The 57,671-nt window shown below is 57.0% G+C and carries 43 protein-coding genes and 12 pseudogenes (1 of these 55 running past the window's edge); 25 read left to right on the top strand and 30 right to left on the bottom strand.

Going from position 1 to position 57,671, the window contains the following annotated elements:
* A protein-coding gene (cofH, locus tag ACFQH2_RS19275) for a 7,8-didemethyl-8-hydroxy-5-deazariboflavin synthase subunit CofH (RefSeq protein WP_377050927.1) crosses the window boundary here: on the bottom strand, positions 1 to 432 show its start. It extends 930 nt beyond the left edge of the window; the window shows 432 of its 1,362 coding nt (coding positions 1–432); its start codon is at positions 430 to 432; the stop codon falls past the left edge of the window.
* A 130-nt stretch (positions 433 to 562) separates the two neighbouring features.
* Here cofH and ACFQH2_RS19270 point away from each other — a divergent pair.
* The 3 genes and pseudogenes from ACFQH2_RS19270 to ACFQH2_RS19260 all read left to right on the top strand — a co-directional run bounded on the left by ACFQH2_RS19270 (position 563) and on the right by ACFQH2_RS19260 (position 4,460).
* Positions 563 to 2,784 (top strand): annotated as a pseudogene (locus tag ACFQH2_RS19270) (CDC48 family AAA ATPase).
* A gap of 56 nt (positions 2,785 to 2,840) precedes the next feature.
* Positions 2,841 to 3,146 (top strand): putative quinol monooxygenase, encoded by a 306-nt coding sequence (locus ACFQH2_RS19265; RefSeq protein WP_336331012.1) that lies wholly within the window; start codon positions 2,841 to 2,843, stop codon positions 3,144 to 3,146.
* Positions 3,147 to 3,824: 678 nt separating this feature from the next.
* The gene (locus ACFQH2_RS19260; protein ID WP_377050931.1) at positions 3,825 to 4,460 is read left to right on the top strand and encodes an adenylate kinase; all 636 of its coding nucleotides are present in this window, start codon (positions 3,825 to 3,827) and stop codon (positions 4,458 to 4,460) included.
* A 28-nt stretch (positions 4,461 to 4,488) separates the two neighbouring features.
* Here the strand turns inward: ACFQH2_RS19260 and ACFQH2_RS19255 are convergent.
* Positions 4,489 to 4,676 (bottom strand): annotated as a pseudogene (locus tag ACFQH2_RS19255) (DUF5786 family protein).
* A gap of 668 nt (positions 4,677 to 5,344) precedes the next feature.
* Here ACFQH2_RS19255 and gnd point away from each other — a divergent pair.
* The 3 genes and pseudogenes from gnd to ACFQH2_RS19240 all read left to right on the top strand — a co-directional run bounded on the left by gnd (position 5,345) and on the right by ACFQH2_RS19240 (position 8,104).
* Positions 5,345 to 6,247 (top strand): phosphogluconate dehydrogenase (NAD(+)-dependent, decarboxylating), encoded by a 903-nt coding sequence (gene gnd / locus ACFQH2_RS19250; protein WP_377077171.1) that lies wholly within the window; start codon positions 5,345 to 5,347, stop codon positions 6,245 to 6,247.
* Between the two features lie 78 nt (positions 6,248 to 6,325).
* Positions 6,326 to 7,255, top strand: a pseudogene (gene rnz, locus ACFQH2_RS19245) (ribonuclease Z).
* Positions 7,256 to 7,594: 339 nt separating this feature from the next.
* On the top strand, positions 7,595 to 8,104 hold the full coding sequence (locus ACFQH2_RS19240; protein ID WP_377050939.1) for a macro domain-containing protein: 510 nt from the start codon (positions 7,595 to 7,597) through the stop codon (positions 8,102 to 8,104).
* Positions 8,105 to 8,139: 35 nt separating this feature from the next.
* Here the strand turns inward: ACFQH2_RS19240 and ACFQH2_RS19235 are convergent, their stop codons facing one another.
* Both ACFQH2_RS19235 and ACFQH2_RS19230 read right to left on the bottom strand, forming a co-directional pair.
* Positions 8,140 to 9,018, bottom strand: a complete 879-nt coding sequence (locus ACFQH2_RS19235) for a hypothetical protein (protein ID WP_377077169.1) — start codon at positions 9,016 to 9,018, stop codon at positions 8,140 to 8,142.
* A gap of 215 nt (positions 9,019 to 9,233) precedes the next feature.
* Entirely contained in the window at positions 9,234 to 9,512 is a 279-nt protein-coding gene (locus ACFQH2_RS19230) for a helix-turn-helix domain-containing protein (protein ID WP_377050943.1), read from the bottom strand.
* Between the two features lie 59 nt (positions 9,513 to 9,571).
* Here ACFQH2_RS19230 and ACFQH2_RS19225 point away from each other — a divergent pair, with 59 nt between their 5' ends.
* Positions 9,572 to 9,871, top strand: a complete 300-nt coding sequence (locus ACFQH2_RS19225) for an amphi-Trp domain-containing protein (protein WP_336331019.1) — start codon at positions 9,572 to 9,574, stop codon at positions 9,869 to 9,871.
* A gap of 216 nt (positions 9,872 to 10,087) precedes the next feature.
* Positions 10,088 to 10,351 (top strand): hypothetical protein, encoded by a 264-nt coding sequence (locus tag ACFQH2_RS19220; RefSeq protein ID WP_336331021.1) that lies wholly within the window; start codon positions 10,088 to 10,090, stop codon positions 10,349 to 10,351.
* Here ACFQH2_RS19220 and ACFQH2_RS19215 read toward each other — a convergent pair.
* The 3 genes from ACFQH2_RS19215 to ACFQH2_RS19205 all read right to left on the bottom strand — a co-directional run bounded on the left by ACFQH2_RS19215 (position 10,331) and on the right by ACFQH2_RS19205 (position 13,826).
* On the bottom strand, positions 10,331 to 10,735 hold the full coding sequence (locus ACFQH2_RS19215) for a hypothetical protein (RefSeq protein ID WP_377050947.1): 405 nt from the start codon (positions 10,733 to 10,735) through the stop codon (positions 10,331 to 10,333). The two genes, ACFQH2_RS19220 and ACFQH2_RS19215, sit on opposite strands and share 21 nt — an antisense overlap.
* Positions 10,728 to 11,417: a DUF7504 family protein gene (locus tag ACFQH2_RS19210; RefSeq protein WP_377050949.1), complete on the bottom strand. Its 690-nt coding sequence runs from the start codon at positions 11,415 to 11,417 to the stop codon at positions 10,728 to 10,730. Before ACFQH2_RS19210 ends, ACFQH2_RS19215 begins: the two co-directional genes overlap by 8 nt.
* A gap of 489 nt (positions 11,418 to 11,906) precedes the next feature.
* Complete coding sequence (locus ACFQH2_RS19205; RefSeq protein ID WP_336331024.1) at positions 11,907 to 13,826, bottom strand: beta-CASP ribonuclease aCPSF1; 1,920 nt, start codon at positions 13,824 to 13,826, stop codon at positions 11,907 to 11,909.
* A 626-nt stretch (positions 13,827 to 14,452) separates the two neighbouring features.
* On the opposite strand from ACFQH2_RS19205, the gene ACFQH2_RS19200 reads away from it, so the two are divergent.
* The gene (locus ACFQH2_RS19200) at positions 14,453 to 14,620 is read left to right on the top strand and encodes a DUF1931 domain-containing protein (RefSeq protein WP_135822921.1); all 168 of its coding nucleotides are present in this window, start codon (positions 14,453 to 14,455) and stop codon (positions 14,618 to 14,620) included.
* Between the two features lie 61 nt (positions 14,621 to 14,681).
* Here ACFQH2_RS19200 and ACFQH2_RS19195 read toward each other — a convergent pair.
* A pseudogene (locus tag ACFQH2_RS19195) lies at positions 14,682 to 15,954 on the bottom strand (IS4 family transposase).
* 153 nt (positions 15,955 to 16,107) lie between these two features.
* Here ACFQH2_RS19195 and xseA point away from each other — a divergent pair.
* From xseA to ACFQH2_RS19160, 7 genes and pseudogenes are all read left to right on the top strand, one after another.
* Positions 16,108 to 17,160, top strand: coding sequence for an exodeoxyribonuclease VII large subunit (gene xseA, locus ACFQH2_RS19190; protein ID WP_377050956.1), 1,053 nt, complete (start codon positions 16,108 to 16,110; stop codon positions 17,158 to 17,160).
* Between the two features lie 2 nt (positions 17,161 to 17,162).
* Positions 17,163 to 17,345, top strand: a complete 183-nt coding sequence (gene xseB / locus ACFQH2_RS19185; protein ID WP_377050958.1) for an exodeoxyribonuclease VII small subunit — start codon at positions 17,163 to 17,165, stop codon at positions 17,343 to 17,345.
* Between the two features lie 82 nt (positions 17,346 to 17,427).
* Positions 17,428 to 18,404: pseudogene (locus ACFQH2_RS19180) on the top strand (IS1595 family transposase).
* A 201-nt stretch (positions 18,405 to 18,605) separates the two neighbouring features.
* A pseudogene (locus tag ACFQH2_RS19175) lies at positions 18,606 to 18,883 on the top strand (hypothetical protein).
* 6 nt (positions 18,884 to 18,889) lie between these two features.
* A pseudogene (locus ACFQH2_RS19170) lies at positions 18,890 to 19,308 on the top strand (hypothetical protein).
* Positions 19,309 to 19,333: 25 nt separating this feature from the next.
* Positions 19,334 to 21,065 (top strand): annotated as a pseudogene (locus ACFQH2_RS19165) (hypothetical protein).
* Positions 21,062 to 21,375: pseudogene (locus ACFQH2_RS19160) on the top strand (hypothetical protein); the annotation flags it as partial. The pseudogenes ACFQH2_RS19165 and ACFQH2_RS19160, both read left to right, overlap by 4 nt.
* A gap of 203 nt (positions 21,376 to 21,578) precedes the next feature.
* On the opposite strand, the gene ACFQH2_RS19155 reads toward ACFQH2_RS19160, so the two are convergent.
* The gene (locus tag ACFQH2_RS19155; protein ID WP_377050967.1) at positions 21,579 to 21,779 is read right to left on the bottom strand and encodes a hypothetical protein; all 201 of its coding nucleotides are present in this window, start codon (positions 21,777 to 21,779) and stop codon (positions 21,579 to 21,581) included.
* A gap of 712 nt (positions 21,780 to 22,491) precedes the next feature.
* Between ACFQH2_RS19155 and ACFQH2_RS19150 the strand changes: the two genes are divergently transcribed.
* A complete protein-coding gene (locus ACFQH2_RS19150; protein WP_377050969.1) occupies positions 22,492 to 23,373 on the top strand; it encodes a hypothetical protein in 882 nt (293 codons plus the stop codon).
* 72 nt (positions 23,374 to 23,445) lie between these two features.
* On the opposite strand, the gene ACFQH2_RS19145 is transcribed toward ACFQH2_RS19150, so the two are convergent.
* A complete protein-coding gene (locus ACFQH2_RS19145) occupies positions 23,446 to 23,724 on the bottom strand; it encodes a DUF7344 domain-containing protein (RefSeq protein WP_377077167.1) in 279 nt (92 codons plus the stop codon).
* Between the two features lie 869 nt (positions 23,725 to 24,593).
* On the opposite strand from ACFQH2_RS19145, the pseudogene ACFQH2_RS19140 reads away from it, so the two are divergent.
* Together ACFQH2_RS19140 and ACFQH2_RS19135 are read left to right on the top strand one after the other, a co-directional pair.
* A pseudogene (locus ACFQH2_RS19140) lies at positions 24,594 to 25,836 on the top strand (RNA-guided endonuclease InsQ/TnpB family protein).
* Between the two features lie 509 nt (positions 25,837 to 26,345).
* Positions 26,346 to 27,062, top strand: coding sequence for an HNH endonuclease (locus tag ACFQH2_RS19135; protein WP_377050975.1), 717 nt, complete (start codon positions 26,346 to 26,348; stop codon positions 27,060 to 27,062).
* A gap of 207 nt (positions 27,063 to 27,269) precedes the next feature.
* On the opposite strand, the gene ACFQH2_RS19130 is transcribed toward ACFQH2_RS19135, so the two are convergent.
* The 3 genes from ACFQH2_RS19130 to ACFQH2_RS19120 form a co-directional block, all read right to left on the bottom strand.
* Positions 27,270 to 27,578: a hypothetical protein gene (locus ACFQH2_RS19130; protein ID WP_377077165.1), complete on the bottom strand. Its 309-nt coding sequence runs from the start codon at positions 27,576 to 27,578 to the stop codon at positions 27,270 to 27,272.
* A gap of 1,015 nt (positions 27,579 to 28,593) precedes the next feature.
* A complete protein-coding gene (locus ACFQH2_RS19125) occupies positions 28,594 to 28,920 on the bottom strand; it encodes a hypothetical protein (protein ID WP_377050979.1) in 327 nt (108 codons plus the stop codon).
* A 144-nt stretch (positions 28,921 to 29,064) separates the two neighbouring features.
* A complete protein-coding gene (locus tag ACFQH2_RS19120; protein ID WP_377050981.1) occupies positions 29,065 to 29,493 on the bottom strand; it encodes a PadR family transcriptional regulator in 429 nt (142 codons plus the stop codon).
* A 163-nt stretch (positions 29,494 to 29,656) separates the two neighbouring features.
* Here ACFQH2_RS19120 and ACFQH2_RS19115 point away from each other — a divergent pair, with 163 nt between their 5' ends.
* Positions 29,657 to 30,199: a hypothetical protein gene (locus ACFQH2_RS19115; protein ID WP_377077163.1), complete on the top strand. Its 543-nt coding sequence runs from the start codon at positions 29,657 to 29,659 to the stop codon at positions 30,197 to 30,199.
* Positions 30,200 to 30,661: 462 nt separating this feature from the next.
* Here the strand turns inward: ACFQH2_RS19115 and ACFQH2_RS19110 are convergent, their stop codons facing one another.
* The 9 genes and pseudogenes from ACFQH2_RS19110 to ACFQH2_RS19070 form a co-directional block, all read right to left on the bottom strand.
* Positions 30,662 to 32,026 (bottom strand): restriction endonuclease, encoded by a 1,365-nt coding sequence (locus tag ACFQH2_RS19110; protein ID WP_377050985.1) that lies wholly within the window; start codon positions 32,024 to 32,026, stop codon positions 30,662 to 30,664.
* Between the two features lie 65 nt (positions 32,027 to 32,091).
* On the bottom strand, positions 32,092 to 33,483 hold the full coding sequence (locus tag ACFQH2_RS19105) for an ATP-binding protein (RefSeq protein WP_377050987.1): 1,392 nt from the start codon (positions 33,481 to 33,483) through the stop codon (positions 32,092 to 32,094).
* A 159-nt stretch (positions 33,484 to 33,642) separates the two neighbouring features.
* Positions 33,643 to 37,103, bottom strand: a pseudogene (locus tag ACFQH2_RS19100) (ATP-dependent helicase).
* On the bottom strand, positions 37,100 to 38,002 hold the full coding sequence (locus ACFQH2_RS19095; protein WP_377050991.1) for a RecB family exonuclease: 903 nt from the start codon (positions 38,000 to 38,002) through the stop codon (positions 37,100 to 37,102). Before ACFQH2_RS19095 ends, ACFQH2_RS19100 begins: the two are co-directional and overlap by 4 nt.
* A pseudogene (locus ACFQH2_RS19090) lies at positions 37,999 to 40,055 on the bottom strand (DNA helicase UvrD). The gene ACFQH2_RS19095 and the pseudogene ACFQH2_RS19090 overlap by 4 nt, the downstream one beginning before the upstream one ends.
* 5 nt (positions 40,056 to 40,060) lie before the next feature.
* A complete protein-coding gene (locus tag ACFQH2_RS19085) occupies positions 40,061 to 42,118 on the bottom strand; it encodes a phospholipase D-like domain-containing protein (RefSeq protein ID WP_377077161.1) in 2,058 nt (685 codons plus the stop codon).
* Between the two features lie 125 nt (positions 42,119 to 42,243).
* Positions 42,244 to 42,438 carry a hypothetical protein gene (locus ACFQH2_RS19080; RefSeq protein ID WP_338739057.1) on the bottom strand — a complete coding sequence of 65 codons (195 nt, stop codon included), beginning with the start codon at positions 42,436 to 42,438 and terminating at the stop codon, positions 42,244 to 42,246.
* A gap of 53 nt (positions 42,439 to 42,491) precedes the next feature.
* Positions 42,492 to 43,937, bottom strand: coding sequence for a Piwi domain-containing protein (locus tag ACFQH2_RS19075; protein ID WP_377077159.1), 1,446 nt, complete (start codon positions 43,935 to 43,937; stop codon positions 42,492 to 42,494).
* A gap of 8 nt (positions 43,938 to 43,945) precedes the next feature.
* Positions 43,946 to 44,896: a hypothetical protein gene (locus ACFQH2_RS19070; protein WP_377077157.1), complete on the bottom strand. Its 951-nt coding sequence runs from the start codon at positions 44,894 to 44,896 to the stop codon at positions 43,946 to 43,948.
* Between the two features lie 256 nt (positions 44,897 to 45,152).
* Here ACFQH2_RS19070 and ACFQH2_RS19065 point away from each other — a divergent pair, with 256 nt between their 5' ends.
* From ACFQH2_RS19065 to ACFQH2_RS19050, 4 genes are all read left to right on the top strand, one after another.
* Positions 45,153 to 45,659 (top strand): hypothetical protein, encoded by a 507-nt coding sequence (locus ACFQH2_RS19065; RefSeq protein WP_377077155.1) that lies wholly within the window; start codon positions 45,153 to 45,155, stop codon positions 45,657 to 45,659.
* A gap of 320 nt (positions 45,660 to 45,979) precedes the next feature.
* Positions 45,980 to 46,831 (top strand): DUF4143 domain-containing protein, encoded by an 852-nt coding sequence (locus ACFQH2_RS19060; RefSeq protein WP_377077270.1) that lies wholly within the window; start codon positions 45,980 to 45,982, stop codon positions 46,829 to 46,831.
* 144 nt (positions 46,832 to 46,975) lie between these two features.
* Positions 46,976 to 47,944, top strand: a complete 969-nt coding sequence (locus ACFQH2_RS19055) for a PD-(D/E)XK nuclease family protein (RefSeq protein WP_377077153.1) — start codon at positions 46,976 to 46,978, stop codon at positions 47,942 to 47,944.
* Positions 47,907 to 48,386 carry a hypothetical protein gene (locus tag ACFQH2_RS19050; RefSeq protein ID WP_377077151.1) on the top strand — a complete coding sequence of 160 codons (480 nt, stop codon included), beginning with the start codon at positions 47,907 to 47,909 and terminating at the stop codon, positions 48,384 to 48,386. The genes ACFQH2_RS19055 and ACFQH2_RS19050 overlap by 38 nt, the downstream gene beginning before the upstream one ends.
* A 25-nt stretch (positions 48,387 to 48,411) precedes the next feature.
* On the opposite strand, the gene ACFQH2_RS19045 is transcribed toward ACFQH2_RS19050, so the two are convergent.
* The 6 genes from ACFQH2_RS19045 to ACFQH2_RS19020 all read right to left on the bottom strand — a co-directional run bounded on the left by ACFQH2_RS19045 (position 48,412) and on the right by ACFQH2_RS19020 (position 53,557).
* Positions 48,412 to 48,666 (bottom strand): hypothetical protein, encoded by a 255-nt coding sequence (locus tag ACFQH2_RS19045; RefSeq protein ID WP_377077149.1) that lies wholly within the window; start codon positions 48,664 to 48,666, stop codon positions 48,412 to 48,414.
* A gap of 324 nt (positions 48,667 to 48,990) precedes the next feature.
* On the bottom strand, positions 48,991 to 49,572 hold the full coding sequence (locus ACFQH2_RS19040; RefSeq protein WP_377077147.1) for a hypothetical protein: 582 nt from the start codon (positions 49,570 to 49,572) through the stop codon (positions 48,991 to 48,993).
* A gap of 64 nt (positions 49,573 to 49,636) precedes the next feature.
* A complete protein-coding gene (locus tag ACFQH2_RS19035; RefSeq protein WP_377077145.1) occupies positions 49,637 to 49,801 on the bottom strand; it encodes a hypothetical protein in 165 nt (54 codons plus the stop codon).
* A gap of 6 nt (positions 49,802 to 49,807) precedes the next feature.
* Positions 49,808 to 51,367: an AAA family ATPase gene (locus ACFQH2_RS19030; protein ID WP_377077144.1), complete on the bottom strand. Its 1,560-nt coding sequence runs from the start codon at positions 51,365 to 51,367 to the stop codon at positions 49,808 to 49,810.
* Positions 51,249 to 52,439 carry a hypothetical protein gene (locus tag ACFQH2_RS19025; RefSeq protein ID WP_377077142.1) on the bottom strand — a complete coding sequence of 397 codons (1,191 nt, stop codon included), beginning with the start codon at positions 52,437 to 52,439 and terminating at the stop codon, positions 51,249 to 51,251. The genes ACFQH2_RS19030 and ACFQH2_RS19025 overlap by 119 nt, the downstream gene beginning before the upstream one ends.
* Before the next feature lie 131 nt (positions 52,440 to 52,570).
* A complete protein-coding gene (locus ACFQH2_RS19020) occupies positions 52,571 to 53,557 on the bottom strand; it encodes a restriction endonuclease (protein ID WP_377077140.1) in 987 nt (328 codons plus the stop codon).
* A 696-nt stretch (positions 53,558 to 54,253) separates the two neighbouring features.
* Between ACFQH2_RS19020 and ACFQH2_RS19015 the strand changes: the two genes are divergently transcribed.
* Positions 54,254 to 54,850 (top strand): hypothetical protein, encoded by a 597-nt coding sequence (locus ACFQH2_RS19015; protein WP_377077138.1) that lies wholly within the window; start codon positions 54,254 to 54,256, stop codon positions 54,848 to 54,850.
* Between the two features lie 7 nt (positions 54,851 to 54,857).
* Here the strand turns inward: ACFQH2_RS19015 and ACFQH2_RS19010 are convergent, their stop codons facing one another.
* Both ACFQH2_RS19010 and ACFQH2_RS19005 read right to left on the bottom strand, forming a co-directional pair.
* The gene (locus ACFQH2_RS19010; protein ID WP_377077136.1) at positions 54,858 to 57,167 is read right to left on the bottom strand and encodes a hypothetical protein; all 2,310 of its coding nucleotides are present in this window, start codon (positions 57,165 to 57,167) and stop codon (positions 54,858 to 54,860) included.
* 181 nt (positions 57,168 to 57,348) lie between these two features.
* Positions 57,349 to 57,671, bottom strand: a 323-nt coding sequence (locus ACFQH2_RS19005; RefSeq protein ID WP_377077134.1) for a hypothetical protein, incomplete at its 5' end; no start/stop codon positions are given.

Below are 57,671 nucleotides of genomic sequence, written 5' to 3'. Positions count from 1 at the left end.
GTAGATGCCCGTTTCGAGGGCCTCACGAACGATAGCTCGCGATTCTGTAGGTGTCTTCGTGAACCCACCGTGGCCCTCTTGATAGGATGTTCGGAACTGCTCGGAGCGGTCCTTGAAATTACAGAAGAGACAGCCCGTGTTGCAAGCAGTCGTGACGTTATTGTTGAGATTCGCGACGAACGTGACTTCCTCACCGACCTGTTCCGCCCGTCGACGATCCGCCGCTTCGAGAACAGCCTCCTTGCGCGTCGGATCAATTCCCTGTCGATCCGATCCTGTGGTCATCAGCTCGACGCCGTCGGCCACAGTCAGTCGCTTGCCGCTTCTCGCCTTGTCTAACGCGTTCTCGAACGATTGATCCGTCTCGGGCTGGTGAGTGAAATCGAACCGCTGCCGCGGGATGTTTGTCCGTTGTTCGGGTGCGTTCGCCACGGAAGCCGATTCTCGCAGTAGTAGTAAAAAGTCTGCGTGGCCGTCGCTTTGAGAGCCGTTGTCTCCCTCCACACCCTTTTTCAGTATCGGTTGCCGACCTACACGTGATTACTGCCGAAGAGTTTGGGATATGACCGAGATTCAGCTCACAGTCGAGAAAGCGTATCCGACCGATACTGGGAAAGGGATTGCTCGAATCGCCCCGTCTAGCCTCGAGGAACTCGAACTGAGTCCTGGTGCATTCGTTGCTATCGAGGGGGAGCAGACGGCGGTTATGAAAGCACAGCGGGCCGATCCCGAAGACTGGGAGGAGGATATTATTCGTATTGATGGCTTTGCTCGGGACAACGCCGGCGTCGCTCTCGGGGAGCGAGCTACTGTTCGATCGGCGTCGATCCAGTTCGCCGACGAGGTCACGCTCGCGCCGACCGACGAGATACAGACCCCGCTCGATCCCGATGTTGTCGGTGTCGTCAAACAGCAGTTACTCCACCGCTCTGTCACCCAACATAATCTCGTTCCAATAACTGCCCAGAGCACGCAGCCGTTCCTGCGCTCGCCCGGAGATACGCTCACCTTCGTTGCGACCGATGTCGATCCTGCAACGGTCGTCGAAGTCACTGACGACACTACTATCAAAGTTCGCGAAACGCCAGTCTCGCAGAATCCCGACGTCCGAACACAGGACGGCATTACGTACGACGAGATCGGCGGACTTCAGGAAGAACTTGACCGCGTCCGGGAGATGATCGAACTCCCACTCAATCATCCCAAGCTCTTCGACCGGCTGGGTATCGAGCCACCGAAAGGTGTCCTCCTGTATGGGCCACCTGGCACAGGAAAGACGCTTCTTGCAAAAGCCGTCGCCAACGAGACCGCCGCGAGCTTCCACTCGATTGCCGGGCCGGAGATCATCTCGAAGTACTACGGCGAGTCCGAGCAAGAGCTCCGTGACACCTTCGAGGAGGCGCAAGCGGAGGCTCCCGCGATCATTTTCATCGACGAACTGGACTCGATCGCTCCGAGCCGAGAGGAGGTCACGGGAGAGGTCGAACGCCGAGTTGTCGCCCAGCTACTCTCATTGATGGACGGACTCGACGACCGCGGGGAGGTCGTCGTTATCGGTGCGACGAATCGACACGATGCGGTCGATTCTGCGCTTCGACGCCCTGGCCGCTTCGACCGGGAAATCGAGATTGGTGTTCCCGACGAAGCCGACCGGGAGGAGATCCTCCGTATTCATACCCGAGCGATGCCACTGGCGAAAGACGTCCATCCAAGTGATCTCGCGACGCAGACGCAGGGCTTCGTCGGTGCAGATCTCGAATCACTCGCGAAGGAGGCCGCGATGCACGCCCTCCGACGGTATCTTCCGGAGATCGATATCGAGGAGGACGAGATACCGCCGTCTCTCGTCGAGCAGATAGTCGTCAAAGCGGTCGACTTCTGAACGTGCCCTTCCCGGAATCGAGCCCTCTGCGCTCCGCGAGGTCGACGTTCGGATTCCAGAGGTAACGTGGAAGCACGTCGGGGGGCTCGATACCGTCAAGCAAGAGCTTCGCGAGAGTGTTGTCTGGCCACTCGATAGCCCGGAGAAGTTCCGAACGACTCGGGATCGATGCAGTGTCGGGCGTCCTTCTCTATGGACCTCCCGGAACGGGGAAGACGCTCCTCGCGAAAGTCGTCGCCAACGAAACGGACGCGAATTTCATTCCGGTTCGCGGGCCGGAACTCCTCTCGAAATGGGTCGGCGAATCTGAAGAAGCGATCCGGGAGGTCTTCCAGAAAGCACGAAAAGTCTCGCCCTCGATCGTCTTCTTTGACGAACTCGATAGTCTCGCGACGAGCCGTGCCCAGGGTCCGGACGGTGGGAGTTCTGACCGTGTCGTCAACCAGCTCCTGACGGAACTCGACGGCCTTCAGTCGATGGAAGACGTGGTCGTAATCGGGGCGACGAACCGGCCGGATATGCTCGATGCGGCACTCCTACGGACGGGGCGGTTCGGCCGGTTGATCAAAGTTGAGGAACCAACATTCGAGGATCGCGAACAGATCCTCAAGGTGCATACCGAAGAAACGCCGCTCGCCTCCGACGTGAGTTTCCGCGAGTTAGCCGAACAGACCGACGGCTACGTGGGGAGCGATCTCGAGAATCTCACCCGAGAGGCCGCAATCGAAGCGCTACGAGATGACATGGAGGTCGTTTCGATGCGTCATTTCGATCGCGCTATCGACCGGATCCGACCGACGATGACCGATGCGACCAGTGAATACTACGAGCGGATTGATGAGGAACTCGACCGAGAACGCTGGCCGGACACGACCGGGAGTGGTCCTCGAGGCTTCCAGTAAGCAACGGGAGGTATCAGGAGAACTTTTGGGCTGGCAGTTTGTGGCCCGGGCTGTCGATGATCGTACTTCACGCGAGTTTTCCGATCGATCCGGGTCGGCGTGATGAAGCGCTCGAACTGGTCGACGATCTCGTCGAGCAGTCACAGGCAGAGGACGGGATGATCGAGTACCGGGCGACGACGGATGTCCAAGACTCGAACGTCATCCGCTTCTTCGAGCAGTACGAAGACGCAGAGGCGTTCGAGTCGCATACGGAAACAGCACACTTCCAGGAGTTTGAGGCGGCACTGCCGGACCTCCTTGCCGGCGAACCCGAAGTTATCCAGTTCGACGTCGATAGCGCTACCGAACTCGAGCTGTAACGTCGTTCTCGGCAATCGAACGCCGTCGGGACTGCACTATACACCGAGGGTATTATAGAATCATTGATAAATATATTACTTTCCTCACATATGGCTGAATACGCTGATAAATAGAGATGTAACGTGTCAAACATCGTCTCCGAATCTATCATATCCACCGTCAGTGGCGAGTCGATACTCCACTTGAAGTACGATACGGTTATCCCTGTCCAGAGAGAAGATAAGGAAATGACGCCCTCCACTTCCACTACTGAGCGACAGCCGCCCGACAAGGCGACCCTCTATTGTCCCGAGTGCGGTCTCGATAGTCATATTAATGGCGACTGGACCATCCACATACTCGCCAATTCGCTTACCTACGAGTGTCCGAATTGTGAAGCGGTGATCGATTCTCGCCGGAATCAAAAGGAGTTGGCTGCATGGAGTGGTGGATCGCTTCATTTCGCGACCGAGAACTGACCTGTACATAGGTAACACCAGTCTCCCACAATTTGATAGCGTTCAGTCATATCACTCTCAACCTGAGTTATTGTCCATCGAATAGGATAATCAGCTCCCTGTATTGAGCGAATCGAGTGAGTAAGGAACTGGTATGAAAAATAATATATAACGTCCTCTCACACTACTCGTAATTTCGATTTCAGCGATGTTTTAGGGCTGCTCGTAGACGCTTACTGTATGGCTGATTTACGACTCGTTATTCTCGGGGCTCCTGGTGCCGGGAAAGGGACACAGTGCGAACGCCTCGTTGACGAATTCGATCTTGCGCACGTCACGACCGGTGACGCGCTCCGCGCGAACAAGGATATGGAGACTGAGTACGGTACGCCCCGGAGTTTCATGGACGAAGGCGAACTCGTTCCAGACCCTGTCGTCAACGAGATCGTCGAAGCAGAACTAACGGCTGCAGATGGGTTCGTGCTCGACGGCTATCCCCGGAATCACGATCAGGCCGAATATCTCGACTCGATCACCGACCTCGATGGTGTGCTGTATTTAGCGGTCGACGAAGATGTACTGGTTGACCGGCTTACTGGGCGACGAGTGTGTTCTGACTGTGGGGCAAACTACCACGTCGAGTTCAACCCACCGGCGGAGGCAGGGACCTGTGACGAGTGTGGTGGTGGCCTCTATCACCGAGAGGACGATCAGGAAGAAACGGCCCGTGAGCGGCTACGCGTCTACCAAGAAAACACGCAGCCGCTCATCGAGTTCTATCGGAATCGTGGGGAACTAATCGAAATCGATGGGGAGCAATCCATCGAAGCGGTTTGGGAGGACGTCAAAGATGCCGTGCAGTCGACCAGTTCGTAATACCGGAAAATAGCGCCAGGTGTTGATTCTACTCTTCGTCAGCGCCGTCCTTGATCTCTGCGAGCTGGTCCATGAGTTCATCGGTGGACGCGTCCGTCTGAACGTGATCTCGCCTTCGTGTTCGTTTTCGTGAACACTCACGCCTTCACTGTCCTCATCATCGGCATTGACGTCCTGGTTCTGCTGCTCGGATTCGTCATAGCTCCCAAAACCCATATGAGACGATAGCGGTGGCGTGGACTAAAAACAACCGGTCCGCTTGCAGGTGATTATGAGACGTTCGGTATCATATACCAAGATAGATGGGGCTGGGCTCTCCATCTCGAAGGATAATGACCGCTGACGTTGCACAGTGTCCGGAATGCGGGTGGACCGGCCAGGAGTCTGATTTCGAGGTAGACGGCAACGAGCGAAAGTGCCCCGTATGTCAATACACGATGAAACGGGTTTGAATACAGTATCCAGCGAACCGAATACCTATGCCTACTGGTTGACCAGAGACAAATACGATGCCTTCCTGCGACAATTGTGGCTCGTTCGTGACTGAGGCCTATGTGCGAGTGTTTGCACCAGAGGGTATGGAGACTGTTCGAGTGTGCCCAGCTGTGAAGACAAAGTTCGGGATGGGGCCGACGTTCTGAACAGCTCGCTCCACGCGACAGCAGTAATTCTGGACTCTATCGGAATGAAGTGGCGGCTCGGATTCTCGCGTCATCACAAGGGGCTCAGAGGGGTAACCATTCGTCACTGCCGCCATCTCACACTCTCTGCTCAGTCGTAACAATCCCTTGGACCGCAAAGAGGTGTATCTGAGCCCACCGGGTGCTCAATTCAGTATCGAAACTGTCGAGTCCCGACCGTCCCGACTACTGAGGAGAACACGTATGAAACTCGGTATAATTGGGCTCGGGAGAATGGGCCAGATCGTCGTGGATCGAGTTCTCGCTGCCGGTCATAACGTCGTGGCCTTTGATATTGACGAGAACGCAGTTGCAACGGCTCTTGAACGGGGAGCATCGGGGGCGGCATCGATTTCGGATGTCGCGGATCAGCTTGGCGACGAGAAACGCATCTGGCTCATGGTGCCAGCGGGTGACCCAGTTGACGCCGCGCTTGACGAACTCGAACCATCGCTCGGCAGTGATGATATCGTCGTCGACGGCGGGAACTCGAACTTTCAGGATTCGATTCGGCGAGCAGAGTCAACTGACGCTGCGTATCTGCACTGTGGAACGAGTGGCGGGCCCGCCGGTGCAGAACGCGGTTTCTCGTTGATGATTGGTGGTCCGGAGTGGGCATACGACGAACTCGAAGCCGTATTCGATGCCGTCGCGACAGGCCCTGACGGCCACGAACGGATGGGGCCAGCAGGCTCCGGACACTACGTGAAGATGATCCACAACGGCGTCGAGTACGCGCTGATGCAGGCGTACGGTGAAGGCTCTGAACTGCTCGCGAACGGACGATACGATCTCGACCTTGAAGCAGTAGCACGAACGTGGAACAACGGAGCGGTAATCCGCTCGTGGTTGCTCGAACTCTGTGAAGAGGCGTTCCGCGAAGAGGGGAACGATCTGGATGGCGTTGCAGACTACGTTGCGGGTGGCTCGACTGGAACGTGGACTGTCCAGGAAGCGCTCGAACAGGAGGTCCCTGTTCCCCTCATCTACGGCGCACTGGCCGAACGCTTCAGTAGTCGCAACTCGCGATTCTCACGGCGTCTCGCCAATCGTCTCCGGTATGGGTTCGGTCGTCACGAGATCAAGCGACAGGACAAGAGCGAGTAATATCGTACCGATGGAGTCGTCGGAGTCGTATCCGCGGATCTCGAAGTTGCTTTCCGCATTGCTCTCCGAACTGGGACTATGGACGTGACCTTTCTCGGAACGAGTGGGGCAGTTCCGACGACCCAGCGCAATCCGAGTGCAATCCTGCTTCGTCGAGAAGGGGAACGATTTCTTTTCGATGTCGGAGAGGGGACACAGCGACAGATGATGCGCTTCTCGACCGGTTTCGACGTTTCCATGATCTTTCTCACACATCTCCACGGTGATCACGTCCTTGGTCTTCCTGGGCTTCTACAGACGCTCGATTTCAATGAGCGAACTACACCTCTCGACATCTACACGCCCGCAGGTACCTCTGGAGATGTTGAAAATCTCCTCGACGCGACAGGGACGACACCGGGCTTTCGTGTTCAGGTACACGATGCGACGCCTGGGAAGCCGATTATCGAGCGTGACGAGTACACGATCTGAACCGTCGAGACCGACCATCGAACACGTTCCGTTGGATACGCACTCGTCGAAGCCGAGCGGAAAGGTCGATTCGACCGTGAGCGAGCCGAAGATCTTGGCGTTCCTGTGGGGCCAAAGTTCCAACAGCTCCACGAGGGATCCCCCGTGGAACTCAAGGACGGAACTGTCGTTCAGCCAGAGGAGGTCGTCGGTGACCCACGTCCGGGGCGGCGCGTCGTTTATACCGGCGATACCCGACCGACAGAGCCTGTTGTTTCGGCCGCTGCGAACGCAGATTTGCTCATTCACGATGCGATGTTCACTCAGGACCGACAGCAGCGGGCGCAACAAACCGGTCACTCGACGGCCCAGGAGGCAGCTACTGTCGCCTCGAAGGCCGGTGTTAAGCGACTCGCACTCACACATATCTCCTCACGGTACGCAACCGATGCTGAACCGCTCGAGAACGAGGCTGTCGAGAAATTCGGTGACAATGCGTTCCTCCCTGATGATGGAGATACGATTACCATTCCCTATCCCGAGATCGACGACGAGTAGTCCTGTGGATATGGAGGGAAACCATCCAGCGAAGGGATTGTATGGCCGGTCGTTCTACAGGGAGAAGTGACTGAGAATCGCTCATCAATAGCCTGTGGTGATGAAGAGTGGACGGTAGAGGATTTGACGCGACGAGTCATGTGGACGACGGAGACGACGGAGTATCTGAATTGTGGCTCGACGGTCGATCTCGATACTGCACACTATTACGCAACGCTTCGGTCTGACCGATCAGATTCGACGGAGACACGGACGGTCGTCTTTTGCTCGCGGAACTGCTTCGAGGAGTGGTGCTGATCGTCGGGTGGATTTTACTGTTCAGTCTGTGTATGTCTTCGTATGGAGTTCACCGTCATTCAAGGCGATATCGCGGCAGAGAGTGCGGATGCACTGGTGAACGCCGCTGGGACGAGCTTACAGATGGGCAGCGGTGTCGCCGGCGCTCTACGACGCGGCGCGAACGGCTCGATCAACGAGGAGGCCGTCTCGAAAGGTCCAGTTGACCTCGGCGGCGTGGCCGTCACTGATGCGTATGACCTCGACGCTGACTACGTGATTCATGCAGCGGCGATGCCCCACTACGGAGACGGTCGAGCGACCTCCGAGAGCATTCGCGAAGCCACTCGAAATACACTCGAGAAAGCCGACGAACTGGGCTGTGAGTCACTCGTTATTCCGATTCTCGGGACAGGAGCTGCCGGCTTCGATTTCGAGACGGGTGCAAAACTGGTCTGTGAAGAAGTCTGGTCGTACGAGCCCACGTCGCTCACCGATGTTCGTGTGATCGCGTATTCGGAGCCAGAATATCAGACCGTTACCGATATCGCGGATCGACTCCAGTCGTCGTGAGTAACCCTCTCGGGTGACTCGTTCGTGTTCGACCACTAGTGGCGATTCTGTTGGTCACACAGCGGCGGTCTGGAACTCCTCGCGAATCGCATCGACGATCGCCTCTCGGTCGTAGTCCCCGCAGTTGCGCTCACGAGCGTGATATCGTCTTCGTCGACTGGCATCCAAATCTGGAGGAATCCCTGTGAGCCGTCCATGTAGTCGACTTTCGAGGCCGGTTTTTGCCAGAGTTCAGCCGGCTCATCGGTGTATTTCGGATGAATCCCCTTGGGGAGAGGTTTCGTCGTCTCCTGTCTGAAATCCGGATCCGTCTCGAGCCGCTCTCGAATATCCGCCGTGATGGTGTGCCGGTCGGCATCCTCCTCGATTCGCGTGTTCACCGTCCGCACTGTTCGCGAGATGAACTTCTCCAGCGTCTTGTCCGGGACAATCTTGTCGACGTCCTCGAAGATCTCCTGCTCTCGGATTCGTGGCGTTCCACTGATGCCGGAGACGATCCGATCGTCTCCTGGCTCGTGACAGACACCGAAATTCGCCCGCGGCCGTTCACCCAGCTGGGGCTGATAGATATCCGGGAGTTCGAGAAGCCGGGCAATCTCGAGCTCTCTGTACACGCCATACTGCTTCCGGAGGAGGAGTTTGAACTTCGACATCTCTTTGCGTGATGGCGAGAGGAAGATGAAGCGCTGAAGCACCTCCTGATTGGGCGCGTCATCGTGGTAGAAGAAGGTGTGTGTCTCGTAGTCCTCGAGCGCAAACCAGACGAGGTAGTCGATCGGACCGTCGTCGACGAAGATTGCTTCTTCAACGGGCTGCTCGGAGAACTTCGGACAGCGCTCACAGAAGGTATCCACCAGGTGCTGGACGTAATCTCCCGGGTCGAGTCCGTACTCAGAAATGAACTCCCGAGGCATATACGGACCTACGAGTGACCGTCGATAAAAGCCACCCGAAGCGTCAGCACTTGGCGGCACGTCTCCTTTGGGATTGGCGAGAGCAAGTGCGGCTCGGTGATGGCCGTCATCACAAGGGGCTCAGTGCGGGGGTAAAATGATCGTCATCGCCGCACTCCAATATCCCTTTTCGACCGGGCGTATTCAGCGTTCTCTTTCGGTGATGTCACCTGCTGTCAGGACAGTTCGGGGTCGGGAAACCGCGCAACAAATCGACGGTTTGGAGATGGTGTGATTTCGAGTCGAACTTCCCGAACCAACGTGTAATACCGTCTGCGTCCGTCTTTATACGACTCCAGTAAGCCCGCGTCAGTGAGGACATCGAGATGATGCGTCGCGGTTTTCCCGTCCATTCCGACCTCTTCCATCAACTCGGAAACGTACATATCGCGCCGAGAGAGCAATCGGAGCAGCTCGAGTCGGGGCTTCGATCCGAGTACGTCGAGCGAGTCCATATAGAGATAATATTCCAACGAAATTTTATCTGTTACGGACCGCACGTCTCGAATGTACTATGCCTGAAGTCCCTGCCGAAGAAGAGGAAGTACCGTCGATAGAAACAGTCACAGACGGCTACTTCGAGGAAGAATACTACATCGGCGCTGAGGATGCTGGCGACTTCTTGATCAAACTCGGAGAGCAGTTCAAAGAGGAGGACGAGATCACCATTACCGGCGACGACTGGGAGCTGCCGTTCGCGTTCGGCGAGCCCGTCAAGCTGGATATCGAATTCGAAGGCAACGGCGAGCCGGAACTGGAGATCGAAGTCGAACTCTCCGGACGTGTCGAAGACGAGACCCCGGATCTCGCATAGACGCGGCACAAACCATCCTGTACCGTTATAGCAACAGCGCGAGTAGGGCCACGTATGCAATCTCGTGTTCCTACTCTTGTGAGAGAGGAGACTACCGATTCTGACGATTCAGACGACGAATCCACGCCCGAGGAGTCTGTCTCCGCTGATGACTCCTCAGACGACGAGAAATCACTCGATGAAATCATTGACACCTACGCAGAGTGAGCCCCTGATATGGTCGATACACACCGATTCCCGTCGGAAAGCACCTCGCAACTCCAGGAAGCAATAGATACGATTGTCCAAGCATTCAGTCATCCGGAAACGATCTCCGTCACCTATACGTTCGAAGACGGACAGAAACGGACGATGATCGAGGTGCCAACTGGTGATGGCGCTACCACCTACGAGCTCGTCTACAACGGACAGGACGACGACGCAGAACCAGAGCTCAAATCGGTCGACGAAGATGACCAGTCACCGAAACCGTCGAAGTAACCGCCCAATCGACGGGAATACTCGCTCCCCTCTGAATGCCTCGATTGTCCCGCGTATTGCCTCAATTTCAGGGTCAGCAGCCGAAATCGACCCCTCCTGTACCCGCTGTGAGAACATCTCGATGAACGACTGTGCGCCCGCCACTGCATCGTCGACTGTGTCGTATTCATCGACAGGGTAATCGTGCCGGACATGCGTCGACGTTCGATTGATCGTCGATAACCGGAGTTTGAATCCCTCATCGGCTGTCTTCGACATCACAGAGACAACAAACGTCGTGTCATCTGCCGTTTCGTGTTGATACTCGACGACTGCGGTGCTATGCTGGGCCTCCTCGCGTTTCCTTGTCCACTCTGCTGGAAGGCCAATATCGGTCTCAGTCATCAGTACCACCGCCAAGAACAGATCGACTGTGTCGTCCCCTCGTCGGCTGATAGTCGAACGAGAGACGATCCGGTAATGGCTGGTTGACCCAGAGCACTCCATCGACGAGGGGAGCAATCGCTGCTATCGTCTCTTCATCGTGAGCGGTGTAGTCGATTCCGAGGAGACAGAGGCCCGACTCGGAACGGAGCCCAGTGATTCGCTCGAGGACAGTACTCACACGAGTGGCAGACGACGCCTTGAGGATCGGTGTGAGCGAGCGGATGACGAGGTGATGCGCTCCATTACTCGGTGCCGAACTGTCGGAGAGATCAGAGAGGGCCATGACCAGCCGTTCGAGATCGCCCGGCGAGGGTGTGAAGACGACATGTGACTCGCCATAGAGCGCTGAGACGGATTGTTGCTCTGAAACTGTGTCGACGATGCTGATCGATGGTCGCCCGGTCTCTCCTCCGAGACGGTCATAGACTGCAATCGTTCGATCGGCACTTTCTGTTGTCGTGACGACAAAGGCTGTATCCTCTTCCGTTCCCTGCATACAGAGAATACGGAGACACACAGCGTACTGAGACGGGTCACCGGTGGTCGCGACGAGAACGGTTGAGCCACCGCTGAGGCTGTTTGGGAGCGGATCAACCTGCAAGGCCTCTATTTCGACAGTACTATCAGAGTTTCCGTCCATCAGTCAGCTGTCACCACGAGGCTGCGGATTGTTCGTCGAACCCGTCAGCTGAGACAGCGTCTGTTCAGGGTAGTATCGAGCCTCACATGCCGGGCACTCGGCGATACGGACCTGGCCCTGCCAGCTTGTCGGAACTGGAAGGTCCCGTGCGGGGACCGTCCGTTCGATAAGCTCCGTGCCACAGTCTGCACAGGGGATATCTGTTTCATTCATGGGTGGATACGTGGATCGTGCCCAGTCCCGTCGGGGAGACCCAGGGCCACCGCAGACGGGTGGGCATCCGGCACGGCGCATCTCAGAGCTGTGCTATCGAGGGACGCCCCCGTAGTGGCGGCGAACCGATGGGCGAGCGAAGAAAGGACGGGACGGAGCCCTTAGTACGACGTAAAGTTGCTGTGTGCCGGATAAATAGGTTTCGGACACCCGATTTAAGCGATTGAACGTTCCTATACTAATTTCCAGTGCTCCCGAGCGTGGGACGCACGTCTCTCAATCGAAGCGGAATGTTTCCATATTTTTCGGCGCGTGGGTTCGGATATTGAATTCCTGATACAGGCCAGACGAGAGTTGGTCTGTCGAGGATTCATCGCCGTGAACACAGAGGATTCGCTCTGGACGAGGGTTCATCGTCCGCACGAAGTTCTCGAGGCCGTTCCGGTCGGCGTGACCGGAAAACCCACTGACTGATTCGACGTCGAACCGAAGCGTCAATTGTTCGCTACGGCTCCCGCGGTCACTGAATGGGATCTCGCGACGGCCACTCTGAATGCGCCGTCCGAGCGTGCCCTGGGCCTGGTAGCCGACGAAGATGAGCGTGTTTTTCGGGTTACCCCCAAGCAGTTCCAACCACGACATAATCGGGCCGCCGGTCACCATCCCGGAGGTCGAGAGGATGATACAGGGCTCGCCACCTGCGATATCTTCCCGCATCTCCTGGCCACCGTCGACCTGCTGAAACTGGTCGGCGAGGAACGGGTTCTCGTCCTCGTGGAGAATTCGCTGGCGGAGTCCATCACGGAGGAACTCAGGATAGGCCGTGTGGATCGCCGTCGCCTCGCGAATCATCCCGTCGAGATAGATCGGCATCGTCGGGAGTCGATCCTCACGCATTGCCTCCTCCAAGACGAGCATCAACTCCTGGGATCGACCGACAGCGAACGCTGGAATTACGACTATCCCGTCCTGTTCGTACGTGTCGTTGATCAGCTCGATGAGCTTGCGCTCACTGTCCTCCTGGTCGGTCTGGTAGTCGTTGCGCCGTCCGTAGGTCGACTCCATGATGAGTGACTCGACGCGGGGGAAGTCGTTCGATGCCCCGTTGAACAGCCGAGTATCGGTGTGGTGGACGTCGCCGGAGAAGACGATGTTGTGGAAGCCGTCGCCGACGTGGAAGTGCGCGACTGCACTGCCGAGGATGTGGCCGGCGTTGTGGAACGTGAGTTTGATATCTGGCGCAATGTCGGTGACGTTGCCATAGTCAACCGTAATCGTGTGTTTGAGTTCTTCCCGGACCATCGCGCTCTCGTACGGCGGCGTACGCCCCTCCTTGGCTGCAACGTCCAAATAATCGAGCTGGAGCAGGCCCATCAGATCACGGGTCGCCTGCGTCGTATACACTGGTCCATCGTACCCGTACTTGAATAGGAGCGGGAGTAACGCACTGTGGTCAAGGTGGGCGTGAGTCAGGACAACCGCGTCGAGATCTGGGATGGGGTTCGCCTCGGGTATCTGGAGGTATGGAACCTCGCCTTCCGCACCAGGTTTGTCCCCACAGTCGATGAGAACCCGTGTTTCGGGGGTACTGAGGATGAAACTCGCCCGCCCGACCTCACGACAGCAGCCGAGCGTTGTGACGCGAACCCATTCAGTGTCGTGCATCGGTTCGCGGTGGATTTGGTTCCCCACGCGTTCGAGAATCTCGCGGCGCTCGTCGCGCTCCTGCATCAGGAAGTTCCGGACGTTATCAACCGTCGACGATTCCATCGGCGGTGTTCGGAGAACTTCGGGTGTCCAGCCGACCTCCTGTGTGATTTCACGGAGAGTGCTGGCGCGACGACCGATCACGAGCCCCGGCTTCTCAGCTTCGATGAGTACCTCACCGGTGGCAGGATAGAACTGCAGATTCGTGATGCCGGCATCTTCCGGAATAAGGTCGAGAATGCGGGGCTCGGCATCTGCCGGACTCGCCTGCGTGCCCGCCGCAGGCCGGACCGTGATTCGTTTGCGAACCGTACTGGCGAGTTTCCGGATCAATCCATCCCGCTCGGCAAACTTCCGTGGCGTTTCAGTGTAGATGACGAGTTCTGGACCCTCGTAGGTCACCCGTGAGATATCGAGATCGTCTGGAATCTCAGCCTCTACCTGAGCCTGCATAGTCTCGAGCGGATCGTTCTCGTCGTCAGAACTCATACTTGGGCGAGAGTATGTATTGTGAGCGATGGGCGATACGGCGAATATACCCGTTTCTCGACGGGGATGTCGGCTGATGAGGGAACTCCATGACCATGGATTTTCGAGTAGTGGGAGACATTCACTGATCAGTGCTCTCCGGAATATCCCCGCGATGCTGAGGTGGGGAAGACCGATACAGTATGTTCTCCAGCGTGCGAACGAATGAAATCGTTCGATTGAGACTACCCGAGGGCCAATATAAACCTTTTCCGACGCATCGTTCCGGGCTCAGATCGGCTGTTAGTGAGTAGAAATCCCAACGACTAAGCGATTCAATGATGAAGTAGAATTCGTCATAACCCTCGCGAGCCGCGAAAATATACCGGGATTCGGGAACATCGCCCGATGAGGCCACCGCGGCTGAGGGCGTGTATCGCCGCTCGCGGCAGTCAGCGACCCTGCCGCTGAACCGTGGGCCCCACGCAAGGCATACGTGGGAACAACTAACCTGGAGGTCGTTCCGGGATCTGCTCCCCGGAATGGACCTGCTTCTGCTCTTTCGCCATCTTATTTCCTGGCGCAACCCGCATTATCGTCCACAATTCCCCAATTTCATATACGTAGTCGGAGAACTCCGCGATGGAATGTCTGACCTAATCGTCAAAGCAGCCGTGAAGGATGCACTCTCGGACAACAACGTCTCGGCAGATTTCTACGACACTCTCAACGAGGAGGTCGCCGAACTGCTCGACGACGCCGCAGAGCGTGCCGAGGCCAACGACCGAAAGACGGTTCAGCCCCGCGATCTGTAGGCCTGCTTAGCGTAGCCGCCCCCGTCACTCGAACGTAGCTTTTTGAGGCATCCGTCTTTAGTTAAGACTCACACCTCGGTTGAGTAGCGGTAGCGAGTGTCTCTTGTAAGATTGGTCGTTGCTTGTGGATCTTCTGAGCGTCTTCGATCAACCGTTCTAGAAGTGGTGGCGGTGAGTAGCCGAGATATTCACCGAGTTCGTGGAGGATAAGCTGGGCGTGCGACCGAAAGGTCGCCGCCCAGCGCTCCGTCGGAAACACGATCCCATCACCCGCTTGCTCGGTCACCAGATCCAACAGATCACGGCTTACAAGCAGCGATAGCAACGCTGCGTACAGTAGGATCTTTACCACGTGTTCGTCACTCGTGTCGAACTCATCCAGTTCGTACTGCGTCTTCAACTCACGGAACAGCAACTCAACCTCCCACCGACATCGGTAGATCTGCGCTAAATCCGCCGGGAAGAACTCTTTTCTCACCAAATTCGTCATGTACAGATGGTAGTCGTCGGCGTCCTCGTCGCGGACGCCGACGACGCGAAACCGCTTCGTATCCAGCGACCGCGTCCCGTTGTACGGTCCTCGTTTGAACTCTACTTCGACCTCTACATCGATGTACTTCCGGTCGAGATCGTCGAGAACAGCTCGGAGCTGCTTCCTCTAAGGGAATGGCGCGGCCGCGCCATTCCCGTAATTCGTCCGTAATAACCGGGTTTGCGTTCTGTTTTAGCCTGCTCACGAAGTAACCGCCGTTCTCGTCGATCCGCGCAAACCGGCGGTACTTGAAATACGCAAGATCGAACAACACGAGGCGGTTCTCAAGCCACGGCCCTGTCTTGAACAGCGTGCTATCGTGTGCTTTCTCGTCAGTCACGTCGATTCGTTCAATCGTCTGGTCGGTGGCATTGTGGAGCAGGTGGAGCTTCGCTCCAGCCTGCTCCTCGTGGCAGGCTTCGTACTCGTTGGAAAGGAACTCGTGCAACCGCAGCACCGTTCCATCGGCGATCATCACATCTCTAAATCGGTCGATATCAGCGTCAACAGCGTCGGGAACAGCGACCTCGTCGAGACCGTGCTCGACGAGGTCGCAGAGGTACTCTGCGAGTATCGGAGTCAACCGCTGATAGAACCCACCCGGTGAGATTGTCTTGTCGGCAGTAGAGTTGTAGCAGCGTCTAAAACTGGCGAGTGTTCGGCTTTCGCCTGCGGCGAAGCCGAACACAAATGCCCAGACGAAGGCAGGAATCTGGAGTTTGCGGTCACGTTTGACCACGCCGAGTTCCTCGGCGTGCTCTTCAAGAAACTCAGAGGGAAACAATGTAGTGAGCCGACGCATAATCCGAGACGAGGAGGTTTCGTTGTGCACACTCGACACCTCCTCATTCCTTGCGAAAAGTAGTCTCGATAAGCCGCTGCTGTCACGCGGTTTCCCGCTTAACTAAAGACGGATGGCTTTTTGAGGTTCCTGCTCAGAAGTTAGGAAACGGAGATGGCGGACGCACCGGATACCGAACGGCAGGCGGTCGAACCTGATGCGAGAGAGGTCCTTAGCGTGTCCCAGCTAAACGACCGGATCGCGTCGGTCGTCCAGGACACGCCTGCCCTCAACGGTGTCCGGTGTATTGGCGAAGTCACTGATCTCCACCAGAACAGTACGGCGCTCTACTTCACGCTCACCGACGGCGACGCCGAGCTCCCCTGTATGATCTGGGCAAACCGCTACCGGGAGATGGACGCCGATCTCGAGGACGGGACCGAGGTCATCCTCGAAGGCGATATCGACTACTGGGTCGAAGGTGGGAAAATCGACCTCAAACCGTGGGAAGTAATCGTCGTCGGCGACGGCGACCAGGCCGCTGCCGTGGAGCGACTGCGGAGCGAACTCGAAGAGCGTGGCTGGTTCGATGACGAACAGAAACAGCAACCGCCGGCGTTCCCGGAGCGGGTCGGCGTCGTCACGTCCCTCCGAGGGGACGCCCGGTACGACATTCAGAACGCGATCCACGGGCAGGACCCCACCGTCGACATCCTGGTGAAGGACGCAACCGTCCAAGGGTCGAACGCGCCGACGTCCATCGCGAACGGCATCCATCATCTCGACCGTTCCGAGGACGTCGACGCGATCATCGTCGGCCGTGGCGGTGGGAGCGATTCGAACCTCCAAGCCTTCAACACCGAGCGGGTCGCGGAGGCGATCTTCACCGCCAATACCCCTGTGGTCACCGCTATCGGACACACCGATGACCGACTCATCGCGGATCAGGTGGCGGACGTTGCGACGATCACGCCGACCGCCGCCGGCGAGTATATCGTGAACTCCCGCCAAGAGTTCCTTGCGAGTGAGATCGAGCCGCTGGAGCAACAGCTCGACGCCGCATACGAGACCTTCCAGCAGGACCACGAACACGAACAGGAGCTCGCCGAAGTAGTCGATGAAGCGACTGCACCCGAAGGCCTCCCACCGATTTACTACAAGGTCGCGATCGCTGTGCTGCTGTTGCTGTTGCTGGTCATCACCGGGCTTTGGCTGGGGGTGATCTAACCGTGGCTAAAGACGCCGAAATCCACGATCGGGTGAGTCGCGTCGAGGAGATCATTGAGCAGCTCGACGCAGATGAGTGCGACCTCGACGAAGGTACAGCACTTCACGAGGAGGGTCAGGAACTCCTGACCGAGGTTCGAGAGGTCCTCGACGAGGGAAGCGGCGAAGTTGTGGAGCTCGAGTAAGTGAGCTGATTCTCACCCTCGCTCTTATGCAAAGCTACGGAAAGACCGTATCATTACACTGAACCGGCGCTAATCTGGTGATATGGCTTCTGCTCAGCCGGCGTTCGGCGCGATGTTTCGAGAGCTGATCGAGCTGGGCGTCGTCAAGATCGACACGGAGCCGCTCGATGCCCGCATCGAGCGGCGACTCAAGGATTTCTGGGAGGAGACGTCCTGTCCACGCTGCGGCCACACCGCCGTTCAAACGTGGCCGCATCTCGACCGTGTCTGGTGCCGTGACTGCAACTTCAAGCCGGTGTACACCTACGGAACGCCGTTTCACGAGAAGCACCTCTCTTGCGGCGAGGTGCTTCTCGCGTTCACCCTCTACGCCGATACGTTGCTCAGTATCAACCAGATCGCGCCGTTGCTCGATCGGGTCTACACTACCGTTCACACGGCAATTCGGGAGGTGGAAGCCGCGATCCATCGCGGCTTCCCCGTCGTCTGGCGTCTCCTCGACCAGACCATCGACGGACCGACCCAAGTCGACGAGTCTGGGGAGGTCTGTTCGGGCTACAAAGGGAAAGAGCCGCCGCGGAACAGCCGTTCTCGCGGCGGCTCGTCCCAAACTGGGCGGTCGCGCTGGCGAGGCCGTCACGGTGACCAGCTGACGCTCGTCGCGGCGTGCCGCGACTCGCTTCGCGTGCTCCGTGGACAGCGTGGGATTGACTACAGCGGCGACCTGGAACCAGTGATCCAACTGGCTGAAGACCTCTCCCAGCCACTGGGAGAGGTCTGGACCGATGGCCTCCAAGCATACCGCGAGATGGAGCGTGACCACCGAACGGTCGTACACAAAGAGCGGTACGTATCGCCAGAAGGCGTCCATATTAACCAAGCTGAATGCCTGTTTTCGCTCGTCCAGCCGTGGCTACGGAGTTCCGCGGCCTGTCCAAGCAAGGCTTGGAACAGGCCGCTCACACCTTCGGCATCGTGCGCTCACTGACTCTAGCAGGTGCATCCACCGAGTCAATCGTTGACTGTCTCATTATCGGGGCTTTCCGCAATTCTACATAAGAGCGCTCACCCTTAACCAACAGACTTCTTCCTCCTGCGCCTTCGTTGGTTAAGTCCTTTCCTACGAGGTCAACAAGTGATTTGGTTATAATTTATCCGATAAACTTGCACCACTTGGTAGCCAGAAAGCATTTAGGTATCATCCAACTACCGCGCCAATATGTACCGTGACTCAACCGGTGCATACCCATACCCGCATGTATGATTACGAGGTCAGTCACCATCGAAGACATCGATGACCTGTACCTGATGTGGAACGACCACATCAACGCCTCCGCCCTCTATCGCCGCGCCCTCCGCGAGGAAATGGAAGTCCGCGGTGTTGACCCCGATGAACTCCGCGACCTCCTCGAACGGGCCGCGAGCAGGGCTACACGCTCGACGAGATCGCAGAGGACACCAACCGATTCGACGACCTCCAGTCGCTCGTCGAAGAGCAACAGAGCCAGCCACCAGCTGGAGACGCCACAGATGATTGACTCGCTATGTCACAGGACCAGACTCCCTCCGACCCTGAGCCTGCGTCGAAAACCAATCACCGCTGACCGGGAAGATCCCCCGGCAGGCAGCGCTCACTGTCGTCCTCCTGAGCCTGTTCGCTGTCCAGCCGGTCGCCGCCCAGAGTAACGCGGTCTGTAGCGCAGACAACCTCCCGAGCATGATTGAGGGGTTCTTCCAGCTGACCACCGCGCTGGGGATCGTCGGCCTCGCCATCGTTTGGCAGGCTGACTCCCTCATCGAGATGTTCACCCTCAATCCCGAGCAGAAGAAGGGGCTCAAGCGCCACAAGCGCTCGGCGATGAAGTCCGCCGTCGTCCTCGTCGTCCTCGGCCCGCTGTACACCGTCGCCGGGTCGATGATGGGCCTCCCGCTGGCGCAGTGCGTCGACCTCGTCCCCTGGTAACCACTCCGCAGTCCCCGCGAGCCCTATGAACCATCGAGAGCTCTCCGTGCTCATGGCCGGCTTGCTCGCGACGAGCCTAGTCACGGGTATCGTCGCCGCTGACCCGCCACGACCAGGTACGGAGGGGAACGGACTCACGGAAAATGAGTCGGCAACGCTGTGGTCACGTGATGCGGACAACTACATCACTCAAGAGGAGTACCGCCAGCGCTACGGCGAGAACCGCTCTGCCGTTCATCAGGTCGCGAACGGGACGGACATTACGTTCAAACGACCGCCGGCGACTGCGACGACGTGGACGCGGAACGACTTCGAGGACCTCGACGCCGGCGGCCCAGATACGTCCGTGCATCCACCGCACGCGGACCTCGAGGACGGCGTCTTCATCGAGGATGCTCACGCGACGATCTTCGCCGTCCAGCCCTCTACTCGTGGCCACCTCGAGTCCGGTGAAACCCCACTCTACATCGCGCCGAATGGGACGATGCGCGGGTTCGTTGATTACCGCGTTCGTGTGCCCAACGGGAGTTCCTCCGGCAACACGACTATCTCGTGGTCGCTCACGGAGCACGAGATCGAAGAAGTCCGGTTGAAGAAGGACGGCGAGATCATCGCCGAGCGTGATGGGGCCCATATGCCTGCCCTCGACTACCAGATCGAGGACGACTGGAGTGCGAATCTCACGCTGGAAGCGGAGATTAGCGTCCGGCTGAAGAAGACCGTCAGGACCGACCTGGGTGACCGGACGGACGTCGACATCACCTATCGGACGGAATCACGCAACGTCTCCGATTCGATCGCCGTCGAGATTTACGACCTCTCGGCGTACCCCTACTACGCCGAGTATCCGAACGGCGATGCCGGCGTGGCCATCTTCCAGTCGCGGCCGTGGCAGGGGTACACGCTCACGGAGGACGGTGAGGCACGGGTCCGTGGCATCTGGCGGTTCTACACCGCTCGGAACACCAACTGGGACACGCTCGTCCGGTCGAATCGCACGGATAGCGCCACCGTCGAGTCAGACGCGATTCCGGTGTACGTCCACGCCTATCCCTCGCGGATCGGGCCGCGTGCCGAGCCGGTTCGAGACGGACCGGAACTCATCGAGACCTGGGGGACTGACCGCCCGTCACCAGTCGGCACCATCGGTGAGAACATCAATATCGACATCGTCAACCAGTCGTACACGACGACGTACGGCGTCGCCGTTCGAGCCGAGAACGTCGATCCAGAGTCGCTGCACGTTGCGGGCATCGTCCGGGGCGTGAATGCGTCAATCGTCGAGCCGAATGCCGGCTCCGAGCGACAGCTCCGCCGCAGCAATCTCACTGTTGAGGTCATCCAGCAGAATCAGTCGCAAGCCACGCTCAGGGTCGAACTCCGGGATAATCAGTCCGGCGCACCGATCGGGCTCGATGATAGCCGTCAGTATCCAATCGGCGGCACCACCCGAAACGGGTACATCACGGTCGCGGATCAGCGCGTCGAGACCAACGCCTCGGGAGTGGCCATCGTGACCATCGACGAACCGGGCATCTACACGGCTCGGTACCATCCGGGCTCGTGGCTCGGTCACAACCCGGCGTACGTCAGCGATACCGCGACGGCCCGCTGGCACCTCTGGGACGATCGACGGCTGGTTTGCGCTGGTGTTCGAGGTCGGCTGGCAGCTCCTGCCGTTCTTCGTGATGTTCTACGCTGGCAAGCGCCTCCTGCGGATGCTCGGCCCAGAAGACATCTTCGGACAGAAACCATGACTCAGGACAATCCCCACTTCAGTAGACGGACCGCCCTCCGAACAGTCGCCGGCGCCGCTCTCGTGAGCGTGGCCGGATGCCTCAACAACGACGATTCCCCGGATGGCGGGAACCCAACACCGTCTGATGAAAGGGGAATCATCCAGCAAGTCACCGTAGAGGAGACAGAACTCGTCGTTGAATACTCCTCAGAGGAGGAGTCGACCAGATCAACCTTGTCCAGCCGAATGGGGAGCTGTTCGGTCAACGAGAAACCGCTGCTGGGTCACAACAGGTCTCTTTCGAGATCGGAACTTCCTATGAGCCTGGCATACGTTCTAGCTTAAAACCAGTAGTAATAACGAGTGGAAAACCGATAGACTGCACAGGGATTGACCGTTTGACACAGCAATCTCACCGGCGATCGGCAGTCGAGAAGCCACGAGCGGATCAACGAGTTGATTCGATTGATTACAGAACAGCTAATAACACAGTTAGAAAACCGTGCACTTGGTGCACGCCATTCTAAAGATGTTAAAGAGTACCCTTTCGTCGCCGGATAATGAGTTCACGCACTTGTTCAACGTGATCAGTGTCAGACCGGATGTAGGCTGTGAGGATTGCTTCGATGATCTCGGAGCGGCTGGCTCCGAGATCTTCGCACTCGTACACCAGTTCATCGATCTCTCGGGCGATATCTTTTGCAACCGCAACGCCGAACTTCTCTTTTGCCATCTATGAAACACAATTAAAACACCGTGCACCAAGTGCACGGCGATCTACTTCCGTTAACACGAATCCCGACGTGAGTCCACTCAGAACGCCGACTACCGTACTGCTTCTGAGAGAGGTGAATGGAGCAGGAGTCTAGGATACCCGTGCTGTACAGCGATTTACAATCATATATTACTGCCAGTATTAAACTAGAACGGATGAATGATGATCCAAACATGAGACATGATCATACTATATATCTTATACTTCCTGTCACACATCAACAAACCAGTCGATTCTCTATCCAACACATGCACCCCATTATTCTTCTGTATATGTAAGCAGCCAGAACGACGGGTAGGACACCGCCACCCACAGCTGTAAGCACCAAATCTACGTGTAAATTCACTCTATACACGTAATCCGGTCTAAGAACCCAAAATAGATGTAAACTTTCTCCAGACAACGTGTAAGAGTGACAGTTATCAAATATGTGATGGCAGGCACTATATATTCTTCCAACTAATCGTTGTATAGAAGTCTTTTATTCGTGGAGAAAGTACAGTATATAATTATGGTTGCAGATACACTTGCAGACCACAGTACGTTGTTCAACCACCGGCGATGTTCCCTTACACGGGCCTCTCTCGTCCAAGATATCCAGGCCGGGCAATATCCGACAGTCCGAAAACGATTGCAGCGAGCGTATCAGAATTGCTTTGGACTCAATTCGATGGACTGGGAATTCCTCCAGTCACTCGCGGCTGTCCGGAACGCTATGACGACGAGGACAATCTTGACACGTGAGGATGATAGAGGGGAGAACTCTCTCTTCACCGACCTTTTCAAAGGCCACGCGCCGATTCGGGATTTCTACGACGGGAACATCGATGCTCTGTTCGAAGCAGGCCTTCTTCGTCAACCCAGAATCTGTGGCGAGAAACGAACTCGCATCATCTACAAGCCCTACTATGTCCTGACACCGGAAGCGACCGACTGTATCGACGCTGGGTTAGTCGGACCGAACGTCGGCGACCTCGGTGAGAGTGTTGTCCACGCCATCGGAGCGCGGCTCTACGGCCACTACATGCGACAGCGTCTATCGAATCTGACCAAGTATCACGTGATGATCGAGTACTACGATGATTTGCTGCTTGATAACCACGATGTCGACGTGGCGGTATTCATCCGGCCAGCCAATCGAACAAATGGGAGGGAACTCCACGCTGTCGGCGAAGTGAAGACAGTGCTAAGTGCCGATAGCGAGGCGATAAATGCGCTGCACAAGATGGGGGCGCTACAGAAGCCCCAGTGCAAGCACTGGATTGCCCCACGGAGAGAACTTATCAACGAGATCGTCAACGTAGCTGCGCTTCGAGGCTGGTATTCGTTGGATAGAGTCCCGACAACGCTGGCCCTCGAGAATGCTCAGAGCTCCGGTATCCGGTCGACGAACGAGCGAATTGAGGACAGCGAGTTCCTCGCCGACCAACATGGTGGGCCGCTGACGACACCACTGACGAAAGGATTCAGCTATACCATGCTATATCGGGAGTTGAAACGGATGGAACCGTCGCTGTTCGATGCTCCGCGGGTCACAAAGACCCAGTTTTGAGGTGTGGGGGTAGCCGCTCGCTGTAGCGGTCGCCACACTCGCATGGATGAGTAACAGGGATTGGGACTCTCGTTACTGTTTTTCTGTCAGCGCATCTGTGAGGATGCTGTAGACGCGACGAAGCTCGCTGAATCTCGGTCCTTCGTCGACGAGTTTCTGATTATCATCGTAGGAGACGATTTGGGCTTCGGCAAGACGCGGGAGATGGACCTGACACAGCGCGATATAGACCCGTTTCCGCTGTTGGCTGCCAAGCTCTGTTGGTGGACAGTTGTACTCGATGGCAGCGACTTCCTCAGCAAGGGTCGAAACGGAGATGGGTCCTTTTTCGACGTTTTCAAGGACGTCCATGACGGCTTGCCGACGTTCGGGTTTGAGCAGGTCGAATACCTCTGATGGGTCGAAATCCGGTTGCTTGTCTTTCGAAGAGTGGCCTTGGTGGCTGGTTCCTGGTACTGGAAGAAGCGTACGACGTTCTTGAGCGATTCGACGAGCGAAGATGGCTCTGCCGGTGTGGGTTCTGGTGCTGTCATCGTATATCGGCCTGTGAGCGGTCGGTGCTCATCTGCCTCCGTCGGCACCGACCGTTCGACAGCCAATTCTTGTCGTCGGCTAGTAAAATAGTTGGTGACCAGCCTCCTTGTTCGTTAGCCAAGCTGCCGAACCCTTGTGGGGTTTCAGCTTGACATCCCCTCCGCGTGAACGCGGAGGAATCCTGAGCGTTGGAGATTTCAGGTTTGCAGTTCCACCGAGCATCCAAACGGTAAGAATCCGTGGGGATGCTCACGGACTGTAGCGGGTGGGACTGCTGGGAGTGCCAAGCCCCGGTACTCCTATCCTCCGTCGTGTATGGACTCCCAGAGTTGTTTTTGCCTCGGGGAGTCCGGCAGACTTCGACAGACACGGAGTTACTTTCGTCGGCCGTACAGCAGTCAACTCCGGTCGAATCCTGTGAGGGTTCGCCGGTTATCGACTGGTTCCGATTATTGCTTGGTTGCTTGGGGCGGACAGGCCGCCATCGTAGGGCTGGTGGGAATCGCTTTATTCCCAACCGATTCCTACCTGTGTGTAGGGTTGTCTGTCAGTTAAAGCTACGCGCCAAATCTCACAGTGGCTCTTGTAGCGTCGATTGACTCCGTGTTGTCGGATTCATCCTGCGGCTACAGCCGCAGGTATTCTCCTCGAATCTGTATAAGAACCGTCAAGTAGTAATCTGAAATATGGAGGTGCGTCGAACTGCGCCGGTCAAACTCGTTGTTCCCGATGAGCGGCGCGACGACCTCCACGAATCCGCGCAACAGTTCCTCTACTGTGCGAATCGTGCCGCCGAGTTCTGTTGGGACGACGACTCCTACACGAACTGCGTTACGGCGAACTCGACCGCACGGGACGCGCTCTACGAACAACTGCGAGAGGAAACCGATCTCACCGCGAATCTTGTTCAAGAAGCTATCCGACGTGCCGTCCAAGCCACGAAAGGGTGCGTCGAACGGTGGAAACAGGGCAAGCGTGTGAGCCAGCCGGAGTTCACGTCGTGGAGCATGGTCTACGACAAGCGAAGCGCGACGTTCTACCGCGACCGTGTGTCCCTCTCGACCGTCAACGGGCGCGTCGAGTGCGACTTTGAGCTTCCGGCGGATAGCTCGACTCCCTACGAGCGGTACGTTCTCTCGGAGGACTACGAGTTCCGTGCGAGCACATTACAATACGACAAGGCGACTGACGAGTTCTACTTTCACATCACGACGCGGAAGTACGATAACGACGAATCCGAGGTTTCGGCAGATACTGGGCATCAAACAGTCCTCGGTATCGACCTCGGCGTTAATAGCCAGCCGTCTCCTCGACCGGCCGCTTCTGGCAGGGTGATGACTACGACCATTGGTGCCGTGAGTTTGAGAAACGCCGTGGTGAGATGCAAGAGCGCGGGACGCAAGCTGCACACAACGCGCTCCTTCGCCTCGGCAAGCGCGAAGAAGCGTGGCGGAAGCAGTACATTCACACGGTCGCCAACGAGATTGTTTCGGAAGCCGTTGAACACGACTGCGACGTGATCGTGTTCGAGGATCTAACGGACATCCGCGAGCGTTTCCCGCAGGCAAAATGGCACCACATTTGGGCGTTCCGACGCCTGTACGAGTACGTCTCCTACAAGGCACCAGAACAAGGCGTCTCCGTGGAGAAAGTCGAGCCGAACCACACGTCGCAACGCTGCTCTCGGACGGATTGTGGGTTCACGCACGAATCAAACCGTGATGGCGAACACTTCTATTGTTTGAAGTGTGGATACGAACTGAACGCGGATTACAACGCTGCAAAGAACATTGGCGTGCGGTACGCTCGAAAGCGGAAACACAGACTCCGTTCCTCGCCCAAGTCGGGGGCGGAGACGCACCAGTAGACGTGCGTTTGAATGGTGGGACGTTGAACGGCGAGAGTCATCAGCCTATTGCTGGGGACTGATTGCCGGGTGTCCACATCAAAGCCACCGAAAGGCTTCGCCTTTCGAGGCCTCGATAGAGCTCCGCTCTATCGGTGGCCCCACCCTCAAGAACTGAGGCGCGTATGCGCCGAAGGAGTAGGGTAGGGTAGTTTACCACTAACGGTGAAGTTCCCCTAAATGCCTGTCTCAGGAACTGTAGGAGCCGGTCGCTCCGAGATAGTCGTTAGAGTATGTGTTAGACCTGAGTCTGTATCAAGAATACGTATTCCAATTCGCGCGAAGAGCAGGTCTAACACGCTGAACTGCCGGCGTGTTTAAATGACTAGTTCTAGACTGGTGGGATGTGGAGCGCGAATCCGCCTCGGTAGTCAAGCAGTTGGCTCCCAGCAGACCTCGATTCGCGCTTCCAGACCAAGCATGCATATACGAAAATCAGATTTTGATGCGTCCCACGACATCTGTGGGCTCCTTTGGAAGAATGTAATGACCACTGCTGGCGCAAGCGTAGACCTCCGAGGAGGGGATTCCGGTGAGTAATCGAGAGCCGATTCCCCCGGAAGTTCGGCAGTTGGTGATTGAGCGTGACGACTACGCCTGTCAGTTATGTGGTACTCTGGGAAGCCAGGCGGGCGAGGAGGCGACCCTCCATCTCCATCATCGGGAGTCACCAGCAGACGGTGGGTCGAACGACCCATCCAATCTCGTCACTCTCTGCGACGATTGCCACCATCACCACCACAGCACGCGGCGCAAGGAAGACGAGATACAGATAGACTTGGACGAGTACGACATCTCCACCACGCCCGCCGACTTCAAGATACTCGATGCGATCGAGGAGGTGGCACCCGCAACCCCGGGTGAGATTGCGGACGAGGCCTGCATCAGCGGCGTCCACGCGCGGCGTCGACTGTATGCGTTGGCTGCTGCAGGCGTGGTTGCGCATGGTATCGATGGGCAATGGAATATCGCCGACAGGGTCGAAGAGCCCGCTCGGGGACAACTCCCTGAGAGTCCGGAGCGAGCAGCCCAATTCGCTCGTGACGACGTGATTCGGCGGATGCGCGATGCCGGGATGTCGCACGCACGAATTGCCGATATCGTCGGGCTCGACGAGCGGACGATTCCGGTCGCTGCCAATCGCGCGCGAGCGTTCGATCCGCCGGTTCCCCCGTCCGAGGGGAGTGACCCGGATGTCGCCGACCTTGCCCGCCGGCTTGCATCGATCGAACGGCAACTGGACAGCTGATAATTACGTTCAAACAGAATATTCAATAGAATTAAAATTTGGGTTGGGGTTTTAGCGCCGGTCCATCCCCAACTCAGACGGTGGGGTACGTGTTGATTGCCTTCGGAACCGCTCCCACCCCAGTTATACGGAACATCGTGCTTTTCGAGGATCGATACGATGAGATATCCGAGATCTTGTATCGATAACGCCTCGGTATCAAACGAGTCATACAAAAGATACGGACTTTTCGGGTTTTTGGGCCGAGAACCCAACATAGCCGAGCACAGGTGTTCCATCAGTTTTGAGTTCGGTAATCAGATTCTGGGTGGCTGGATCACCGCACGATTCACATCCAGATTGACCGATATTCGTCACGATATTATTTTTTCTGAAGTCGGCCATCGCATCCAAGAGTTGCTGCGGGTAATGGTGAAGACGCCTTACAGATTCGATGCCACAGGCACCACCATGCACGCGAGCACGTTGATTGAACTCCGGGTAGTAGTAGCCGGCGAGGTCGTCGTCGACGCCCAAGAGCTCGAGACAGTCATCGAGGAAGCGGTCGACGTACTCATTCGATAGACGCCTCCGCGGAAGTGGCTCCAAGGCGAACTGGCCATCGACGCGCTTACGGAGGGTTCCGTACAGTGTGAGTTCTCCACCACGTAGATCTCTTTGCCAGTATCTCGATTCTAACTGAGTGAGTCCTTTCGGTCCGATTCCGACGAGATGGTTCAGATGATCTCTGAGCCGTGTATCCTTCGCTTGTTGTTCAACGGTCGAATTCCATTGTGACATAATGGATTCTGATCAACCCATTTGTCACTTATAAGGACTAGCCAAGCGAAAAAGAGTCGTATTAAGTTTGGAACGAGGCGGTCGGTTTTGATCATGAGCATCTGAATCTTCAATCACCTCATTCTCAACTTAACGTGATCAAATATATCTGACAAAGACTTAAATTAAGCAATAGTCAACTCCACAATGCATGGTTCCCAACCAACTACCAGACATCCGAACCCTCCGCTCGGCGGCCGACTTCCTCGAGATTCTCGAGGCACGTTCTCAGATATTGATTGACGCACACCACGGTCCCCATCGTAACTACCCATTGAGTGACCGTTCTTGCTTCGGTGCGGTCTCTCCCCGACTCACACCTCGTCGACACGGGTGGTGGCGATGAGACCCCGTCGCCCACCGCTGCGTCGCGATCTTCCCGGCCTCCCCCGCGTGTGCGATGAATTGCAAGCAACCACTGCACCAGCTGACAACACCCAGCTGCGTGATCACCTGGATTGCCTCCCTGGCCTTGGCAATGAGGAGGCGAATCTCCTTTCAGAATATCTCCGAGAAAACCATCCCACCTGCTCGAGACGATGGTATTACGGACCCGAGCCAACGCGTTCTCGGGCTCGCCGACCTGATTCGCACCCATCTGCGAGGGTGCCATGCGCTTCATCCGCGTGTCCAGCAGGTGGTGCCAGTAGGGACAGTCGATTGGCTGCTGGAGACCATTGCCAAGCGACTTGATATTCGACCTGATACCTTGTCATATCAATATCCGCACTATCTCCTTGACTGTCGCGGGGCTGCCCCGGATAGGGCGAGCCTCCACGCCCCACAGTACCACATCCGGACGCTGGACGTCGTTCGGGAGCTTCGAGCGAACGATATTCTGACGACGGTCTGTCAGCGTGATGCCCCCCTTCCAGAAGCTGAGACGATCGCCGATGCTGTCGACGCGATGGAAGCTGACAACGACACCGTTTGTGGCGTCTTCACCCTCCGGGGAGAGCGCGGCCCCGAGCCAGCACTCGTCTTCCACGATAATACCGTCCGTTCGGATGGCCCGACGCGGGCGGAGCTCTTCGAACACTGTAGGATGCTGCGGACGGAGTTCGGGGTAAGCTATCGGCTGGTCGATAGCAGTACGTATCGGTCGGAGGTAGACGATGACTGACGTCCGGTAGATTCTTTCCTATTTCACACGCACCAAAAGAGAACCGTTCACGTAGCAGTTCTACGGTCGTGGGGCGTTTTCGTGGCGACTGTGTTCTTCGTCTTTCTGAAGACTGTTGTAGTAGTGCTTGAGGGTCTCCTGTGCATCGAACAGACCTGTCCCTTCAAGAACCTCTCGACCCTGATCGGTGAGGCCATAGAATTTTGAAGGCATGTCAGGGTCGTCGCTGGTGTCGTGGTTTTCGACGCGTTCGATGACACCGACATCGATGAGTTTCTCGAGGTGCTCGTGGATCGTTGTCCGTCCGAGACTCGGATTCATCAACTCCAGCTCTCGAAGCGACGGGAGTTCCTCTGGGTGGCTGAGGATGCCCTGGATGAGCGTGAATCGCGTCTTCTGCGTGGCCATATCCAGCATTTCACGCCGCGTATTTAGCCCCTCTTCAACCCCTGCATCGATATCGGCGTGTTCCGGGTCGGGATGGCTCATACGTCAGTATAGTATCTCCGTTCCGATAGGCGTTTCGGTGAAAACCGAAATACTACAGTGCGGGCGAAACCCCTCGTGTTCCTACGTTCTGGTCACACATTTTATATCCACTTCCGAGGAACCAGACAGCCATACGTGACCCCCACACCGACCGATATTCGTGGTGAACTCACAGAACAAGCTCAAGCCCACTACAAGGGCCTCGAATTCACCTATGAAGACTTCAGAAGCAATCCTGAATTCTGCCTCGGAACTGAATGAAATCCGGTCAACCGACGACTCATATTTCGTGTTAGGGAGCTACGATGATGCAGCTGAACAGCGGCTAGAAACTGTCCGAGATCAACTCGATAATCGACCTGGTGCACGTGCCGTGCTGATGAAAGATGTTGCTGAAGAGTGGGAACACTCCTACCCGAAATTCCGCTTGATCGCTGATTTCGCAACATACCTCGTTGGCGTTGCAGAACATCGTTGTGGTGGTTTTCTTGTCGAAATGGGGTACTTCACTGCGGTTGAGAAATACTTCCAGAAAACGTACGTCTGCAAGCTCTCTTACCCGAACGACAACATCAGAGACACCGACCATGAATATCCGTATAGCTGGATGCAGATCGGTATTTTCGATCTTCTCGCCGAAGAACAACGCCTGTTCGTCTGGAAGAACGAAGACGGTCTTGAACTCTGCATCACCAAAATTCCGTGAAGTACCACGGGCACGGTGGCCCGTGGCGTCCGGGTTTAGGGCTGCACTGCACCAGCACCAGACTTTAATCCCTCGCACTCGCCTTACGGCTCGTGCCCGGCACGGGTAAACACCCGAAGCGAACGTTGCTCCGTGAGGGTCGGTCGCTCCACCACGACCCGACAACTCCCGTCTCACCGCCTCGTGACGGGTTTTGAGAGGAGCCGCATTTTCATGCCATCGGACGACCAGCAAAAGAATTGAGGTCTTCAATCCCATACTTTGCGTATCGTTTTCTGGTCGTTCTCGAACAAACGTGTATGAGATACTTAATCATTTGGACAATAGTTGACGCGCTTCACCCACGGGTGCGGTGACCCGTGGTACTCGCGCTGCTCTTTTTTATAGATTTTGTCATCCTCATCTACTGTTCACGCCGGGGAGGATGTCACGCCACACTGGACGTGCCGATTGAAGATGTCGTCAGACACCCCCAACGCTGGCAAGTAGTCCGAGAAGTACGATTATGACGAGCACGGCTGTACCGACGGTAAGCGGCGTGTTTTCCATCGCTTTCTCGTAGAACGGCATCGATGCGTACTGTTCGCGGAATTCGTCTCGGTTCGCCTCGTCGTAGAAGTACTTCGTTTTGAACGCGAAGCGCTCAGTTACCGCACACCCAGTACAGACCGGTGTTTCCTCCCGTCGCTCGGTTTTGATGTGCGAGTCACAGTTGATACTTCCGCAGTTCGCACAGTACGTGTAGGTGTTGTCGGTGCCTGCTGTGTCGCAGTGGACGCATTGATGGAGTTCGTCTTCGCTCGCTACGCGTGATGGTCCTGCTGCGAAATACTCGTACGGATACGAGTACTCCTGCAGGTCCGTCGTGTGCCGAACCTGCGGCAGGTACACCGGTTCGATTGACTGTACTGAAATATCGGAGCGATTCGGTTCACACGTTTTCGTGTACGTGACGTTGTTGTCTCCGGTATAGGAGACCGTCGTGGTGTGGTGGTCTCGGAGTCGTTGCACGGCCCAGTCTTTGTATTCGGTCTGGGTTTGCCCGAACCGCCGCTCATCAACTGCATCGAACAAACTATCGAACCGGTCCGCGTCGAGATCAACAGTCGCATGGAGGTTCTCCAACACCAGATTTGAGACGTCACCTGACGCAGCTTGGGGGCGTCCGCGGTCAGCGTGGACAACGAACCGAGATCGTTCGTCGATCCGGTGAACCACGCCAACCGACGTTTCAAAGACTGCGTTCGTATCCGCTGTCACAGCGACGACTGGTCGGAACGTAACGTTGGAATACGGCGCGGGAAGCTTCGATGACTGGATATTTTCGATGTCTTGGAATGCTTCTTTGACAGGCGCAGTCACCGATGTCGCTGAATCATACGGCCTGAGCGTTTCGTCGCACAGGATTTCGATTCGACCGTTGTAGAGGTCAAGTCCGATTTCGTCAGCGATTTCACGGAGGTCTTCACCGTCAATGAGTTCAATCGGATACGGGTCATCATTCCGCTGGAGTCGCTGGGCATACTCGATAGCCGGGGTAGTGAATCGACCAGTCGTGACCACCATCCCGCGCTTTGGCCCGTTGAACCCGAACGTCGCAATCGCCGAGTGAAGTTTCTGCACCACCGGTCGCCCGACAGTTCCTGTGTGCTTACACTCGACAACGATAGCCCGGCGAGTTCCATCGACGACCTTTTCCATGAGAATGTCACGTCCTTCGTCAGCCGTCCGCTCAGCTTGCCGAACGTTCTCGTAGCCAAGGTTCCGGAAGACATCCTCGATAACGTCCTCGAACTCGAATCCAGAGAGATCGTCCAGAACAGGCATTTTGCTGTTTTTTGATTATTGGTTGTCTGTCATATATTTGTTCCCTACGATTAGTGTTAGAGTACTCAGGACGGCGTGAGTAGGTCGTCGATGTCCGCTACAGTAAACAAGGACCACGAGTCATCGAGTTGTGCTTCGAGTCCGTCGACGAATCCGTTTTTCGAGAACAGGGCGAACTGCTCGTCTCGATCCGACGGTCCCCATCGGACGTGCTTTGCTTTTGCTCGCAGCCTCTCGACGAGATCTTCCCCGACCGGATCTGTCGTCCACTTACATTCGGCGAGGAGGACTCGGTCGTCGTTCGGTGCCAGCCCGACGATATCGATCTCCTCTTCTCCGTACCACCAGCGACCGACTTCGGAGTACGGTTCGAGTTCGCCGCGTCGAATCTCTTCCCAGACGGCTTCTTGGCACACGTCCTCGAACGTGGTTGCGACGTGCGTTGGGAGGTCCGGTTCAATCGTCCCGTCGTACACGATCTCTGGTGCTTCCTCGATACTTGATCGATGTGGCTCGACATACCGAAACCAGAACCGAAGGAACTCGTCCGCAACCCGGTACCGTGACCGCTTTGATTTCTTCCCCGAGGCCGTGATTGGGACATCTCGTTCGATGAGGCGGAGTCGGCGAAGTGTCTGTAGGTATTTCGAGAGCGGTCCCGAATCGATCCCCGTTGCGCCGGAGATCTCGTTCGGTGTCGTATGGCCCAATGCGACTGCTTCGAGGATGCTCATGTACCGGGCTGGGGTTCGGAGCTCGGTGCGCAGGAGGAACTCGGGTTCGTTATACAGTACCGCAGACGGTGACAGGACGTGTGATTGAATGTTCGCCGCGAGCGACTGGTCGTAGTCGAACAGGGTGAGGTACATCGGGGTGCCACCTGTGACGGCATACGAGCGAACCGCGTCCGCGATGTTGTATGAGATGACCGCTCGTGCCTGTTGAAAGGAGAACGGCGTTACGTCGAGTTGGGCTGTTCGTCGCCCGTATAGTGGACTCTCGTGACCCAGGATCTCTGACTCCATTGTGCTCACGCTCGACCCACAGAGCACCAGCATCGAGTCCGTTCCATCGAGCGCCTGGTCAACGAACGCTTGTACGTACGATGGAAGCGAGTCGTTCTCTTCGACGAGATACGGGAACTCGTCGATGACGACAACAAGGTCCTCTCGCTGGAGGTTTTCCCCGAGGTATTCGAACGCTTCGTCCCAACTGTCGATTCGAGGGACGCGCTCGTCGAAGTAGTCCGCAACTTGGTCGAGGAACTTCTCGCGCTGTCGATGCTCGGCTTCCTGCGCTGCAAGGAAGTAAATGTGGGGGCGGTCAGCACAGAATTCTTTGAGGAGTTCCGTTTTCCCGACCCGACGCCGGCCATAGACGACAACGAAGTCTGAACCGGGGGATTCTACCGCAGCGGTGAGTGTATCGAGTTCTTCCTCCCGGTCGTGGAAGGTCATACTTAGGATAATGATTACTGCGATAATGACTTAAGAATTCGGGTGGCCACCCCCACCGGAGTGATTCTTGCACGCGAACAAGACACCGAATCTGACGAGGGATGCAGGCGAGATGGGAACTAGATGTACGGGAAACTGTTTTCGCGTGGTGCCGGCTATTCACTCCTCAAACCCGGTACCGACGGTAAAGGAGGCCGGCGCGCAGGGCAGCTGGTTGTGCTGACACCACCGGCAGTGCTCACCCGAAGTGTACCGACTGAACGAGAACTCCGCAATATCGTTCATCGACGACGTCACGTCATCTCTGACTGCTTCCAGATCACCATCGCTGAACGTTCGGGATTCGACTTTCGGCCCGATGTCACCGACGTAGGCATATCCCGCGCGTGCAACAGGCTCATCGTACAGGTCACGGCACGCTAACAGGTAGATCGGGAGTTGCTTATCGTCCTCCAAGTCGCGGTGACGCTCGGTCGCCTTGTAGTCGATGACGACCAGTTCGTCGTCAGGCGTCCGGTAGACGGCGTCAATGTAGCCGACGAGTTCGTGCCCATCGATAGTGAGTTCGAACTCTCGCTCCGCGTCGATGATCTCGTAACTGGGGAGATCTAACTCGAAGTACCGGTCGATGCACTGTTTTGCCGCCGAGAGAGCGTCGTCAGCGCGGCGCTGACTGGCAAGTCGCTCGCAGATCTCGTACCACTCCTCACGACGTTTCACCCCTTGATTCGCGGCTTGCTCAGCGGTGTCGTGGAACAGCAATCCGATCTCACGTTGCGATACACCTCCCTTCGCATCGCTCGTGGCCGCGGTCTCCTGATAGTCGGGGAACGCGTTGACCACGTAGTCCAGATAATGACTCCGCGGGCATTCTTCATAGGCCGCCAGCGACGTGTAGCTGTGAGAGAGCGATGGCGACGGTGTCGACGGGCCAGTCAGCGACGCAACTTGGAGGATTTCCCGCTCGGCTCTCGGTGAGAGACTCCCATCGAGAGTGGCCGTTGCAAGGGTTAGCACGCGGTCGCGCGCAACCCCAACCGCGAGATCTTCCCCATCGTGCCTGACGGTACCGCCGATATTTCCGAGAGTCTCGCTGGCCAGCGTGTTCGTCCAGTCTACTGCGTCGTCCGGGAGACACTCTTGAACATCAGTCCAGAGCGGGAGCTGTCCTCGCTCTGGCTGCCATGGGATTCGAGATGGGAGAATCTCGCCGACCACTTCCGAAACCGAATCCTCGTCCGCAGCATCGTCGTCTTCCTCGCTGCCACCCTGCAGGACAAGGATGTCCTCGGCACGCGTGATTCCGACGTGGAACACGCGGCGTGTCTCACAGGCATCACGCTCGACGAAGTCCTGCGCGAACGCTGCTTCCGCGCCATCCGAGAGGCTGGTTTCGAGCGCGTCGTACGTACGTGAGCTCGGGGCCCATTCATCAGCCGTGACTTGTGGGATGAGGACGACCGGGAAGTCCAGGCCCTTGCTTTTGTGGATGGTCATCACGTTGACCGCGTCGTCGGCGACATCCGGCTGACTCGTGGGTGTGGTGCCACTCTCGTCGAACAGAGAGTCGTAGTGTTCGAGCGAGTCGATGAACTCCGGGGTAAGCGGCGGTTGGACGGCACTATCCCCATACTGTTCGATGACGTCCTCCAGTTGGGCGAGATCCCGGCGCTCTTGCTCGCTAAGATACCACTCGATGTTCGTGCGGTCCGTGAGTTCGCGGTACAGGTGACTGAGTGACGCTGAGTCGCGGAGTTCGAGTAGTTCCGTGGCGTGCTTGCGGACTTCTGCGACGCGGTCGGGCTCCTCGAACTCGTCGAGTGGCGTCTCCCGGAGTGTGTCCACGAGAGGCTCGTCGCCCGCGTTGAGCGTACGGAAGTCTGCGTCGCACAGACGGTACCGCATCAGGAGGACGCGGTTCCAGCTCACCTCGTCTTCCGGCCGTGCGAGCGCCTTCAGGTAGGCAGTGACGGTTCCGACGCCGACTGATTCCGTGGCCAAATCCCCAGCAACCTGATATGGGATGCCAGCGTCCTCGAATTCGTCGATGACAGGAGTCGCGTGGGCATGCTTCCGAACGAGTAACGCTATGTCGCCTGGATCGTACGTCTCATCGAGATTTTCTGCTGCACCGCTCAGTAAATTCTGTACGACGGTACGAAGTTGGGCTGCACCGTCCGAGTGGTCGTCTTCGTCCGGTAGTTCGACGGTAGCGACAGTGTCTCCGTCGTATGCGGGTTCGTCGACACGAGTGAGCGTCTTGTGCCGTTCACGGCGATCGAGTTTCTGAATCGCCTCGTTCGCAGATCGAGGATCGGCTGTCGGGAGCGGAAGTTCTCCTCCAGCGGTTCGTCCGTGAGCGCTGCGAACGCGCGGTCGAGTTCGTCGGTAATGTTGGCGACGTTCGCTCCGCGCCATTCGTAGATTGCCTGATCGTCGTCCCCGACGACGAACAGATTATCGTCGGTAACGAGTGACGTTACGAGGTCGAATTGGAGGCGATCGGTGTCCTGGAACTCGTCACAGAACACGTAGTCCCACCGGTCAGTGATTTCCTCGCCAATCGGAGAGTTCATCAGCGCAGCTGTCTCGACTACCAGGCCGTCGAAGTCAAGGAGATTGCGCTCGTCCAGCTCTCGCTCGTACGCCGCATACCCAGCCGTCAGGTCACGGGCAGTGAGACAGTCGGAAACGAACGAGTCGAGGTGGTCCGTGAGTTCAAGATCCAGATCGTCCGGGATCCCTTTCGGAGCACCGCTTGCGTACCCTCCGAACAGGTACTTCGGGAGTTTGTACGCGTTGTCTGGCAGGTCACGCTCGCCATCCTCGTGGGCCTCGAACACGGTTTCAAGCGCATCACACAGATCGACGAGCCGGTCGAGGAAATCCCGAGCACTGGCTTCGATCCCGTCCGTTCCCAATGCGTCGCGTTCCGCGGCGAGCTCATCGCGCACATCGGGAAGTGAGTCCAGCACGCTCGACACGGACCGGCCGCCGAGATGATCGCTGGCAATCGTTTCGATGCGCTCCGGGAGATCGGCGAGATCGTAGACGCGGTCGGTGGGCCCGAGGAACGCGTCGATGTCGTCTGGAGAGATGCCGCTGCGCTTCATCGACCCGATAAAGCTGAGCAGCTTCGACGCGGCTCCGGACGCGTACCCGTCGCTGCCGTACACGTTGGGTTTGACCGACCGGTACTCGATGTCGTCCAGAACATCCAGCACAATAGCGTACTTCTCGGCGTCGGTGACGACCTCGAAATCCGGGTCGATCCCGGCTTCGTAGGCGTAGTCAGTGAGGATCTCGTTACAGATCGAGTGGTACGTGTACGCGTCGATGTCGTACCCTGCTGTCCCGAGTTTCGCGTTAAGCTTCTCCCGCATCGAGTCCGCCGCGTTGTTCGTGAACGTCAACGCGAGAATCCGGTCCGGCGAGACGTCTTCCTCGTCGATGAGGTGCTCGATCTTTCGCACCATCGTGAACGTCTTCCCCGTCCCTGCACCGGCGAGGACACGCATCGGGTACGCGTCGGAGTTGATAATCGACTTCTGTTGGGGCTCCGGTGAGATGTCTGCTTCCGGCACCGGGAACCAGGACGGGTACTCGGACTCGTCGCTCATCGTTGCACCTCCGTGGACAGTCGGTCAGCACACATTTCTCGATAGTCGCAGTCCGGGCACGCCTCCTCAGTAATAAGGTCGAGCGGTTCCGGCTCGTACGTCTCGCCCGTGATGCCGTCGTGGGCGGCACGGATGAGCGCCCAGATCGTATCATAGTGCTCCTCGTAGATTTCCGTGGTTTCCCGAGGCCAGCCACGCGCGGACACGTCGTATCCGCTCGGGGTGCTCTCGAACGACGTGCTGTTGAGGATCCCGTAAAAACTGAACCGAACCGCCATCCCGTCCTCGTAGAACGGTTCGTTCTTCACGCCTTCGACGTATGTCGCCGTCTGGAACGCGTTCCGGACCCGCTTCGGTTCGTGGGCCTCTCCGTCGAGATGGTCGCTAATGTACTCGGCCGTTCCCGACGAAAGAACTCCGTCCGTGTTTCGCTTGTAGTCGAAGATGTGCAGCCCGTCGTCAGTCCGGATGACGTTGTCAGCTTTCCCGTGGAGTTCTCGACCATCCACTTCGCACTCCACCCAACATTCCGTGGCGACCGAGTAGCGAGCGTGCTCGATCCCGTCGCCGCCGTCCGGATCGAAGAATGACGCGATGGCAGCGCGGTTCTCAGCTCGTTGGTACTCCTGATGCGCAGCGGATTCGTAGTCGTCCGGGGTACTGTGTTCGTCCCACTTCGCATCGAAGACCTGCATCGCCCGGTTGTGTATCGTCTCCGGGTCGTCATCGCGGTCAGTCGCATCACACACGTCCTCGATAGTCTCGTGGTAGATCGTTCCTTGGTTGAGATACAGTTCTGTACGGTCCGGCGCGTTCACGTCTTGCGTGTAGCGGTAGTCGTACAGCCGCGGGCACGTCGCGTAGTTCGCTAACCGCGACGGGGAGAGCGACGAACTCATCGCCGAACCTCCCCGTTAGCGAATTCGACACGTGCACGCAACGCTTCTCGGAGCTCGTCTCCTCGGGAGCCGCTCTGGTCGAGCAGGTCCTGAATCTCTCCGAGTTCCGCTTCGACCTCGTCAAGCGATACCGTCACGTCCTGACTGTTCGCGCGGCGCACCTCCGCGAGCGCGTCGTCAACCCGCGACAGCAAGTACTGCTCCGCCGCTTGCTCACTCGTAATGTGTGGCTCAGCGGCCTCGGTCACCCACGGAAGCTCCTCATACGCTGCTGTGAGGAACCGCGATGCCTGCGTACGCTCTTCGAGCGCCGTGTCTTCGTACTCGTAGAGACAACAGTAGAGCCGCTCTGTCGCCGCGCCAGCACCGACAGCCAACCGTCGCCGCGCGTGCTCCGTGTGGTACTGCGCGAACGGTCGGCCTGACGCTGTCGACGTCGTCGGGAACGTCGCATCCACATCCGCTCCATCCAGTTCCGTCACACCCGGATAGTCCGGCATCGACGCGACCCGCTCGCTCGGGAACAACCGTGTCAAGAACGGGTCACCTGGGTACTCACTGTCGACGAGATTTACGAGAAAGACCGCGCGAAAGGCCTCGTTCTTAATCGCTTGCAAGTGATCGACTCGGACGCCGCCGTCAAGGTCCGTCGCGCAGTCTGATTCTGCTGCGGTGCGTATTCGTGGGCGCGTTCGAGCATCTCCTTGTAGGATTCCCACGTCGCATCTACGAACGCGGTCTCTTCGAGGAACTCGGCCATGCGGAACGCCCGTCGGACGTTCCCGAACTGCGCCCGTGCATCCAACGGGGCCGCCCGCTCTGCGATCCGCTCTTTTAACCCGGAGTCCGTTGCCCACCAGCGAATCGCGTCTTCGAGGCTCTCTGCCTCGCTGACACGGTCTAAGCGGTCCGTATCGAGCTCCGGGCTGTGGTTGGGTACATCACCTTCATCGTCAGCGAGATGCCGAACGGCCGCGAGGAGTTCCCGAATCGCGGGGTCGTCACCGAACCCGGTGACGGTTGTCGATTCCGTTGGAATCCCGGTGCCTTCGAGCGCTTCGATAATGTCTGTAACAGCGCTCCCGCTTTGCTTCGTGGCGACAGCGATGTCGTCGTACCCCCAGTCCGGCTGCGCGACGAGTGCTTCAATCTCGTTCGCAATCTCAGCGAGTTGTTCGTCACTGGAGTCTGTAGCGAGGACGGACACCGACCCGGATTCTGGATCTTCCGGGACCGTTTCGTCGGCGAAATAGGCTGCCGTCGCGGCTGGTCGCGTCGACGGCGTCCCCGATGCCCCACGTCGGGATTCACTGAACGAGACGTAGTCCGTGACTGGCCCGGTCTCGACCCAGGTGCGGCGCACACTCGCGTGCTCTTCAGCGACACAGACGAGCTCGCAGTCTCCCGCAAGCGCGTCGAGGTACGCGCGATCAAGCGGGAAGAACTCCTCAAACTCGACTGCGAGCACCGCGTCGAAATCAACGACCTCGTCGCGGGCATCCCCGGTGAGGACATCGAGCGCTTCCGAGATGAGTTGCCCGCGCTCCATGTGCCCGTGCTCGGCGAGCCACTCGTGGAACGCGTCAAGCGCAGTCGTGATGTCTCGGAGTTCCGGAGTATCGTCGGGCCTGACTGTCTGCCAGGAGATCGTGCCCATCACGGCATCCACGTCCTCGATGAACGACGGCTGTGCAGACGCCCGTTGGAGGTACTCCGTGTCCCACTCGTAGTCTTCGAGGAACCGGTACAGGAGTTCCCGTCGTAGGGCGTCGGAGAGAATGACGCGGTCATCGGTCTGGTTGAGGACATCGGTCGCGTGCACCACTGACGACGTCACGTACGGCGTCGCCGCGCCCGGCAGTTCCTCACCTAACGCTTCACGGAACGTGTCTGCGCTCGTCGGCGCACCGGTGATGACGAGCACATCCTCAGAATCGTGCTCGTCGAGAAGCATTCGGTATTCGTTTCGCGCTGTCCGTTCGACGTTTTCGCCCCCGAACGGTACCGTGACTAACGTCTCGTCGAACTGCCGGTGAGATGAGTGATCAGACATGTCTATTACCCTCGGACGAGCCGCGTGACCCGAGACAGCACACCGGTGTCGTCAGCGGCTGTCTCGGTATCGCGTCGTGCATCTTCAATCACACTGGGCTCATCAATCCAATTCTGGAACCTGGTTGCGCTTTCAAACTGGACCGCCGGCCCGTAAATACCCGCCCGGATATGGGCTGGCGTTGCCTTCTGGAACTCCCAGCATTGCTGCTGGTCCAGATGTGCCGAGAAATCAGCGACGATCCGTCCATCGTCCTTGAAATCCAGTTCACATAGCCCGTCGGACAGCGCACTGATCCACTTCCGACGTCCCGGATCGTGCTCCTGCTCGGCGGGTGTCTCCAGCGGCACGTACTCTGGCGGTTCCTTCTCGGCATACGCGTACAGCTCCGCGAATACGTCCCGAGCATCCGCGAGCCGATCCGACTGGTCTGGAAGCGAGATATCCCGCTGCAAGAACAGGTGGGCGAACCACGGGAACAGGTTACAACTGTCTGCCTGCCCCGCGATCTGCGCGGCGGCTTCGCGTTCGTCCTTCTTCAGTTCGGAGAAGTTGACGTTGAAATCCAGCGTCTTCATGCGAGTACGCAATTCGGACTTGGGTTTCGTCGAATCGTTCGAGGAGAAGATGAATGTCGGCATCTGGATGGTGCCGTCCCACTTACCTTCCCAGTATGACTTAATGATGTCCCGGTCTATCTTCGACTTCGCTACGTCGTCTACAATATACGGGAAAACGGTGTCTGACGCCCGAGCACGCTCGATATTGTTCTTAACGAAGTCACCACCGGTTGTGACTTCCTGTACGTATCCATTCGAGATGAGTCGCGCCCCGAACCGCAGGAACATACCTTTCCCGCTGTCGTTGTCACCGTGGAGGAATAGGAACGGCAGGTCCTTGTCCAGCTCTGCGGACTCGTATTCGGCGTAGTGATGGGCGCAGTAGTTAGCGAACGGAGCCCAGCAGAAGTAGATAATTCCCTCGTAGAAATGTGCCCGCGTCTCCTTCGTCGTTCGCGTGTCCCCGAACTCGCCGACAGTTTCAACGTAGTCTTGAATCAGGTCGAGTGCGTCAGCGACTTCCTGCGGATCGTCCGGCAGTGGTGCTGTTAGTTCAAGGATGGAGTCGTCAATCCGCAATCCGACATTTTTCTCGTCTCTATCGACGTTGAGGTCAGGATACCCTGTGAAGGTCTCTTTGTACCGCGCGATACCGGCTGGCGTCGCCACGATTTCACCGTCGTTGATCCGGATGTTATTGGCAGATAGCGTGTCGTCCAGATTCGAGATAGCGTCTTCGAGGCCCTGCGGGGAGAGACGGACACGCTTGTCCGGGCTAATCTCGGTCGGATCGGTGTCCGTATCTTCAGCGGCGAACACCGCTTTCTCTGCTTCTTCGGCGTCGGTGACGACGTTGTACGTGTTGACTTGGTCGTCGTCAACTGCTTCGTCGAGCCGTGCGTTCAGCTCGGCGACCGGGTCATCACTGAACTCGTCGCCGCCCAGCCAGATATCGTAGATTTTTGCCTCTTCCTCTGCCGTTTCAGCGTCCTCGATCTCTTCAGTGAGGTCCTCCATGAACGGCGTCGCGTAGTCCTTGTGGAACGCATAGAGCCGTTCGAACCACTCGTCGACGGGCGTGTCTCCATCGGTACGCCACGCGATGTTGACGTTGGTTTGTTTGCTCCCCTGCCAGGCCTGCTTGGAGAGATTCGCAGACCCACAGATGAGTGTACGTGACCCGTCCTGGTTCTCGACGATGTAGAGTTTCGTGTGAAGCAGAACGCGTGCGGAATCGACGGTGTGGATGAGCAGATCACCGTCTTGGCGCAGCGATTCCAGTTGCGCGGCGATTTTCTTCGCGTTGTTCGTGTTTTTCAGCGACCGCCGGTAATCGTCGTGCTGGTTGTCCCCGACGATGACCTCCAGCGAGTCCACTGCGAGATCCTGGTTCTGAAACATCTTGTAGATGAACGCGGGGGACTGACTGTACGTGACGCAGTAAACGTGCTGGGCATCACCGAAGTAGTTCAGGAAGCTATCCCATGATTTGTCGGCAGCCATCTCTAAGTCGGCGGTGCTACCGTCATCGAACTCGACTGTTGCTTCAATTCTGTCTTGGTCATGCGAGGATCACCGGTGTGTTGACGGGTGCGTGAGTGGTTGCGCGGGGCTGTGCTGGTGCATGGTCAGATATACGGGACACCGCGGATGACGCTCCCCTTGGTGAGGTAGCCCTTCATGGCGAAGTCGGCGCACTTGTCGGCGTAGTACGTGGTGATGGGGAGCCGGGTGGACCGGCTCAGCGAACCGACGTGTGCTTCCGACAGCCAGTAGGTTTGCTCCGCGAGCGTGTCGAGATCTGTCGACCCGTGGCGTTTCACGATCTGCAACGGCCGCGGCGTGCCGGGGCTGCCCTCCTTCCCGCCGGTTGTGGTCAGGTAGGAGTGCTCGCCGTTGTGGACGTGGAAGGCGATGCCTTTGTCTGCGATATCGAACCGTGAATTCGATTCATCGTACGCTGCGATTCGGGGTTCCCGGATTTCCGGACCTCGACGAGGGCGAACCGTTTGATGAGATCGCGGGCTTTGTCGAGACGGTTGATGAGGTTCTCGACGTCCAGGTAGAACTTCCCGTCACGATGAATCACGACGTGCCGCGGAGGCCGGCCTTCCTCTTCGGCGAAGATTTCGAGGACGTGTTTGATGACGTTCGCCACGTCGTCCTCACCGAACGTCTCACCAGCCTGCTTCGTGACCGCCTCTGACGCGAGGATCGTTCCGTCAGCCATGATGACGTTCGCGGCCGCACCGAGGTGTTGCTTGGTCGCGTGGTCGTACGTCACGTCAAGCCCGACGAACGCGTCAACGTCCCCAGGGACGTCGTCGATACGCCACGGCACACCGCCCGCTTTCCCGATAAGCGACGAGCAGATGTTCCCACGGTAGTTGTCGTTACCGAGATTGTCGACGGAGATCATCTGACTCGGCACCCCGAGTTGTCCGAGCCGCCGCTTGAACTCGGGATACGGGTCGTCGTAGTCCGCCGCTGCGGCCTCGTCTGCATCCGGGACGACGATCAGCGCCGCATCGTAGTCACTCGCTTTCTGCGCGTGTTGGGAGTAGTGGAATTCCGAGCCGAGTTCGTAGGTCTCCTGATCGAACGCCGTTGGACCCGCATCGTAGTCTGCGAGCTTGTTGAGCAGCGTGAGCACGTACGGCCGTGCGTCGCTCTCCTCATCTTCTGGGTACAGCGCGATGATGTCGAACGACTCAGGAGCCTTGTACACGCCGTACTCCTTCCGCTCCAGCCCGCCAGCCCCGTAGTACCCCGTATTTCCACCTCCGAACCGCAGGTTCGGGGTGTTCGGTGTCTTGTGCTCCCGGTACCCGGCGTTCGTGGGCTGTGGGACGGGGTCAAAGCTGAAGTACGGCGTCGGACCGAGCAAATCCACGAACGACGTGACGACGTTGAACCGTTCTTCGGGCTTCATCCGGCTCTCGTTGTGAATGACATCCAAGAACGTGTCATCGACACGGCCCAACTGCTCGAACGTCGGGATGACCTTACAGTACTCCAAGAGCTGCGGGAAGATCGAATCATCACCGCTCCCGTACTGCAGATCAGCGATGATCGGGTCACCAGCCCGCATCGAGTCGATGACGTCCTGCTCGACGTGCTTCTCGTGGTACTCCGACATCGGGACGCCCGGCCCATCCAGCACATCATCGTAGTCCATATCGATGACCTCCTTGACCGTTGCCGTGCGAGCACTGTCGTACAGGTCAGTGTCGTGCTCGACGGTCACCTCGGCGATGTCGTGTCCACGCTCAACCCACTCGGCAGCGGAGAACGTCGATTCCAAGTGGTACGCGACGTTCACGCCACAAATCACGGTCCCGTCAGCATCAACACGAATCCGGCACTTATACTTCCGATATGCTCTGAACAACCCGCTGTTCGCGGTTCGCTGCGGGTGGGCTCGATGATCGAATCGATTCCCGACACCTCGAAGCGACCAGCAACAGCACGCTTCACGTCCTGCTTGACGAACTCTTGGAGCGGTCCGTCGTCTGTGTACGAGCGCGCCTCCAGGGTCGTCTCACCTTGGTGGATGGGTTCGATGGTGTACCCGTGGATCGAGATCGTGCTGTGGATCTTTTCGGTCGCGTAGATACGCCGCCGGGACGCATCAGCTGTCGTGACTGGACTGTTACTCCGGGACTGGTAGTAGTTCGCTGCTTTCGCCGTGAACCCCTCGATCCCGTTCGTGAAGTCATCCGGGTTGAGCCCGCCGCTTCCGGTTGCGCGGAGTTCATATTCGTGGACGGTGAGTTCCGGCAGGTCCCCGAGGTCGAACTGCAGCAGGTAGTTCCCCTCCGACAACGGCTGTTGGTGTAACAGTTCACCGCCACCATCTGCCGTCGGCCGTGGCTCGTTCGTCACTTCACTCCCCCGCACGAACTCCGACTCATCGCTTGAATCTGCCTCCGATGAAGATTCGCCAGCGTCCGCAGCCGATGTATTCTCCGCCCCGCCGCTCTCGGCTTCGGCAGGTGGCTCGTCGAGCGGCGTGACGATCAGGTCATACCCCGGGTTGAGTTGCATCTCGCCGCGGTATTCGTTCCCGACCACGTTCTCCAGCACGTACCAGCGTCCGACCTCCCACTCGAAATCCGCGATCTCGTTATTGTGGAACACGGTCAGTTCCACTGGCGTTCCTTCGACGTCCACCAACTGAATTTTCCGAGCGATGGCGTCGTGGTCCCACTCGTCAGTCCCTGTGACGCGCAGTGAGATATCGATCTGTTCCCCATCCTCGATGTCGTCCTTCACTGCCATCTGTACCGACCAACGGACTCCCAGAATAAATAGATTTCCACTAGACGAATCTGAAACACGAAAACTGAGTTTTAGGCGAAACACAACAACACAACTGCCCTACAAACGATTTGGAGGACGCTGCGGGGATAGCACCGGACAACGACGAGGTCGAGAATCTGCCTCACAAACTCAGCGAACAGAGGTTTTATGATAGAATTGAAAATAGGTACATCAGGATGCGTGAATATTTGTACTACGCAGAATAATCTGCCCTATGCTCGGGACAGGGACCGCAGAAGAATTCATCGACGACGCCGAACATCATAACCAGTGGTGGAGTAACGGCACTTCCCCGGAACTATCGCAGGCCGCAGACCTCACCCCACGCTCTGATTTCCACCGCGTCCTCAAGGGAACAAACACCCACTACACTGACGGTGTCGAGAGTCTCGTCTACGCAATTCACGGCCAAACCGGCATCGGGAAAACCACGCTTCTCCACCAACTCATCGCAGCTCTCCTCGACACAACAGACTTCCCACACCAAAACCAAGACCTCGAACTCACCTCCGCACTCTCCCCCAGACAAATCCTCTATCTCCCCTTAGAAGACTCTCTGTATCAGCTGGAACGCCCAGGCGACGACATCAAACGCCTCAACCAGGTCATCGACTACTTCCAGACCCACGTCGCACCCCGTCAAGGACAAAATTCATTCTCCTCGACGACGTCCAAGCCCTTGACCTCGACGAGAACCGCAAAGCAGAGCTACTCGACCTGATCGACGACAATACGTACGTATTCCTAACCGGCAACGTCCGCGCGCAGGTCAACCTCTCTACCGTCGAAACCGCCGACACCATCGATGAATTCGAAGGCCCATGGCCCATCCTCCCGATGAAATTCATCGACACCGTCCAAACCGGCGAAGGCCAGGCGTCACATTCACTGAAGAATTCCGAACCCAACTCGAACAATACCAATCACCCGACTTAGACGGCCCATCACCGATCAAAACAATTCTGAACCGGACTTTCCGGAACTAATTCGGAAACCAGTCTCGACACAGCTGTTGAGACACTCTCAGAACTCTGCTTCGACATCTTCGACGCGGACGACCGAAACAACCTCCACGACGCCGCGCGCACATACCTCCGAACAGGCGGCACCCTCCACCAAACAGACGACCCGTCAATCCGGAACGACCTCTCAAAATCCCACTTCCTCCTCTTCCTCTACAAAGAACTCGCCAAGCACCGATCCATCCAACAACCCGGAAACCTCCACCGACTCAGTTCCATCGCCGCCACCAACGCCGGTGAAGAACTCCAGTACACCGATCTCAGCGACCAAATCGGCGTCGACAGGCGAACCGTCGACAACTACCTCGACGTACTCGACGAAGGCATCGCCGTCACCGAATCCCACGACTACACCCTGCGACGCTACCGCCGCACCCGCTTGTACCTCCGCAACCCACGCCACCTCGTCCTCCTCTCCCAACGCCAGGAACACCACGGCTCTGAAGCGTACGAACAACAAGACACACTCAACCACGAATTCGAATACAAACTCGCCCGCACCGTCGCCTTCGACCACGCCAAACGCCTCGCCTTCAACGTCGGAGCATACGACGTCGAATACACCGAAACCGAATCCGGCCTCGTTGACTACATCCTCCACCGCAACGGACACGTCCTCCCCTTCATCCTCTCCTACCACCCACACACTGGCAACGCCGAAACAATCGCCGAAGAATTCACCCCCGAATCAGGCCAGCACACCGAATCCGACAGTGAAGAACTCCAAGAGTTCGACTACCAAGCACCGTACCGGTTCGTCATCACCGACAGCTTGCCAAAGGAAGCCAAAGAAGACGAATCCCTGATCATCGAGAAAGACGAGACCAGTATCTGCTATCTCCCGTTCTGGTTGTTCTTACTGATCTGCTGAGAAAGCCTCTGCCGTCTATGTCGACGGCCTATTCCGTATGCGAGTCGTGCTCCAAAGCCCTCTTAGAGGGTGTATTCGTTCCAGCATCGCAGTTTGTCGGCAAAGCGCCTATACCTCCACGTTGAGTTGTCCGGGGATGATGGAATGACTGAGACAGATGACTTGCGGCGGGAGTTGAAGACGTTCACACGCCGATGGGAGCAACTCACTGCGGTTCCCGAGACACCTCGGTCACTGATGGATGTGATCGAGTACTCGTTAGGAACACAACGGAAGGCCGAGGTGTACATCAACCGGCTCTTCGCATATTTCCTCAACCCAGAGCAGCCACACCGGATGAACTCGGAATTTCTCCGCGTATTTCTCAATGGCCTACCCGACACGTGTGGGTTCGAGGAGGATATCCACGATCTCTCAGACGTCGTTGTCGACGATCAAGTACGGCTCACTGAGCAGGCCGACGGAGAAACAGTATCGTCAGGATTCGTCGACCTGGCAATTCAAGTACCGAACGAATGGTTCCTTCTGGTTGAACTCAAATTCTCTGCTGAGGACACGCAAACGGAGTTCTATCGACAGGACGTCACGCACATCGACGGTGTTCCGAAGGACGACTACGAGTCTGGCGCGTACTATCTCTATCTACATCAAGGGGACCGACCAGACGCGAACGATCCAGAATTCAGTAACTGGACGTGGACAGCCTTCGTCGAAACCGTCCTGACCGACTTTATTGTCGATAACGCACCCCGGTACCCACAACGAACAGTCGTACAGCTTCACGAATTCGCTGACGATATTCGATCCATCACAGGTATGTCAGACCCCACCGACAACGTTGACGAGAAGATCGAACTGTATCTCGACCACTACGAGGCCATCGCTGACGTAACGGCCACATTCGAGAACCAGTGGGAGACGTTCTCTCATAACTGGCCCTCTCGCCTTTCTGACCGCCTCGTAACCGCCGATCAAGGATCGATCCGCTCGGAGAGCGACTACCACGTATTATTCGAGTGTTCTGAACGACGCTGTCGGGGACTGGTGGTTCCGCTCAACGAGTTCCGATTGGGGGATGATCTTCAAACACGGCTGGTGGCGACACACCGATGACCTCTCAGACGTGCTCCACGAGCGACCCGACAATCGGAACGATGCCAGAATCGGATTCCACCACCGCCTCGAAAACGACCGTGAGCAAGCCCTCCGAGACAACACGCTCACACTGTATTTCCGAAACATGGGGGCTAATGATCAACCGTTCATCGATGCTGTTTCTGACCACTTCGATGCGCAAGCCGATGCTATCGAGGCCACGCTGCCGGATACTGCCAGTCTCACCGGAAACAAACGCAATATGATCTCAGCAGAGTACGATATCACCCCCGACAAGTATGATGACTTTTTCGCGGCCTATATCGCGGCCCTCGAAGAAGGATTCACTGACCTCGTCGTTAACAACCCCAAACTAATCGCTATCCTCGACGACATCTACACTGACGCCGTCGCGGAGGTCTACGACACCCAGATCACAATGAACCCCCAACAAAACTGAGTTCAGAAGCTCGTGTCATGCAGGCTTACAACACCGCTCCTGGTGATTCCGGATACTGAATGATTTTCACGTCTTCGTCGCGGTTAGCGGGTGTTTCGCGCGCTAACTCGTCGACGAACAGCAGCCCCTTGACATCGACTGACTCCAGTAGATCTTCTGCGGACTCAACGTACTCGTCAGTCCCCGACTGTTTGACAAACGCCATGTACTCCAGTAGTTCCCGGAGCCCAGTTGCGACATAGTCGGTATTCTGCGTGTACTTCACTTCACCAAGGAACACTTGTTCAAGTTCCGTCCCACCAGCCTCTGTCTCTCGGTATCTCTCTAAAACGATATCAGGACGGCCGCCCCACAGTGAATCACTGCCGCCACGCCCAAGCAGATCCTCAGAGATCGTTTGCCACCGGAGAGCACCTCGTTCATACGGTACAAGTACCCGTCAGGCTCGATATCTTCAGAGCCAATTGATTCACTGAAGGACAGCCTTTCACCGGTCGCATCGTGAGACAAGACGAATCGTGACCCGTCCTGTTCCCACGTAGCGATCGTCGACGGACTATCTCGACTGTCAGTCAACACCCGATACTCCACGCCCTCGTACGAATCAAGTACGCGGAACACCCAGTACAGTTCCGAACAGCGTGTCCGTGTTCGCTGGCGCAATGAGTGTGTGATTCAAGATATCGCGCGCTTCGGTACTGTCCAACTCGTGGTTCATCAACTGCCGATACCGATCCAGCAAGACCGCTGCATCCTGATAGAACTGCGAACGCGAGCGCTTGACTGACTCGATGGTCCTGTCTGTGATATCAGTATCAGCGACGTTGATCCGCTGCAGGTAGATGTTCTGCTCGTAAATCCGGTCAAGCATCTCCGCTGCTGACTCTACACCCCGACCACTTCCACCTGTGTGCGGCATCACCCATTCGTTCAGCCAGTCATACCCCTCCGGGTTGTCCAGCGCGTACGCAAGGTCATCCGTAACGATCTCGTGAATAATCGTCAGTAACCGTTTCAGCACGAGATTCTCGTCGATGTTATAGTGCTCTTCAGGCTGCATACACACAAACAGCGGCTCATCCAGCCGACCAGCGCGCGCCCGTGTCTTCACCGTTCCCTGCCAGTCGATCTGTCCGCGGATCTCACCACGGTACTGGAACGACTCCGGAGCGGTTGTCGTCTTCATCTGCCGAATCCGATCCTCCAATTGCCGCATAAAATCCAGGACACCGACTTCCGAGCTGTCGTCTTCAGCATCGGTCAAGACGAAGTGAATCCAGCGTTTCGATGTCGTCAATATCCAGATCCGCGTGCGCCGACCCGATGACTCGATCGAATCGAACGCCTTTCCGGAGATACGTCTGAAAATCGTCGGCAATCTCTCCCAACAACGCCTCTTCAGTCGTCTTCGCCATCTTCAGTTACTCTCCCCCACCCGGCTGCAGGTCAATCTGGAAGAAATCACGCGCGACTGTCCACAACTCACCAGTCTCGTCGTCAACAATCTCGTCAAGCGCCCCGATCAGCTGCTCTAACTCGTTTCGCCGCAGCCCCTCCAACTGCGGAAACACGTACATAATGATCGGCGAAACATAATCCGCGGTATCCGTTGAGGAAGCAGCTGCAACGTGTTCATAAATGTCTTCAACGATAGCTGGCCCGATGGCTCGCTGTTCATTAACCGCTCGCCAAATACGCCCGACCGTCTCGTAGTGCTGGTCTGCTTCCGGCACGCCACCGTTTGCCGCCCAGACTGCGACATAGTCCGCGACAAGTGATTCGAGTGCAGAATCATCACCATCCTCACGGGCAGGCAAATCAGGAATCCCGACCGGGACGAACGCCCAGCGCCGCATAAACGCGTAACTCATCTCGTACAGCGACGTCTTATCGAGCGTGTTCATCGTCGCCAGCATCCGCCAGTCCTCAGGGATGAAAAACCGGTTCTGCCCAATCTCCTCGTGGCTGCGGGACGCGTCGAGGATCTCAATCGGATCCCCGTCAGCGTCATCGAACGGTAACGTGACGCTCTCTCCCGTCAACGCCGAGAACAACGACCCGAACGCCTTATCGATATCTGCCCGGTTGAGTTCGTCGATGACCAACCACTCATTCGCTGGTGTCCCGTCGCCATCTGCCTGGAACCGGTCCAACACAACACCCGGCTCGAATTCCAGCGTATTCTGCGTGGTCGTTTGATACCCGCCGACCGTGTCGAACGTCGACCAATCAGCCGACGCTGTCACGAGCTCGTATGTATCTTCCCCGACTGTCGCCTCACACACCTGACGTGCCAGCTTTGTCTTCCCCGTTCCCGGCGGGCCAAACAACAAAACGTGATTCCCGTTTGCCAACGCTTGCTCCACCCGTGACTGAATTCGATCCCATTCCTCCTCCGGGAAATGCAAGTGCTCCTGCTCAACCGCAATCTCCGAATCCGGGACCGAAAGCTCCGAAGCGAAGTCATCAAACCGCGTCATCTCGCATAACTCCAGAATCCGCTCGTACTCACCCTCTGTGAGTTGCGTGATGACGAAGCTGTTGTCAGATTCAACGAGTCGGCTGCCATCTAACTCCGCGTCTGACTTCACATCCCGCCAACTTGCTCCATCTAATGACTCCTCCCATTGGAGCGTGATGCCTTCCACGGGTTCCGAATAACCTGACGTGGAAGCCTCCTCGTGTAATCCACGCACAACATGCGCTCGCCCGACAACCTCCTTCACCGGCGCAATCTGATATATTAATACCTGATCCCCTGGCATCGCCTCCTGATACGCCTCCAGATTCCGTCGCGTTTCACCGGCTGAATTTGTCACCTGGTAAAACGACTCACCGCCCTCTTGATGCCAGTCAGTGGCCTCAGCATTCACCCAGAAGTACTGCGTTTCCCCTTCCGGCTCCGGTGGTTCTATTGCTGCTGCGTCCAAAAGATATGCACCAGCTTCCGGTGTGAGGTGGCAAAGATACGCCTGCAGCACCTTCCCAGCGTCGTTCAATGGGTACCAGTTTTCTCCTGCCGGACCTCCGGATCAAGCAGCCCGTCCCGAATTTCGTCTGCGGCACTGGATCACTTAACCGCTCTGTCGACAGATCGACGAAGAAGTGCTGTTCACCGTCGAATTCATCCTGATACGCTTCCGCCTCAACGACTGAACACGCACGGATCTCCTGATTCGCGTAATGGAAAACGACATCCCCCGGATCCAAAACTGTAAGATCGCGTTGCCACTTCGTATCCGTTGACCGAAGATACTCCCCGTCTAATTCTTCATCGTGCGTTTGATTTACCCAATAAAAATCGATGTCGTCCTCAACGTCAGGTAATGCATCGGGTTCGACTGCGTCAGGAGCGAGAAGATCGCTCCAACTCCAAATCATCGTTTGGACGTGTAGCATCGACGGGTCCTCCACCCGCCCTTCAAGCCGCGTTAACAGTTGCGCACACGCCTCGTTTAATTCCTGATACTGACGCGCATCGAACCCTTGATTCACCTTGTAGTCCGCGAACTCACCGAAGAAATCCCGCATCTGCGTCCACTTGTAGTGAACATACTGATCCGGATGGACAAACATCAGAAGACACCCACCGAGTCCAAGCAGCGAACCAGGCGCACTCCCAGCTTCCACATCCGCGTAAAACTCCCGAAACCGGTCTAATCGCTCTACGAGATCTTCAGTCGGATCAAAGAAAAACGAAAGCGTATCTGCAGTTGCTTCGGCGTCCGTTTCAGAAACCTCTTTGAACTCATGCCACGCTACACCGCCATTCTGCCCACCACCTAACATATACGCCGGAATTTTCGTGTCGATACTCACCTGCTCATCAAGCACTTCAAGCAGCACCGGAACATCACTCGGCGATAACTCCGTCACCTCCGTGTCCGCTAAGAATTCTGCTTCCAAATGCCGCTGATAATCCCATTTCCACGTTTCCCACCCAACAGGCGACGCCGCACCTTCCTCATACCCACCAGCATCCCACACCTCAACAAACCGATCAACAATATCATCGATTCCGTTAAACACAATCTCAGAAGACGATTCACTCATTCACCAATACTGTCTCATCTACTCGCTTAAACGTACTCCAACGAATATGCCACATACACCGAAACAGTAGTTTCCCGACTTTGACCCAGCTCCCTGTGAGTGAAAACAGACCGTTCCACAGTATCCGTGTCTCACTCTTCACTGAACTCGCTCACTTCAGTGACGAGATTCCCGAAGCGTCGAAGCAACACTTCGGCGTTTTCCTTCGTTGTTGTCGGCTGATACTGTCCGTCATCATACTCTGCCAGTTGGATACCTGGATGAGCTAACAGATTGAGTGACTGCTCAATGACGTGCTTATCTGGAACACGCTCCTCCGCGTACATTCCTTTCAGAATCAGGCGGAGTCGAGCAGCGGTCCCTTCCTCTGGATCTGCTCGTTGAAGCGCTTCCATCACCGCTAACAAGTCCTCAGTACCATCAAGACGAGTCCGTAGTTCATCATCGATCTGATCAAGCCGGTCATCTTGGAATGCACCCGGCTCAGTGAGATACATCGACAGTTCTTCCGGCGGGATTCCATAGGCATCACGCCGATCTAAGAGCGCTTGGAGGTGATCGGTTGCAAGGAGGACAATCCCCTGTCGGTCCGCATCTTCAATTGCTGCCGGGGTAAAGCCAGGCGCAACAACAATCGCTTGGTCGGCTGAGTGCCGCTCTTTATGCCCCTGAATTCGTGTTGCATCCGGCGAGGCCAGCGTCCCACTGCTTCGCGCCTTCACTTCGATGACTGCGTGAATTGGAGCCGTAATTTCAACATCCGTATCATCTCCGCCTTCAATCCATCGTGCTTCAAACCCCAGCCGAGAGAACCCCTTGGCGACCAGTTCTTCCAACTCCTCATATTGGTCACCATCCCGACTCGCCGCAACGATACGCTCTCCCAGATCGATTTCCTGTTCCTCTTCAGACTCCTCCTGCGACGGCTCCTCATCGAACTCATGAACCCGGACACCGCTCCCCGTTAACTCATTAACCGCGGTTTCAACGGACTCATACGCATCCTCTACATCGCGGATACGCGAATCCGACACCCGACTGAATCCCTGCGGGATATAATTATCTTGGTACCCAACCAACTCGTTGAACGACTCGATATCCACATCAATCTCCGCCACACCAGTCAAGAACACCAAATACCGCCACGGACTTTCAGGATCCCACGGATTCCCCTCAGTACGCCAGAGATGCTCTGCCAGGTCCAGATCATCACGTGTCCGAACAACCGTGGCCTGCGCAATGTACCTCCCATCCCGATAGATTAACGCGATGTCCCCACCCTCCACGAACTGCCACTTCTGAATCAACTGACGTCCCCCAAAGATGCACTTTCTCCGACTCTGAATCAGTAACGGCCTCAACTTCGGCGTCAGAAAGATGCTCCTCAAACTCCGCTGGGTCATGGCCCCCCTTCACAGACTGCAGATAATCCTGATAGGCATCCTCACGTCCAGCTGTAATAATGGCAATCCCCGTCATTCGTAAGTAAGTGAACAACTACTCGGTCAGGAGAAAAATCATCGGGGTAGACAGGGCATCTATCGGTTACTCTGCGGTCTGAATTCCGGTATGAATGTCAGAATGGCCTATCAATGTGGTCTCAGATTTCGGATCGGCGTCCACAACAAACATACCATTGTCCGACGCGCATTATTTCTGGAGGTCTGTTTAGATGGGCACACTTGACATCGACATTGAAACCGCGAGCCCGTCTGAAGAGCCGCCCGACAACTCGAACGACACCCGGTACTTCTGAATTCTTCTCTGTCAGCCTCGCGTACGCTAGCGACCTGGACGACACACCAGAAACCGAGGTGTTGTTTCGGAGCGGCGACTGGGACGATCAGTATACGATTGACCTCTACGAGCGCCTCTTCGAGTGGTGTGATGACCGCAGCGTAGATCGTCTCTTGACGTACAATGGTGCCTGGTTCGACGGCACGCACTTGCTGAACTGGGCCCGCGACATCGACGATAGTGCTGACCGAGACTTCTTACCACGCACAGAGGATTTGTTCGAGAACCACGTTGATGTCGCACTCGCAGCTGCCGACGAGTATGAAGCCGAGCTCTGGGACGACCAGCACATCCTCCCTGACTGGAAAGTCTACGACCTCGCTGGCATCGACAACGACAGCGTCTGGTACGACGACTACGACTTCCCAGACAACTACCTCTCTGGAATAGACGGCAAAGCTGTCCAAGGCAAGCACATCGGGCAAGTCCTCGGCGATAAATACGTGCAAAACGTCGAAGCCGGCATCGAACATACCAGCGTCCACCGCGAACTCACACAACTCCTCAAAGACTACTGCATCAGCGACGTCGCGGACCTCATCAACCTCTACACCGCCCTCGGTGGTCCCAGCCTCGACGATACCTACCGCCGGCCCGCCACCAACATCGTCTGAATTCGATTTACCTCGCTATCTTGGTGCGCAAAATCCCTGAGAAGATTTTGATCGAGGAGCTCTCAGTCCGTTTTCTCACTCGGCTCCGAATCCGCCGAAATCCGATTAAGGAGTCTGTCTGCGGCTGTTGCTGCGGTGGTTGGTTCCAGTCCGTGCTGACAGTAGGCATCAACCACGGCTGACCGGATTTGTTCGTCAGGCCACTTCGGGCGCGGGTCAAGATAGCCCTCATCGCGGAGACATTCCCGGAGTTTTTCGGTTTTGCGCGAGCCGAATCGGTGGATGTCTGGGACCCTCTGAAGAAGCGCGTCTGGATCGCCATCAACCTGATCGGCCAACGCACTAACTTCATCAATAAAATTGTCGCTAACAGCGTCGACCGCTTCAGTACGTCACGGCCAACTGCCTTTCCGCGTCCGACCGTATATCCATCAACGAACGCTTCCAGTGCCGCACCGTGCCGACGAACCTGCTCGCGGGCTGACTCCGACATGAGACCATCAATGGCACCGATCTCCAGTAGCGACCGGAGATGCCCCCAGCGCTCAATACCTGCTGCACGGAGTCGATGCAATACTTCGGGGTCCTCAGTCACGTACCAGAGCGGAGCTGAGGCCGCTCCCTGTCGTGGGTCGAACGTCGGGACATCCAGCCGTTCACGGTACGTCCGGTGATCGTCGCCGTCCGGGACTGGCACGTCGATTGCACTGGATGTTTCGAGTGTCGGTGGTTCAGCGATAGGGTCGTGCCCGTCGCTCGCCGTCAACTGCTGGAGACTGTACTCAACGTCCGACTCTTCAAGCCGCGTCTCCCACCGTGCGCGTTCGTCGTGCCGGGCCGTGAAGTAGAATACCTGCCTCCCTGCCCGGGCCAGGTCAATCACGGTGTCAAGGACCGTTTCGGCTCGTTGGTCATCGAACGGTGCCAGCGTCTCGTCAAGCAACAACGGGGGCGCAGTCTCCTGCTCTCTGTGTTCGACGAAAGCGACCCGAACCGCGAGCAGGACCTGCACGCGCGTCCCACTCGACAAATCGTTTAGATCAACGCGTCGCTGTTCTCCCGTATCATATGCCCTGAACGTACCATCATCGAGTCTGAGCTCGAACTGCCCGTCAGTAATCCGCCGCAAGAGATCATCCGCCCGCTGAAACACCGGCTCCTGGTTGCTGGTAACTGTCTCCGCTTCGACGGACTCAAGAAGTGTATCCGTGACCGCATCGGCCACGTCCGCTTCGAGCGCTTCCTCAAGACCGCGCAAGGCTTCACCTCGCTCTTGAACGGCGTCAGCAATCTCCGTCGACGCCTTCGCGTCCTCGATTTCCTTCTCCAACGTCGTTTTTTCCTGTAACAGCTCGTCGTACTGGTTCGCAAGCTCCTGTTTTTCGTCTAACTCTTGTTCCAAGTCGTCCCTGTCTCGCTCTTCGATCTCTTCCTCGTAAGCATCGTGGTCACGAAGGTCTGAACGGCGATTCTCAAGTGTGGTCTCCGCAGTACCTTTCGCCTCAACGGCTGCTTCGTACTCCGAGTACTGCTCACACAGCGCTGCAAGCCGCTCCCGGTCACCAGACTCCAAGCCACGCTCAGTGAATAATACCTCTCGGTCGGCCCTGTACCGGTCGAGTTCCTCGTGGGCCGCAGCAACGTTCCCGTCTACCTCTGTGAGTTGCTGAGTTGCATTCTCGTAGTCGCGCTGTCGCTGGTCGAGACTCTCAACAGCAGCTGTCGCATCGGCACTCGTTCTGAACGCATAGGAGTACGCGTCAGTAGCGTAGGGCTTGATCGTCGCGCAGAACTGCTCCCGATACGTCTCGACCTGATCGCTGGCTTCCTGTAGCGCCGCCTGTTTCCCAACGACGGTTTCATCAGCAGCCTGCCAGCGCTCAACACGCTCGACTGTCACCGCCAGTTCAATGTCGTCGTCAATCTCGGTGTCGAACCGGTCCCGAAGGCGCTCACGCGCCGTCTCCAGTTCATCCCTGACGTCGTCGATATCGAACTGCGCACGGAGCTCATCCTGCTTCTGAGCCTCCTGCTCGTCCACTTCGATGACACGCAGTCGCTCACGAAGGTCAGCTACCCGGTCCCTGACAACATCAGGTTCCCACGAATCTGGCTCTGGAAGTCCAGTCTGCCGGAACGTCTCCGCATGGGTAGCTCTAGCAGTATTGTCAGATCCAGTATCGTCACTCCTCGCGGAGAGAGCCGCGTAGCCAGCGAGAGCGAGCCCGAGGACAGTCAGCAGGCCCCCAGCAGGATTGACGGTAAGCGCGATTACGACGCCTGACAGCGCCGTCAAGAGCCCCGCTGTGATGGCCACTGCAACAGGGCCTCGACTACTCGGCTCGTCAGTCGCTTGTGCTGGCGGGGCTGCGAGCCAGTTCTCAAGCGCATTCCGCCCGCTTTCAGCGTTTCACGATCTGCGGATTCCCTCGACTCTCCAGCGAGCCACTCATCAATAGCAGCTTCAACCTGTGCTTTCCCATCAACTTCCGACACCTTCAAACGAACGACCGAAGCTCGGCAAGGTCGTCCGTATCAATCTCTCGGAGGGTCTCGCCGTCAAGGTCCAGGGGAATCTTTTCCCGTATCTCACTGCGCTTGGCTTCTGCGTCAGCTACTTTACGCTGCAATCGGTCACGATTATCTTCAGCATCATCGAGTTCATCCCGGTACTCTCGAAGCGTCTGCAACACCTCATCGGTAACGCCGTCCTCCGGGAGTTCCGTGCCGGCCAGTTTGTCAGCAGCCTCACGGTATTTTACGGCCGCTTCCTGCTCAACGCGTTTCTGTTGCGCTATCTGCTCATCAAGATCGTTGAGCT

The sequence above is a fragment of the Natronoarchaeum sp. GCM10025703 genome, assembly GCF_042661985.1.
In the GTDB taxonomy this organism is placed as follows: Archaea; Halobacteriota; Halobacteria; order Halobacteriales; family Natronoarchaeaceae; genus Natranaeroarchaeum.
The sequence above is the reverse complement of the archived record's forward strand: the minus strand, read 5'-3'. Positions and strand labels throughout refer to the sequence as shown.

Coding starts and splice junctions, on each gene's coding strand:
- ACFQH2_RS19110 (WP_377050985.1), bottom strand. CDS start 32,026: ATGCCTGTTCTGGACGATCTCTCTGGATTCGAGTTCGAGGACGTTATC.
- ACFQH2_RS19035 (WP_377077145.1), bottom strand. CDS start 49,801: ATGGCGAAGACGACTGAAGAGGCGTTGTTGGGAGAGATTGCCGACGAT.
- xseA (WP_377050956.1), top strand. CDS start 16,108: ATGGCGGACGCACCGGATACCGAACGGCAGGCGGTCGAACCTGATGCG.
- ACFQH2_RS19070 (WP_377077157.1), bottom strand. CDS start 44,896: ATGGCAGTGAAGGACGACATCGAGGATGGGGAACAGATCGATATCTCA.
- ACFQH2_RS19155 (WP_377050967.1), bottom strand. CDS start 21,779: ATGGCAAAAGAGAAGTTCGGCGTTGCGGTTGCAAAAGATATCGCCCGA.
- ACFQH2_RS19225 (WP_336331019.1), top strand. CDS start 9,572: ATGCCTGAAGTCCCTGCCGAAGAAGAGGAAGTACCGTCGATAGAAACA.
- ACFQH2_RS19230 (WP_377050943.1), bottom strand. CDS start 9,512: ATGGACTCGCTCGACGTACTCGGATCGAAGCCCCGACTCGAGCTGCTC.
- ACFQH2_RS19150 (WP_377050969.1), top strand. CDS start 22,492: ATGGACTGGGAATTCCTCCAGTCACTCGCGGCTGTCCGGAACGCTATG.
- ACFQH2_RS19260 (WP_377050931.1), top strand. CDS start 3,825: ATGGCTGATTTACGACTCGTTATTCTCGGGGCTCCTGGTGCCGGGAAA.
- ACFQH2_RS19055 (WP_377077153.1), top strand. CDS start 46,976: ATGACTGAGACAGATGACTTGCGGCGGGAGTTGAAGACGTTCACACGC.
- ACFQH2_RS19235 (WP_377077169.1), bottom strand. CDS start 9,018: ATGCCTCGGGAGTTCATTTCTGAGTACGGACTCGACCCGGGAGATTAC.
- ACFQH2_RS19040 (WP_377077147.1), bottom strand. CDS start 49,572: ATGAAGACGACAACCGCTCCGGAGTCGTTCCAGTACCGTGGTGAGATC.
- ACFQH2_RS19065 (WP_377077155.1), top strand. CDS start 45,153: ATGCTCGGGACAGGGACCGCAGAAGAATTCATCGACGACGCCGAACAT.
- ACFQH2_RS19050 (WP_377077151.1), top strand. CDS start 47,907: ATGATCTTCAAACACGGCTGGTGGCGACACACCGATGACCTCTCAGAC.
- ACFQH2_RS19205 (WP_336331024.1), bottom strand. CDS start 13,826: ATGAGTTCTGACGACGAGAACGATCCGCTCGAGACTATGCAGGCTCAG.
- ACFQH2_RS19210 (WP_377050949.1), bottom strand. CDS start 11,417: ATGGACGGAAACTCTGATAGTACTGTCGAAATAGAGGCCTTGCAGGTT.
- ACFQH2_RS19025 (WP_377077142.1), bottom strand. CDS start 52,439: ATGAGTGAATCGTCTTCTGAGATTGTGTTTAACGGAATCGATGATATT.
- ACFQH2_RS19200 (WP_135822921.1), top strand. CDS start 14,453: ATGTCTGACCTAATCGTCAAAGCAGCCGTGAAGGATGCACTCTCGGAC.
- ACFQH2_RS19095 (WP_377050991.1), bottom strand. CDS start 38,002: ATGAGTTCGTCGCTCTCCCCGTCGCGGTTAGCGAACTACGCGACGTGC.
- ACFQH2_RS19105 (WP_377050987.1), bottom strand. CDS start 33,483: ATGACCTTCCACGACCGGGAGGAAGAACTCGATACACTCACCGCTGCG.
- ACFQH2_RS19220 (WP_336331021.1), top strand. CDS start 10,088: ATGGTCGATACACACCGATTCCCGTCGGAAAGCACCTCGCAACTCCAG.
- ACFQH2_RS19215 (WP_377050947.1), bottom strand. CDS start 10,735: ATGACTGAGACCGATATTGGCCTTCCAGCAGAGTGGACAAGGAAACGC.
- ACFQH2_RS19145 (WP_377077167.1), bottom strand. CDS start 23,724: ATGGACGTCCTTGAAAACGTCGAAAAAGGACCCATCTCCGTTTCGACC.
- gnd (WP_377077171.1), top strand. CDS start 5,345: ATGAAACTCGGTATAATTGGGCTCGGGAGAATGGGCCAGATCGTCGTG.
- ACFQH2_RS19085 (WP_377077161.1), bottom strand. CDS start 42,118: ATGGCTGCCGACAAATCATGGGATAGCTTCCTGAACTACTTCGGTGAT.
- ACFQH2_RS19265 (WP_336331012.1), top strand. CDS start 2,841: ATGATCGTACTTCACGCGAGTTTTCCGATCGATCCGGGTCGGCGTGAT.
- ACFQH2_RS19120 (WP_377050981.1), bottom strand. CDS start 29,493: ATGAGCCATCCCGACCCGGAACACGCCGATATCGATGCAGGGGTTGAA.
- ACFQH2_RS19240 (WP_377050939.1), top strand. CDS start 7,595: ATGGAGTTCACCGTCATTCAAGGCGATATCGCGGCAGAGAGTGCGGAT.